We start from the raw sequence: 57,671 nt of genomic DNA, 5'->3' as shown, positions 1-57,671 counted from the left end.
ATGCGTCGGACCAAGCGCTACGGTGTTTTCGGACTCAATCTAGACCAAACCCCGGGTTGAACTGGAGCTGTAATCGAAATGGATAACCCCTTGATTTCTCTTGTGGGACTGAAAAAATTCTACCCCAGCGGCGACGGGCGCAGTTTAGTGCTCAATGACATCAACCTGACGATACCTCGCGCCAGCATGACGGTGATCAGAGGTGTATCAGGCTCGGGCAAAACCACGCTGCTCAACGTGCTGGGCGGTTTGGATCGTGTGGATGAGGGACTGGTCCAGGTCGCAGACGCACGCCTGAACGCCATGGACTTCAAGGCATTGACGCGTTTCAGGGCGGAGCGGGTAGGGTTCATCTTCCAGTTTCACAACTTGATCCCGACGTTGACAGTGAAGGAAAACGTGCTGACTGGGCTTGAACCGATCCGCTCAGTCACTTTGCAGGATCATGCGCGCGCGCAGGAATATTTGCGCAAAGTCGGTCTGCACGAACACGCCGAAAAATTCCCTTCAAAACTCTCCGGGGGCCAGCAACAGCGGGTCGCTATTGCGCGAGCGCTTATCAAGGAACCTCAGTTGATTCTCGCGGACGAGCCCACCGGCAGTCTTGACGAAGAGACAGGCATGCGTGTTTTCGAACTGCTGCGTCAGATGCAGGAAGAGAAGCAGGTCACGGTGGTCATCGTCACGCACAACCCCGCACTTGGGCAGCACGCCGATGACGTCTACGAGATGCGCTCCGGCAACCTGCACAGGGCCGAACCATGAACATGCTGATGCGGCATGTGCTTCGCTCGGTTCTGGTCATTCGCTATCGCTTGCTGACCATCGCACTGATCTGTGCCTCGACCTTTGGTGTGCTGGTGGGTGCCTATTCGGCGATCGACAGTCTGTTCGATACGGTGGAGGACATTCAGTCCCACGCATCGATGGCCGATCTGGAAGTCATCTTTGCGCCGGACGATCTGATCAACCTCCCGGCATTTGATGACATTGCCGGCGTAACCGCGACCCATCACCGCTTACTGATGCCAGGGTTGGCGCCTTTGGGCGGTAATCAGCCGGTCGCAGGATTGATGGTGAGTGCCGACGCAGCGGATTTCTCGGCGGTCAATCGACTGAAGGTCTTGCAAGGTCGCCTGCCGAATGCAGCGGATGTTGCAGGGATTGCCCTTGAGCGTAACTGTGCGAAATTCCATGGGAAGGGCGTGGGTGACCGTTTTGATTTTATTGCCGGCGCTGCCAGGTATCCGGTGGAGGTTATCGGCATCGTTGAAAGCCCGGAGTATCTGGTCGCGCCGCTGAACCCCAGTGTGTACGTGCCCAGCAACGGCTCCCTGTGTGTGTTGTTTGCTGACCAGGGGCTCATGCGCCAGCAGTTGGGTTTTTCAGCCAGCAACAGCTTGTTGTTCAGCGTGTCGCCGCATGCGTCGATGAATGAGGTCAAGCAGCGCATTACCGCGCGAGCGCAGTCGCGTCTGGCCGTCGATTACGTGCTGCCGCGCCAGGAGCAGTTCAGCCAAAAGTTCCTCGAGTTGGACCTCAATACCTTCAAGGTTTTCCTGCCTACGGTTGTGCTGATTTTTGCGCTGTCATCGACCCTGGTGGTGTTTTTCCTCATGTTCCAATGGGCCAAGGAAGAACGCCCATTGATCGCGATGTTTCTCACGCTGGGCTATACGCGTCGACAGGTCGTTTGCGCTTACAGCCTGCCTGCGCTGATGCTGATTGTGCTCGCTTTGGTGCTGGGTTGCGGCCTGGCGCTGTTTGATATGTATGCATTCGGCTGGAACTATGCACGCGCCATCGGCATGCCCGAGCCACAGTTGATGTTCAAGCCAGCTTATCTATGGCGAGCCGGATTATTGTTGTGCTGCACCGTCGCCCTGGGCATGTACTTGCCGATGCGCTCGATCATTCGCATCACGCCGATGGACGCCCTGCGTGACGTTGGCGCAGGTCAGGAGCAAGCGTTTGCGCTGCGCATGGTCGCCTGTCTGCGTCATATCGGAGGACCGTTCTGGTTTCGTTATTCGTTGCGCAACTTGCTGCGCAGCTGGCGCATCAGCCTGGTCACGGTGCTGGCAATGTCGGCGAGTATCGCAATCACCATTGCCTTCTATATTTCCCTGACGTCCATGGAGCGAACCGCGATCAGCAACGTGGAGCGCGACAACTGGAGTCGCGTGGTCGATCTGGATGTGCCCTGGTGGGATGAAGATATCGGCCGTCTCGAAGGCCTGGCGTCAGGCAGTCGCTGGTCGACGTTCGTCAAGGGCGGGGCGCAGGTTCTGGGCGAAGGGCAGCTGGATAACGCCAGTCTCCTGGGTATCGAGCCGGCAGACAGCGTGCGTCACGTAAACCTGATGGAAGGCCGGATGTTGTTGGACGGCGATCTTGACGCGCTGGTTATTGAACGCCGCATCGCCATCGCCCATGACGTCCACCCAGGTGACCGTTTGAATCTAAAAGTGCGAGGAAACGTCTATCCGGCCAAGGTCGTCGGGGTGTTTTCCGGGGCGCTGCCGGGTGAAGTGATTACGACGCGCCGCTTCGCTCAGCAAATGCTGTCACTGGATGAGCAGTTTACCGGCGCGTACCTGGTGGATGCGGGGAGCAGTGGCCTGGACGATGCGAGAATCTATGAGTTGGCAGGCGTGGTACGGGTTACGTCCAAGCAGAACATAGTCGCCTCCATCCTGGAGATCAGTTCGCATATCTGGGTGATCATTCACATCTCGGCGTTGATGAGTATTGCGATTGCACTGCTGTTTGCGGTGACCAGCATGAACTTCAGCATCGTGGGGCGTCGCGGCGAATATGGCGTGTTGAGAATTCTCGGTTTCAGCGACCGAAGTGTGTCGCTCATCATGCTTTGCGAAACCTTCAGCGTTGCGCTGCTTGCTGGCGTGGTGTCCATCCCCCTGGGCTATGGTCTCGGAGGCGTCCTCAATCATCGCCTGACGGACGTCTGGTTCAAGATCAATACCGACCCCGCCTTCAGTGATTTCTGGAGAGTCATCCTGCCCGCCTTGGTGATTATTCCATTCGCAGCAATGCCTGCCATTCGTCATGTATTGCGTATTCCCGCGGTAGACACGCTCAAGCTCAGGAATTTTGGATGAACAGCAAACTGCTAACTGCCTTGCCTCTTTTAATGCTTTGCACATGGCCAGCCTTCGCCGACGATGCGCTGGCGGTCATGCAGGATTCTGATCGCCGTATGAAGGCACAGGACGAAAAAGTCGACTATCGCATGGAGCTGTTCGAGGGCGAGCGGCTGACCTTTACACGCCAACTGAGTCGCTTGGACAAGCGTATGAGCGACCGCATGGGCACCCTGGTACGGTTCACCGCGCCCGCGGCCGTCAAGAATGTTGCGCTGTTAATCGAGGACAGTGGAAAAGCCGCGAACGACATCTGGTCTTATACCCCTTCGACCAAAAGTTTGAGACGACTGGCCGGTTCTCAAAAGCAGAACTGGTTCATGGGTACAGACTTCACCTATGAAGACTTTGAGGACTACAAGCTGCTGAACTACACGTTCACCAGCCTCGCGACCTCCCAGCCCTGCCTCAGTTGGCCGGCATGCCGGCAGATTGAAGCGAAGGCGCGTAGCGAAGAGGCAGATATTTCCGGCTATTCACGCAAGGTCTATTACCTGGAAGAGAAGAGCCGTTACCCGGTGCAGGTGGATTACTTTGACCGCCAGGGGGTGCTGGTCAAACAGCTTAAAAGCGACGGCTTGCAAGTTGTCGACGGATTCAGCAGGCCTACGGCCCAGACCATGCACAATCTGGCAGCCAATAAGAGCACGCGGATGATTGTCGAGAAAGTGAGCATCAACCCTGGCATCTCGGATGCTGAATTCACTCAACGTGCCTTGCGCACTGAACACTGATCCCGAGAGTCCCCGTATGTCGACTGAATCGCTGCAAACCCTGGTGCTGGAGTTGCTCGCCAGCACGCTGGAACTGGATATCACTGAGCTGGATACGCAACTGAGCATCGAAGAGCTGGGGCTCGACTCGCTGGACGTACTGAAGCTCACCTACGCAATTGAAAAGCGATTCGCTGTCAATTTATCAGCGTACAGCCATACCGATATCAGCTCCGTGTCTCGCCTGGTGGAAATACTTGCTGAACGGCTGGCCTCCAAGTGAGCGGTTTCATGAACACAGTTGTCATCACCGGAGCGGGGTGTGTGTCACCGTTTGGTGTGGGTCGAGCGCGTCTTTGGGAGGGGTTGGCCACAGGACAATGTGCGATCGCACCAGTGCCTCGTTTGATCGACGTTGTCGGCGGAACATGTAACGCGGGGGCGTTGCCGGGGGATGCACTTGATGGCCTGTTCACGGCCAATGAGTTGTTACTGTTAGACCGCGCGAGCCAGTTTGCACTGCTGTCGGCGGCAGAGGCGCTGGCCATGGCCGGTCTCAACCCGGCAACGGTTGACCCCTACAGGTGCGCGGTCTACATGGGCACCGCCGTGGGTGGCAGCGAGTCGTTGCACAGCGCCTATCTGGATCTCTATCAGGCCGGCAGCGCTACACTCGCGCCGTGGACGGTGCCCCGGGTCATGGCGAATGCCGCAGCCAGTCACATAAGCCTGAAATACGGTTTCAAGGGCCCGGCGCTCACCGTCAGCACCGCGTGTGCCTCTTCCACACAGGCGATTGGCGAGGCTTATCGGTTGTTGCGATGCGGTGATGCAGACCTGGTGATGGCAGGTGGCACTGACGCATGTCTTAACGCACTGGTCTGGAAAGCGTGGGAGGCGTTGCGAGCCATGGCCCCCGATACCTGCCGGCCATTTTCCGTTGGCCGGCGTGGCATGGTGCTGGGCGAGGGGGGCGGTGTATTGGTTCTGGAGACCCTGGCGCATGCCCGAGCGCGCGGCGCACCGATACTGGCTCACGTGTTGGGGTATGGGGTCAATAGTGACGCTGGCGACCTACTCAAGCCATCCGTGGAAGGCCCTGCTCAGGCCATGCGCCAGGCCATTGCCGACAGCGGCTTGCCCGTCGAGGCATTCAGTTACATCAACGCCCATGGCACCGGCACTTTACTCAATGACCGGTGCGAAACGGCGGCGATCAAACAAGTATTCGGCGCTCATGCGCCTTCGCTGGGCGTGTCATCCGTCAAGTCCTCGATAGGTCATCTGATGGGCGCTGCGGGCGTGGTCGAGTTGATTGGGGGGCTTATGAGCTCGACACACAATCAGATTCCCGGAACCCTCAATTACCTGGGGCAGGATGCCGAGTGCGACTTGGACTATGTGACAGGGGGCGCGCGCGAGGCCAATGTGAAAGCGTGGCTGAAAAACTCCTTCGCGTTTGGTGGCCTTAATGTTTCCTTGGCTCTGGCTGCGCAGGGCGCTCAATGATTCTGGTCACCGGCGCCAGTGGATGCCTGGGCAGTCATATCGTGCGGGAGCTGCTGGAACAGGGTGAGAACGTGGCAGTGCTGGTCTTGCCGAACGATCCAGCCGCAGCGTTGCAGAGCCTGCGCGAAGGTTTGGTCTGGCGCGAAGGCGATCTTCTGGATCCCGCCAGCCTAGGGTCCGCGCTTGAAGGCGTCACACAGATCTACCATGCCGCCGGTTTGGCGCTGCCTTACGAGTGCGAGCGCAAGCGTATGTTTGCGGTCAACGTGCAGGGCACGGTGAATTTGCTGCGGGCCGCTCGCGACGCGGGGGTCGAGCGCATCTTGCACGTATCGTCCATCGCTGCCGTTGGCTATCCGGTCGAGGAAGCGGACGAGTCAATGATCTATAACGGCGATGCATTTCGGCTGGCCTATATGCACAGCAAGCGTGATGCAGAAGATCAGGTCCGTGGTTTCTGTGCGTCGGGCATGGATATTGTCATTGCGTGTCCCTCTGCGGTCATCGCCTCCAACTGCGATGTGCTGCATGGATGGGGCAAGGTCATGCTTGATCTGCAGCTTCGACGCCTGCCGTTTATCCCACCCGGCGGCATTGCGGTCATCGGCGCGCAAGATCTGGTGAGGGGGCTGCTGGCCGTCATGGCCAAAGGCAAGAGCGGGGAGCGATATATCCTGAATGCTCATAACGTCAGCTATCTCGAATTATTCACCTGCATGGCCGCTGCGATGGCCGTCGAAGCACCGCGTTGGCAGCCTCGTACATTGGGATGGATCGTCGCCCTTTTGCGGCCGTTGGACGTATTGCTCACGAGAATACCCCTTAGGCTCTCGGCCGATGTCGTTGCGTTGCTGGGCAGGCAGGTTCATTACCGAAGTGACAAGGCTCGTCGGCAATTAGGCTTCGCGCCGACACAATCACTGGAGCATATGGTCCATGAGGCTGCAAGCTGGTTGACGAGTCGATAGGAGATTAGTCGTTGAATGCATGGATGATGCTTGATCCTCAAGCACGGCAGGACACGCCTGCTGTGACTGAGTTGAATGCATGGTTGCAGGACTGGGCGAAACGCCTGGACTTTCGCCTCATGGATGAGCGCCGTTGCCTGCCGCCGCACTTGGTGCTGGCAGTCGGGAACCGGGGTTTACTGGGAATGCAGGTGCCCGCCGACTATGGCGGCCGGTTGTGCTTGTCCAACTTCGAATTGCTGCGAGTACAGCGTCAATTGGGCGCCATTGATCTGACCTTGGCTTTTTTTATCGGTCTCAACAACGGGTTGGGTATCCGTCCTATTCAACGCTTCGCGGCGCCAGCCATCAAAGAGCGGTACCTGCCGCAACTGGCGAATGGTCGAATGCTCGCCGCGTTTGCGTTGACTGAGCGGGTGGCGGGCTCCAACCCGCTGGGCATGGCGGCCTGCGCGCAACGTGAAGGCAATGTGTTCAGGCTTGATGGGACTAAGTCCTGGTCAGGTTCGGCTGCATGGGCGGGCGTCATTTCGGTATTCGCCCGGCATATTGATGACCAGGGGCGTGAGCTCGGCTATCTGGGACTCTGTGTAGATGCAGAGCAACAAGGTATGCGCCAGGGTAGCGAAGCGATGACGCTTGGCCTCAAAGGCATGGTGCAGAACCAACTGCATTTTGAAGCTGCGCTGGTCAACCAGGACCGAGTCCTGGGAAGTGCCTATGCAGGCCTGGCTGTGGCCAGCGACACGATGGCGTTCGGCCGGCTGGGAATTGCCGCTACCTGTGTCGGTGGGTTATGGCGGTGTGTTCAGTTGATGATCCGCTATAGCACCCGACGTAGCCTGGGCGGTCACCGTCTTTGGGATCATGAGCATACTCAACGTGTGGTTGATGACGCGCTCTGTGCAGCGACTGCAATTGGTAATTGGGTCGATGACCTGGCGCTACGACTGGATCAGGGCTTACCTGATGCTCCCCCCGAGGTCCTGGCAGCGACGAAGTGGTTGGCCAGCGAGGTGCTTGGGGAGGTCAGTGATAGCGCGCTGCAGATGCTAGGGGCTCGCGGCTATTGCGATAACAATCCCATTGGACAACTCTGGCGCGACGCTCGTATTACGCGTTTATTCGAAGGGCCTTCGGAAACGCTGGCGGCTTTCATCGGCCAGCGCGTGCTGGAACAACCCCACACGGTCATCGCCTACCTTGACCAGACTGTCCATGGCGAAATTACCCGAGCACGAATCCTGGAGTGGACTGCCGAAGAGGTGTCCGCCTCGCGTTTATCTGCGGGTACGCTCAGGTTGGGGGAATGTGCTGCCTGGTTGATGCTCTCGTCGCAACCGCTGGATGAATTCTGTCGCCGTTGGGTGGACTATCGACTGGAGAGGGCGCTGCACGCGTGGGAAAGAACACGTTTGCCTATCAGACAAACGAATTACTCAAGCGATTGGGCAACGATTGATGCAGGTCTTCAGGATTGCATCCAGCCCGGTGAAGAGCGCGAGATCGACCCTTTGCTTGCCTCACAGGTGAGCCTATGAACGTACCGGCAGTGAAGGTTGGCCTTGCATTAGGGATACTGAGTAATGTCTGTTACGGCGCCGCTCTCGACGCACTCGATTTCAACGGTCGTCTGGAAACCCGACAAGCGTTGACCCGCGAAGGCGAGTGGGGGCTCAACGAGTACTCCGCATTGTTGGGGGGGAGCTGGCAGGATGCATCGGGCTGGCGCTACAAGTTGCAAGTCAGGGCTTTGCAGGAAAATAAACTGGACGGCGACTATCACGAAGTCGAGCCCCGTGAACTCTTCGCTGAATACCAAGGCGAACGATGTACCTCCACGCTGGGGATACAACAAGTCGTCTGGGGCAGCGCTGACCGGCTCAGGGTCCTGGACGTGATCCATGCGTTTGACCGTCGCGAAGGCTATTTCGGCGACTATGTCCAGCAACGACGCCCATTGGCCATGCTCAACAGTGAATGCTCGGTATTCCAGGATCAATCCTTACAGCTGCTGTTGATCCCCCAGACGCGTACGGACCTTCTTCCCGATAGCGGTGCCCGTTTTGCTGAAACCAGGGTCAGCGACTATTTGGGCAATATCCCTCAAACCGAAGCGGATGGTCCGGATTGGCGTAAACCCTCCGACTGGACACCCGCCTTGCGTTGGAGCGGCAACGTCCATGGGGTGGACTACTCCCTGAATGGCTGGCACGGCTGGCAGACTGAAGAGACCTACTCCGCCCGGCTGACACCCGCTGGTCTGAGTTATCGAGAAGCACTGAAGCGTCGCACACTGCTTGGTGGCTCATTCGCGATGCCGATAGGGCCGGTGGTGTTCAAGGGGGAAGCGGCCTTCGTACCTGATGCCTATCGTTACTCCCAGGCACAAACCGGCATCGTTGAGCTGAAGAAGAACCGTGAGAAGCAATTGCTGCTGGGCGTGGATTACTTGAGTGGGGACTGGTTCTTCGGCATGCAGTACTACAACGTCTGGAAGGATGCCGTGGCGCGTGCCGTCGATCAGGATCGCACGCAAATGATCAGCTTGGCGGTACGTCGCGAGCTGTGGCAGGGCCGGCTTTACCTCACCGCTTACGTTGCACAGGACCTGCGCCTGGATGCGCAATATGCTTCTTTGGAAATGCGGTACGACGTTGATGCTCACTGGCAGCTACGTACGGGGGTGGACATATTCGAGGGAAGTCAGCGCAGCTTCGGTTATTTTGATGAACAAAGCCGGTGGATCAATGCTGTGCGTTATTCCTTTTAGCGTGGGCATGCGCTGCGTTAATGTCATTTTTGCGGGCGATGGCGACTCAGTCAAAGGGGGACGTGTTGAGAATAGGGAGGCATTTCCTTTACTAGAGATTCTCAGGGTCGCCGAAAAACATTTTGACTGGGCTCTAGGTTCTGTACGAAATCCCGAGAAACCCAATTGCCGCCCCTCAAACGCTGAGATTTCGTACAGAACCTAGCGCTCACGGCGGCTGGGAACGGCGCAGGGGAGACTTTTCGAGAACGGAACTGTTGGGCCTTAGACTGGGGGCATCCTTTTCAAACTATCCCAAGCATGCCCTCAGATGTGCCCCCAATGTAGCAACCCACTGGAAGTGGATGGAGCTCCATGGTTTGTGAAGGCAAAAATGATCAGCTAAACAGCCTGCCCGACGACACCTAAAGACTCTCAGGGTCGCCAAAAAACATCTGAATCCGCGAACGCAACCAGCGCTCCCCAGGATCATTGTCCTGAGAGCCCCGCCAGGCCATATGCAGTTCGAAGCTGCGCACCGGTATGGGCGGGTCTTCGGCGCGTACGCCACCGGCGGCGGTCAGTGCGTCGGCGGTGTAGTCGGGCACGGTGGCGATGATGTCGGTGCCCGACAACAGGGTGCTCAAGCCGTTGAACTGCGGCACGGCCAGCACCACATGACGTTTACGGTCGAGTTTTGCCAGCTCTTCATCGATGAAACCGCTCAAGTCCCCCGCAAAGGAGACCAGGGCGTGGGGGCGGGCGCAGAATTCGTCCAGGGTCAGTCGTCCCGGCGCGGTGTCGGCCCGCAATACTTTGGGCATGCTACGCCGCAAGACCTTGCGTTTGGCGTTGGCCGGGAGGTCGTCGGTGTAGCTGACGCCGATGGAGATTTCACCGGACGCCAGCAGGCCCGGCATCAGGATGTAGTTGACCCGGCGCACCACCAGCACAATGCCCGGCGCTTCGGCCCGCAGGCGTTTGAGGAGCATGGGCAGCAGGGCGAATTCGGCGTCGTCCGACAGGCCGATGCGAAACACCGAGGTGCTGGTGGCCGGGTCGAATTCCGCGGCGCGGCTGACTGCCGTGGAAATCGAATCCAGGGCCGGAGAGAGCAGGGCGAAGATTTCGACCGCCCGGGCCGATGGTTCCATGCTACGGCCGGTGCGCACGAACAGCGGGTCATCGAACAGGCTACGCAGGCGCGACAGTGCGGCGCTGATGGCCGGCTGACCAAGAAACAGCTTCTCGGCCGCGCGAGTCACGCTGCGTTCATGCATCAACGTTTCGAATACGATCAACAGGTTCAGATCGACACGCCGCAGGTCATTACGATTCATCTGGGGTCCTGGCAGATTCGGTAAGCTTGACGTGAGCGGCCATATGGGAACAATGGCCGGCATGAATCTTACGGGGAAAGGCTGGTACTCTGCACCGGCTAATTGAGTTTTCTTAGGTTAAGTCCTACAGGAGTGGTTGGTTTTTCTTGCTGCGGAATCAATGACAGGCATGTCGACTATTAATAGCCACTGATAGTCTTGGCCACAAAGCCCGGATAGAGTTCATGGCATTAGAGGTTACTTTGACGAGGTTTGCGATGTCCCGCACGATCCGTTTTCACAAGTTTGGTGGTGCCGAGGTGCTCAAATGCGAAGAGCATGCGGCGGCTCTTCCTGCGCCAGGAGAAGTGCAGGTCCGCGTCGAAGCGATCGGCATCAGTTGGTACGACACCTTGTGGCGCCAGAACCTGGCGTCCTCCCAGGCACGTCTGCCTTCGGGGCTGGGCCATGAAATGGCCGGCGTGGTCACCGCCGTCGGCGACGGCATCGATGACTTGGCCGTGGGCGACAAGGTCGCCAGTTTTCCAGCCGAAAGCCCGAACGATTATCCGGTGTACGGTGAAGTCATCGTACTGCCGCGCACCGCGCTGACCCGTTATCCCGACGTGCTCAGCCCGATCGAAGCCGCCGTGCATTACACGCCGCTGTTGATCGCTTATTTCGCCTACATGGACCTGGCGCGGGTCAAACCGGGGCAATTCGCCCTGGTCACCGATGCCAGTCATTGCGCCGGCCCGTCTTTTGTCCAGTTGGGCAAGGCCTTGGGCGTGCGGGTGATTGCGGCCACCAAGACAGCTGACGAGCGTGAATACCTGCTGTCGCTGGGCGCCGAGAAAGTCATCGTCACCGAGGAGCAGGACTTGCTGATGCAAATCAACAAGCTCACCGACAGCCGTGGCGTCGATGTGGTATTCGACGGCCTTGGCGGGCCGCAGATGTCGCTGTTGGGCGATGTACTGGCACCCCGTGGCAGCCTGGTGCTGTATGGCTTGCAGGGCGGCAACCAGACGCCGTTCCCGGCCTGCGCGGCGTTCCAGAAGAATATTCAGTTCTTCGTGCACTGCATCGGCAACTTTACCGGCAAACCGGAACTGGGCATCCTCCAGGACCAGGTGGCGTTGCAGCGAGCATTGCGAGATATCAACCAACTGACCGCCGATCGCGTGCTGTTGCCACTCAAGACTCGGGTTTTCCCGTTCTCCGAGTTTGTCGAAGCGCACCGGTACATGGGTGAATGCCCTTGCCGTGAGCGCGTTGCCCTTCAGGTCGTCGACCCCGCCTGATACCTGTCTTGCGCAAGAGTCATCGCCGGGCTCTTGCGCTGCCTTCGGTTCGATCTCCATCTCTCCTTTACCACGCACTGGCGCCTGACGGCGGTGCGTTTGTGCCTCGCAGTGCCCCTCAAGCAACCTGTCCCGGTTCGCTTGAAGCAGAAACGGTTTGCCGGTGAACATCTGAACTGGTTTTTGCCCTCAATCTGTATCTTCTAATCATTATTTAAGTCCTGATAATTGAACGCTGATTTCCATATCAAGGAAGAAGTCGTGGTGCGGTGTAACTTTTTCGAAGGCTTTCATCCTTCAAGGCGCATTCAAGGTACAGCGAGCGTTAATTGGCACGGGGCTATCTATCGATCCTGGAGAAAACAGGGTGGGGTAGAAGGTCAATTAAAGTTCGGTAAGTTCCTTATTTCTCGTACTCATTGTCTGTGGGACGTTGTCGGAATTCTCCTAGGACGTACCGCTAGCCCGGCAAGGCCCCGTGTTTTAAAGGCCCGCAGCGGCGGCACCCAGGCGCATGGGGTGACTTTCTGCGTATGTATCAAATAATTACGACAAGCAACGCTTGGGCGTATTGCTAATACTCTTTGAGTACTAGAACGATTCATTCAGACCAACACGTCGCGCGGTCACGTTGGTGCGGGTGCGGCGCCGATAGTTGAATTTCAGGTAAATGGCTATGAGTGCAATTCATGAGCAGGCAATGACTCACGTATATCAACAGATACTGCAACGTTTGTTGGGTTTTTATTCCCGGGCCGAACGGACCGCGTTGCAGCTTTTGATCCAGCGCTTGATTGTCGCCGCCGGGGGCATTGATCGGATTGGCGATTATCGTGTGTTGACGGTCCAGAACGGGAGCCGGGAGAGCTTTTATGTACTGACCGCCTTGCGGGCCGCCCAGTTGAGCATCGCGGGCCGGCATCCGGTGACCTTCGCCTTGCGCGTCGCCACGCCGCGCCTGAGCGAAACCACCCAGGCGACGCTGGAGAACATCCACCGCTGCTACAGCGCACTGTTTGTCTATGACGATCCCCGGGTCGAATTGCTGATGGCGGATAACCGCGAGGTATTGCCGTTCAATCACCGGCAGCCCTTGTCGGTGGCGGGGCACGAGGCCAATCGCATGGACCTGCTGGCCTTGGGGCACCTTCGTTCGGTCGACAGTCCCCTGGAGATCGGGAACGACGGTTACCTGGCGATGGCCGAATTCTATCGGCACATGGCCCGGTGGGAGTCTGGCGTGGACTCGATGGTCAGCAGCGATACGCCGCGCCAGCAAAAACAGTTCATTTCAGGCCTGCGTCGTGCGGCCCGCAAAATCGGTCTGCCGACCGACAATATCGGGTGCTTCGACAGCCTCTTCGCGCACCTCGATACCTTGAGCAGTGACCTCTACGAGCATTTCTACGGTCCCGAGCGCCTTGGCGCCTGGAAGCCCGAGGGGCATTTCGAGGCCTGCCGGCGGATGAGCCACATCGGCATCGACGACCTGATCGTCGACCGCCTGGAGGGCACCAACTGGCCGCTTTTCAACGAATTCCTGCGAGTGCAGACCGATGGCCTCATGCCCTCGGCGATTGAAAACGAATACCTTAGCCCGCTGCTGTCGGCTCATTTACATGGCCTGCAGGCCTGCTACGTGCAAGGGCGCAGCTACGAAACGGGATACAGCGACTACGTGCAGCGGGCAATCATGATCATGCATCGCAAGCAACTGCCGGAACACGCCTGCGAGCAGGCCCGGACGTTGTTCGGCTCACCTTCGGCGATTCCCGAGCGCCGCGCCTACGCCGCCCTCGAAGCGCAAAGGGTCCTGGGGCTCAGCGAAACACAACTGGTGTGCATGCTGTTCGCGCCATTCGTGGGGCAGGGCGAGGGCCTGGAACACTTCCTGCGCTGTTGCCACCCGGGCATGCTGGTGGCGATGCCGGACCTGCACAAGGCCATGCAGGGCGCGGCGGTCGCCGATCAGATCGCGCAATGGATGGTCGACGTCAGTGGCCTGCCCATCGACATCCTTGGCAAGCTGTACCGGGCGAGCGTCACCGTGCCGGAACAGCCGGAGGCAGTTCCGGAAGTTGATCTGCAGCAGGCCCTTGACGACGTTGATACCGTAGAAGCCGGGCAGGCCGCCGATGAGCCGAACGAACGCTCGGCAAGGCACTGAGGAACGAGGTTTGATGGACTCGTCTACCTCGTCCCTGGTCGTGATGCCCGGCGTTGCAGCCTGGCCGACTGCAACCTGTTCGCCTGGCGTGACCCCATGAAAGGTTGCCGGGAGACAGACTTCGCCTACCAGGCGGTTTATCGCTACCTGACCACGTTGATCAACGAACTGGAGGTCGATGCGCGGGTGCGCCTGCCTTCGTTGCGGCAATTGGCCGAGCGTCTGAACGTGTCGATATCGACCATCCAGTACGCTTATTCATTGCTGGAGAAGGAAGGGCGGGTCTACTCGATCGCCAAGTCCGGTTATTACGCGCTGCCGGCACCCAGCATGACGACCCTGGATGGCGGGGACGATTTGCTCGAGAGCGTGTACGTCAATGCCCGGCGGCCCGGGATGCTGGTGCTCAGTGCAGACGAGCCAGCGTCGATGCAGCCGTTGGACAGCCCGATGCTGTTGCTCGAGCGCGAGCTGCTGCGCCAGTATCCACGTTCCTCGCAGACGCCCTCGCAACCCTGGGGCGAGCTGGAGCTGCGTACCGCACTGGCGGCCCGCTACACCTCTTCGCCGGCCCGTTGCTGGAATGCCGATGACGTCTACATCGGTGCCGACCTGCGGGGTGTCCTGGAGATCCTGATCGCCGTGCTGGCACTCAGGGGCGCCACAGTACTGATCGAGTCGCCCTGCGACTGGGCTGTGTTGCGCCTGCTACAGGCGGCCGACATCAACATCATCGAGCTGCCACTGCTGGCTGGCGGGGAAATCGACATCGAGCAGTTGGAACAACTGCTGGAGAGCGAAACGGTGCGCCTGGTGGTGCTGTCGTCAGTCCTGAACATGCCAACGGGCTCGCTGGTTCCTGAAGAGAACCGTCGCGTCATCGCCCACTTGCTGGAACGGCATGGCACCTGGGTGCTGGAGAACGACAGCCATACAGACCTGGCGTTCGAGGCCGGGGCGACGCCTTTTCGGGACTTGCTCGACCCGGACCGATTGATCGTCTACTCCACGTTCGAGAAGACCATCGGTCCAGAGGCGCCATATGGCTACGTGTTGTCGCGCCAGATGACCCTGCACCTGCAACGACATTTCCTGTTGCGCGCGTTTCGTTTGTCGCCGATTCGCCAGAAAGCCATCGCCCGGCTGTACAGCAATGGGCGGATTGACCAGCATTTGCTGGTGTTGCGGCGCCTGCTGCGCGAAAGCGCGGTTTCGACCGCACAATTGCTGCGCGAACGGCTGGGCGATAGCCTGCAATGGGCAGAACCCCAAGGTGGCGCGACGATCTGGATACGCTCGACGCGACGGGTTGATTTGCGGCGGGTTTTCCATCGGCTGCTGGCCCAGCGAATTGTCATCGCCCCGGGGGAGTTGTTCAGCCTTCATGGCCTGTATGGGCAACATATGCGTCTGACCCATGCGCTCAATGGGCCCCAGGACCTGGATGCCGCACTCTGCGCGCTGGCCGACGCCCTGAGGCTCGAACAAGCGTAATCGGCGGCGATGGATCGAACCCGTCGCGCCACGGTCGAACTGTCAGTAAACTGAACCCCATTTCCCGAGCCACTCCACTCAGAGGTTTTGCATGACAGTCAGTCCATTTGCGGGCAAGCCGGCACCGGCAGAGTTGTTGATCGATATCCCGCGACTGGTGACGGCCTACTACACCGGCCGACCCGATGCCTCGGTTGCGACCCAGCGCGTGGCTTTCGGCACCTCCGGTCACCGTGGCAGCTCCTTCGACCTGGGCTTTAACGAGTGGCACGTGTTGGCTATCAGCCAGGCAATCTGCCTGTACCGCGAAGCGCAAGGCATCAACGGGCCGTTGTTCGTCGGTATCGATACCCACGCGCTGTCGACTCCGGCAGGTGCCAGCGCACTGGAAGTCTTCGCGGCCAACGGTGTGACCGTCATGATCGCCGAGGGGGATGAATACACCCCGACGCCGGCGGTTTCCCACGCCATTCTCTGCTACAACCGTGGACGCACCTCGGGCCTGGCGGACGGTATCGTCATCACGCCGTCCCACAACCCACCGCAAAGTGGCGGCTACAAGTACAACCCCACCAACGGCGGCCCGGCCGATACCCATATCACCAAGTGGATCGAAGCCAAGGCCAACGAACTGCTGGCCAACCAGCTCGCCGGCGTCAAGCGAGTCAGCTACGAGCAGGCCCTGAGAGCCGATACCACCCACCGTCACGACTATGTCAACACTTACGTGGCGGACCTGGTCAATGTCATCGATTTCGATGCCATCCGCAGCGCCGGGTTGCACCTGGGCGTCGATCCGTTGGGCGGCGCGGGCGTGCGCTACTGGCCGGCCATTGCCGAGCATTACCGCCTGGACCTGGAGGTGGTGAACACCCACGTGGATTCCACCTTCCGTTTCATGACCGTCGACTGGGATGGACAGATCCGCATGGACCCATCTTCCAGCCATGCCATGCAAGGCTTGATTGGCCTGAAGGAGCGCTTCGACGTGGCCTTCGCCTGCGACCCGGACCATGACCGCCATGGCATCGTGACGCCGTCCGGCGGCCTGTTGGCGCCGAACAATTACCTGGCGGTGTCCATCGACTACTTGTTCCAGAATCGCCCGCAATGGCGTGCCGATGCGGGCGTGGGCAAGACAGTGGTCAGCAGCGGCCTGATCGATCGCGTCGCCAAGCGCCTGGGGCGCCGTCTCTATGAAGTGCCGGTGGGTTTCAAGTGGTTTGCCGACGGCCTGTTCGATGGCTCCCTGGGCTTTGGCGGTGAAGAAAGCGCCGGTGCTTCGTTCTTGCGCAAGGATGGCGGTGTCTGGAGTACCGACAAGGATGGCCTGATTCCGGCGTTGTTGGCGGCTGAAATGACGGCGCGCACCGGTCGCGACCCAAGCCAGGCCTACCGCGCCCTGACCGACGAACTGGGCGAACCGTTCTCGGTACGCGTCGATGCCAAGGCCAACCCGCAACAGAAGGCCCTGTTGAGCAAGCTGTCGCCGGATCAGGTGACGTCTACCGAACTGGCGGGGGAGAAGATCCAGAGCATCCTCAGCCATGCACCGGGCAATGACCAGGCCATCGGCGGCCTGAAGGTCATGACCGAAAACGGCTGGTTCGCGGCGCGTCCGTCCGGTACCGAGGATATCTACAAGATCTACGCCGAAAGCTTCATTGGCGATGCGCACCTCAAGCAACTGGTGGCTGAGGCGCAAACGTTGGTGGATGGGGCGATCACCAGCAAGTGATACCTGTGATGTGAGCTTGTGGCGAGGGAGCTTGCTCCCGCGCCACAAGAGCAGCAGTGCAGCGATGCTGGGTTAGGCGAGGTCCACGAGCACGATTTCGCTGTCTTCGATCGCGGTCACCCGCAACATCCGTTCATTTTCAATCGCAACACCGTCTCGAGCTTGTGCGCGCAACCCATTGATTTCTATCAATCCTGTGGCCGGCACAAGATAAGCTCGTCGTCCGGCGTCCAGCCGGTATTCCGCACTTTCACCCGCTTTGAGATTGGCCGCTACCAGTCGCGCGTCGGCGCGAATGCGCAGGCTCTGGTCGTCGTCGGCCTTGCCACTGGCCAAGGTCACGAAGCCTTCGCGCGAGTCCTTGGGAAACGGTTTGGCGCCCCACGACGGTGCCAGACCTTCTTCGTTGGGAATGATCCATATCTGGAAAATGCGCGTGGCCGTCGACTCCAGGTTGTACTCGCTGTGGGCGATTCCTGTGCCCGCGCTCATGACTTGTACGTCGCCAGCCTCCGTACGGCCCTTGTTGCCCAGGTTGTCCTGGTGGCTGATCGCGCCTTCGCGCACATAGGTGATGATTTCCATATCCCGGTGCGGGTGCTGGGGAAAACCGCTGCCGGGGGCGATGACATCGTCGTTCCAGACGCGCAGGTTGCCCCAGTGCATGCGTTGCGGGTCGTAATACTCGGCGAACGAAAAATGGTGGTGGGCATCCAGCCAGCCGTGGTTGGCGGCGCCCAACGTGGCGAAGGGCCTGAGTTCGAGCATGTTGGTGTCCTTTTCGCTGGGAGCGAAAGCAATGGTTGATGGCGCTATTCTCGCGAAGGAAATCATCGACAAAAAGCGTAAAAACCGCGTCAAACCTATCGGCTAACCAGATATGAAATCGTGAGCCAACTTTCACTTCATCGCCTAAACCCATGACTTAAAAGCTTTTTGGTGGAACCTGACAGCAAATACAGACACCATAGCCGCATGGTTCATGAACACCGGAGTCCCCAGCGTGTCGCAACACACTCCCGATCTTCCCCCCGAGCTCCTGCCCCTGGCCCAAATGCCCTTGCTCAAGCGCCTGGCCGCCCGATTCTTCGGCCATGGCCTGACGCGTCTGCGCGCCCAGCACCGAGCGTCCTGGTTGCACGGCCAGGCCGACGGCTTCCGCAGTGGTCATACCGCCGGTTTCGACTATGGCTATAAGGAAGGCAGGGCCGAAGGGCTTGAGGAGGGCCGCCAGGTCCTGTTGATCCGTGATTCGCGCAGCACAGAGCATCCGGCACCGCAGGTGGATGATTTGCTGTTCGATGACTGGCGCCTGCCGCTGACCACCGAGTTGAAGAAACGTATCAAGGCCGACGTCGCCCGATTGCTGCCGGCCCATGCGCAACCGAGTGCCGCGCAATGGAAGATGATTTTCAGCGACACACCGTCTACCTCGGTGGTCGCCGGGGCGGGTGCGGGTAAGTCGACGACCCTGGTGCTGCGGATTGTGTTGCTGTCCCACTACCTGGGCTTCGAACTGGACTCAATGACCGTGGTGACGTTTACCCGGGAGTCGCGCAAGGACTTCATTCAGAAATTGATCGAAGTGTTTGCCCTGTGGGGGCGAACCGTCAGCCTCAAGCAAGCGCGTGATCTGGTGCGCACCTTTCATTCGCGTATCTTGCCCATGGTCCGCAGCCTGCCCGGGTTCGAGCGGCTCCAGGCCTTCGAGACCCTGAGTCATCGCGCCGAAGCGGACGACGACGCCCAAGGCAATCCCTTTGAATTGCGCATCAACGATGTCCAACGTCAGCAACTCAACGCCTGTTACTACAACCTTTACCAGCGGGATGCGCGTTTCCGTGAGCTGATCCAGCCGTTGTCCCGCCACGCCCTGCAACTCAAGGAACTGGAGCGCGATCACCCGGATGTGCAAAAACGGGTGGCCGTGACCGAACTGGCGGCCCAGCGCGACGAAGAATTGTGCGATGCCGTCGAAGACCTGTGGTTTCGCGCCGGTGCCTGGCCAATCAAGGGGATCGAGCCAAAGCGACACACATTCGAAATCAATGGTTCGACGTTCCACTGCCATGGCTACGCGCCCTCACTGGATGCCTGGGTGATGCTGGGTTTCGATCCGCGGGAAGACGCCCGGCTCAGTCGTCCGGGCGCCAAGTTGAGTATCCGTGCGGAGTGGGCGGTAAAGCGTACCTTGTTTCAAGCTTTCTGCCGTAAGCCACTGATATGGCTTGAAAGTTACGAGGCATCAAGACGTGTGGTGGCATCCATGGCCGGCGACGCCAGCGCCGGCCCCGGGTTCGACTATAAGGTCAAGGGCGAACTGGGTTCGGCGCCATTGTTGGACTGTTTTGTCGCGGCGGCGGGCTTTATCGAGAACCTTGGCCTGGACGTCCCCGACGCCGTGGGCCGGATGGCCTTTGCCCAGGATGACCCCGACCGGTATTTCTTCGAGGCGCTGAGCCGTTACTGGCGGGCATTCGAAGACCATTTGCTCGATCAATCGCCGCCGATCATGACCTATAACCGTATGTTCGCGCTGTTCAGCGAACACTCGCCGGAAAATTTCAAGTTGCTGGGTGATGCCTTGCTCAGGCCGCTATCGCACCTGATGATCGACGAGTTCCAGGACGTATCGCCGCAGATCGTCTCCTGGCTTCGCGCCAGTCTTCGGGAGGTTCGCAGCCGTGGTCCTGCGCTGCACGTGGGACGCGGTGCCCAGCGTTCTTCCTTGTTGTGTGTCGGGGACGACTGGCAATCGATCTATGGCTGGCGCGGCAGCTCGCCGAGCTACTTCATGGCATTCAACAAGCAATTCCCGTCACCGACGACAACTCGGGTGATGCTCACCGACAACTACCGCAGCCACCAACACATCATCGACGCGGCCGAGCACATCGTGCGTGCCGCTGCGGCTATCCCAGGCAAAAAAGCCAAGGCCAGTGGCGTGCCCCGATCGCTGAGCCCGGTCAATGTGCTGGATCGAGACGACGAAGGGCTGGCCCTGCGACTGGAGGAGCACTATCGCAAGGGTGACTCCATCTTGATGCTGTATCGAAAAAGTAGCGATAAGCTGTTGATGGAAAAGCATATTCAGTCAACAGTTAATGTCGATTCTAGCTTGCCGTACGACGCCCGGCGGCTCAGGCAAATGACCTACCACAGCGCCAAGGGGCTCCAGGCGGATGCGGTGTTCTTATTGGGCGACTGCCAGCACCTGAGCAGTTCACCCTACAAGAATCAGGTCTATCGCATGGCCGGGTTAGGTCAGGATGGAGACGCCGAACCCTACGACACGGCGCAAAAAGACGAAATCCTGCGCCTGGCGTATGTGGGCATCACTCGTGCCGTGCAGCATTGTTATTGGTATGTCGATGGGCAGGATGCACAGGCGGCCAATGCACCTAAGGCTTCGGATCGTATTGCAGCGGACAAGCCCTTTTTCGCTGACCACCGTCGTGCCCGCAAAGGATGAAGCTGTGGCAAAGGCGTATTGAGAAGCCATAGAAAAGCGGCGCCTTCCCTGGAGAGGAAGGCGCCGCTTTCAAATGATAAGCACTGTTCCCTGTCAGGAAGCGAACCGCCGCAACCCTACCGGTGGCACAAACGCTTCCAGCTCGGCCTCCACGGCCTCGATTATTCGTTCCACATCCGGCGCATTCATCACCGTCGCGCAGGGAATTCCGGCAATGGCGATCATCGTCTCGCCGCTGGCACGGTCAAACAACCGGGCAACCATACTGCCAGGCGCATCCATGCTCGCTTCGAATCCCATGGGATGGAAGTGCCAGCGCATCAACTGGCAAGCGTTGGGGAACGTAACCTTGCTGAAAGATCCTTTATTCATGTGTTGCCCGCCTTCTTCAATCGAGCGCTTCCTTTTGCTCATGTCAGGAAGGAAGAGCCATCATGGCTCTACCAGTGAGAACTAAAAATAGCACCTGAAAATGAAGCTCATGTGGATTTTTTCAGTCCGTTTTGCGATTGGTTCACTTTTTTTGATCTGGATCACGACTTAAGCGGCGCTGCTCAGAATGCCATCACGCTTGCCTGGGCGTGTCCTTGGCATCGCCTAACCGCTCTGGCACGCGGCATTTCAAGGCGATGAACACCGCCAGGGCCGCCATCGCCAGGGCGGCGGCGAAGGTGGTGTGCAGGCCGTTCGTGACGGCCTCGGGGCTGGCGTGGGTGATGCCATTCGTCGCCGCTGCGCTCGCAAACACTGCGCCGAGCACCGAGGCACCGGTGAAGAAACCCAGGTTGCGCGACAGGTTGAGCAGCCCGGCGATGACGCCTCGCCTTTGGGCGGCCACATCGACCATGACGGCCGTGTTGTTGGCGGTCTGGAAAAACGCGTAGCCCAGGGTCGTCACCACGATGGCGCTGATATAGCCGGCGCTGCCAAGGGCAGGGGGAACCAGTGACAGCATCAGGCAGCCGAGGGCCATGGTCGCCAGGCCGACGAGCCGCATGGGTTGCACACCGAACCGACCCGCCAGGCGTCCGGCAGGCACCCCGGCCAGTGCCGCGACGGTTGGCCCTGTCGCCAGCGCCAAGCCGACGAAGGTCGCTGGTAGCCCAAGGGTGATGGATAAGTAAAAAGGCCCGACCAGCAGCGTCGCCATCATGATCGTTGCAACCAGGGCGCTCGTCGCCAGGCCCGAGACCAATGACTTGTCGCGAAATACGGCCAAGGGAATCAGCGGCGACACGGCCCGGGACTGGACCCGAACGAACAGCGCGCCGCCCACCAGCGCGGCCAGTAGCAGCGCAATGTTCAACCCGCCAAAGCTCCCGCGCCCGGCGGTCATGGCCAAGGCATAGGCGGCGAGCGTCAACGCCAACAGCACCGTACCGGTGATATCGAAACGAATCGTTTCCGCCTTCGACGGCACTTGCCGCACCGGTAGCGAGTACCACGCCAGCCATAACGTCAGCAGGCCGAGGGGGATGTTGACCAGGAACAAGGCCTGCCAGCCGAACCCACTGATGAGCAGGCCGCCAAAGGACGGCCCAAGAGCCGTGCCCACCGCCGACAGCGTTGCCAGCAGCCCCATGGCGCTGGCGGTTTTTTCCTGGGCGACCGTTTCGCCGACCAAGGCCAGGGTCAATGTCATCATTATGGCAGCCCCCAGGCCTTGCAGCGCCCGGCCTGCAATCAGCGGCCAAAGCGAAGGGGCCAGGCCGCAAAGCAGCGAGGCCAAGGTGAACAAGGCGATGCCGGCCAACAGTAGTTTGCGACGGCCGATCAGGTCACCCAAGCGGCCGACGCTGACAATCAGCGTGGTCATGGCGAGCAGATAGGCCAGCACCACCCATTGGACCTGCTGGAAGGAGGTCTCGAGGGCCTGGGCCAGCGTCGGCAACGCCACGGCAGCCACACTGGCGCCCAGGGAGGCCAACAGCGTCGAGAGCGCAAGGCTGGCCAGGGCCCAACGCGGTGAAGAGAACCGGCTCGCAGGTGCGGTTGCCGGCTGGCTTGGTTGCGTGTTGATGGGGTTCATTGTCTCACCTGTCTGCGTGGCGCTCGAAACGGCGCTGTCAGAACGTTACAGCTGTGCATAACATGGCGGAAGGCGCAGCGTTTGCAGGTTATAGCTGCACCAGACGCCATCTATTCAATTCAGGACTTCGCCATGTCTTCGCCTGATCTCAATCTACTCGTCACCCTCGATGTGCTGCTCTCGGAAGGCAGCGTGGTCCGTGCTGCCCGGCGGCTGCGGCTCAGCCCGTCGGCCATGAGCCGGGCACTGGCGCGGCTGCGGGAAACCACCGGTGACCCGCTGTTGGTTCGGGCCGGGCGAGGGCTGGTGCCGACACCCCGTGCGCTGGAGTTGCGTGAACAGGTCAGCCAGTTGGTGCAGCAGGCTCAGGCGGTACTGCGCCCGGTGACGACGCCGGATCTTGGGCGCTTGAGCCGTACCTTCACCCTGCGCACCCGCGAGGGATTTGTGGAAAACTTCGCCATCGATCTGATCGCCCGTATTCGCGAGCAAGCGCCGGGCGTGCGGTTGCGTTTCGTGGAAAAGACCGACCGGGACAGCACGGCGCTTCGCGAAGGCACCGTGGACCTGGAGACTGCCGTCGTAGACAAGGACACCAGCCCGGAGTTGCGAACCCAGGCGTTGTTCAGCGACCGCTTGATTGGTGTGGTGCGCACGGGCCACCCGCTGAGCAACGCGGCGGTGAGCGCCGCTGGCTATGCGGCGGGTGGGCATGTCGGAGTCTCGATGCGCGGGTTGGACCATGGCCTTATCGACCAGGCCCTGGCGGCGCTGAGCCTGTCCCGGGACATCGTGACCACCGTGCCGGGTTTCTCCTCGGCGCTGGGGTTGGTTCGCTCCAGCGACCTGATAGCCAGCGTGCCTGAGCGCTACACCACTAGCCTGCGGGTCGGTCTGTACAGTTTCGCGCTGCCGTTCCCGGTGCCTGGGTTCACGATCGCCATGCTCTGGCATCCGCGGATGGACGCTGACCCCGTACATCGCTGGCTTCGAGGCTGTTTGCGAGAAGTGTGCGCAAGTAAACCGTAGAGGTTTGGTAGATATTCATTAATAGCACTTCGCTGGCACTTAGTTGGTGGAAGTGCGACACCGTGGACGAATGACTAGTTATCGCTATTTAATATTTAAATAGAGTTTTGTCCGACAATCTGCAACTCGGGCAGTTGAGTGCGCGCACTAGCGAGGCAGAAACCTATTGTTTATGGGCGTTAAAGGGCAGGGCGTGAAATTGAACAAAAAAATTGCTAGACGTTTGATTTCCAATTGTGTCAGGTTTCTTACGTCCTCATTGGGCGAGTGATAGGACGATCTCGCCAGAGATCGTCTGTCTGACTAAATTGTTCCATTTGCAAACAAGGAAGTGTGTTTATGTCGAAAGTCAAAAACAGCGCTATCGATTCTGCCGAACAACTGCTCTGGGCTCCGCAACTGGCGGCTCCCAGTAATGCGTTCAACCAGATCAATAGTTTCAGCCACCAATACGACCGCGGCGGTAACCTGACCGTCAACGGCAAGCCGTCGTACTCCGTCGACGAGGCGGCCACGCAGTTGCTGCGCGACGGCGCCGCTTACCAGGACCGGGACGGCAGCGGCAAGATCGAGCTGACCTATACCTTCCTGACGTCTGCTTCTTCCAGCACCATGAACAAACATGGGATCAGCGGCTTCAGCCAGTTCAGCGCCCAGCAGAAAGGCCAGGCCGCCCTGGCCATGCAATCCTGGGCGGACGTGGCCAATGTCACCTTCACCGAGAAAGCCAGCGGTGGCGACGGTCACATGACCTTCGGCAACTACAGCGGCGGCCAGGATGGCGCAGCGGCGTTCGCTTATCTGCCGGGGACCGGCGCCGGCTATGACGGGACGTCCTGGTACCTGATCAACAGCAGCTACACCCAGAACAAGAACCCGGACCTGAACAACTACGGCCGCCAGACCCTGACCCACGAAATCGGTCACACCCTCGGCCTGGCCCACCCGGGTGACTACAACGCCGGCGAAGGCAGCCCGACCTACGATGACGCCACCTATGGCCAGGACACCCGTGGCTACAGCATCATGAGCTACTGGAGCGAAAGCAATACCGACCAGAACTTCAGCAAGGGCGGCGTCGAAGCCTACGCTTCGGGTCCGCTGATGGATGACATCGCGGCCATCCAGAAGCTCTACGGTGCCAACACCTCGACCCGTACCGGCGACTCGACCTACGGTTTCAACTCCAACACCGGTCGCGATTTTCTCAGTGCCTCTTCGTCGTCGGACAAAGTGGTGTTTTCGGTATGGGACGCGGGCGGCCGCGATACCCTGGATTTCTCCGGGTTCACCCAGAACCAGAAGATCAACCTCAATGACGCTTCGTTCTCTGACGTGGGTGGCATGGTGGGTAACGTGTCCATCGCCAAGGGCGCCGTCATCGAAAACGCCATCGGTGGCTCGGGCAGCGACCTGTTGATCGGCAACTCGGTGGCCAACGAACTCAAGGGCGGTGCCGGCAACGATATCCTGTGGGGCGCCGGTGGTGCGGACAAGCTCTGGGGCGGTTCGGGTTCGGACACCTTCGTGTTCGCCGCCAGTTCCGATTCGCGGCCGGGGGCAACCGATCAGATCCTCGATTTCGTCAGCGGCCTGGACAAGATCGACCTGACCGGCATCACCAAAGGCGCCGGCCTGCATTTCGTCAGCGCCTTCACCGGTGCGGCGGGCGATGCGGTGCTGTCGACGTCGGGTGGAAACAGCCTGCTGTCGGTGGACTTCTCCGGGCACGGCGTGGCTGACTTCCTGGTCAGCACCGTTGGCCAGGCGGCGGCCTCGGATATCGTGGCGTAAGGCTAAACCCCTGTAGGCGCAGCCTCGCTTCGCGCGACGCGCCTACAGGAACCGGGCCAGGATCAAGCGAATGCGTAGAAAATCGATGCCCTGTAGCGTTCAGGCAACCGTCGGGTTGCTCGCTACGCTGATGATGTTTTGTGGAGAAGTCGCCATGGCGCGCAGCCTGTTGTTAGCAGAACCCTCGCAGTTGGCCGGTCAATGGCTGGCCGTCTTGTCGAGCCCGCAGGACACCGCGCAAAGCCAGGCGATGCAGGACAAACCGTCCAACACGTGCATTGTCGAGCTCAAGGCAGACCAGACCCTGGGTGGGCAAACCGAGTGCCTGGGGCACTGGTTGGGGGATGAGCCGGTTCGTTGGTTTACCGAGCCAGACGGTCTTTCCCTGATCGGCAAGCAAGACTCCAGGACGCACCTGGGGTTGCGTCAGGAACATCATTATCAAATCACCTTGAAGTCCGGTTTGATACTTAGCCTTGAACGGAATAAGCCCCGGAGCGCTCATTAACGAGTTAGTACAGTTGCGCAATGATTGAAACACGCTTGTTCAAACAGGCGTGCGTGTCGGTGTGGACCGAATAAAGAATCAAAGATTGGTCAGTTGAACTAACGGCCAGTTCGCTGGCGACGCCAACAACAAGGAAGGTTCATGAACAAGGCAAGGAGCGCTGCCTCGGCGCCGCTGTTTAAAGCGTTGGGCGATTATAAAAGTATTCTGATCAGTGTCGGTTGTTTTACCGCGCTGATTAACGTCCTGATGCTCGCGCCTTCGATTTATATGCTGCAAGTGTACGACCGCGGGCTGTCATCACAGAACGAAACCACCCTGGTGATGTTGTCGCTGATGGTGGTGGGTTTCTTTGTGTTTATCGGGCTGCTGGAAATGGTACGCAGCTTCGTGGTCATCCGCATCGGCAGCCAGTTGGAAAGACGCTTCAACCTTCAGGTGTACCGGGCCGCGTTCGAGCGCAATCTGCGCCAGGGTGAAGGCAACGCCGGGCAATCCCTGGGCGACCTCACGCACATTCGCCAATTCCTCACCGGCCCGGCTCTGTTCGCGTTCTTCGACGCGCCATGGTTTCCCGTCTATCTGCTGGTGATCTACCTGTTCAACGTGTGGCTCGGCGTGTTTGCCTCCGTCGGCACGCTGTTGTTGATCGGCTTGGCATGCCTGAACGAGGCCATGACCAAAAAAGCCTTGGGGCAGGCCAGCGTCTACTCGCAACAGTCCAGCCAATTGGCCACCAGCCATTTGCACAACGCCGAAACGATCCAGGCCATGGGCATGCTCGCGGCGCTGCGCAGCCGCTGGTTTGCCGTGCACTCACGCTTTCTCGGCCTGCAAAACCAGGCCAGCGATACTGGCGCGGTGATCAGTTCCCTGAGCAAGACCCTGCGCCTGTGCCTGCAATCACTGGTGCTGGGCCTGGGCGCATTGCTGGTGATCAAGGGCGACATGACCGCCGGGATGATGATTGCCGGGTCGATCCTCATGGGACGGGTGTTGAGCCCCATCGACCAATTGATTGCCGTGTGGAAGCAGTGGAGCGGCGCCAAGCTGGCTTACCGCCGTCTCGATGTGCTGTTGCAGGCGTTTGCGCCCCAGGACGACGGCATGACGCTGCCAGCGCCCAAAGGCCAAGTGAGCTTTGAGCACGTGAGTGCCGGCCCGCCGGGGCAACGCAACGCGACATTGCAGCAGGTCAGTTTCAGCCTGGCTGCCGGGGACGTACTGGGCGTGCTGGGAGCGTCCGGTTCCGGCAAGTCCACCCTGGCCCGGGTCTTGGTGGGCGTGTGGCCGACCCTCGCCGGGACGGTGCGCCTCGACGGGGCTGACATTCATCGCTGGAATCGCGACCAACTCGGCCCCCACATCGGCTATCTGCCTCAGGACATCGAACTGTTCAGCGGCAGCATCGCCGAGAACATCGCCCGGTTTCGCGATGCCGATCCGCAGAAAGTCGTCGCCGCCGCGCAACAGGCCGGGGTTCATGAGCTGATTCTGCGCCTGCCCCAGGGCTATGACACCGTGCTGGGGGAGGACGGCGGTGGTTTGTCCGGCGGGCAGAAGCAACGGGTTGCGCTGGCCCGGGCGATGTACGACCGACCGAGCCTGGTGGTGCTCGACGAGCCCAACTCCAATCTCGACACGGTTGGCGAGGCCGCGCTTGCCGGTGCCATTGCGCAGATGAAGGCCCAGGGCACCAGCGTCGTGCTGGTCACCCATCGCTCCTCGGCGCTGGCCCAGGCCGACAAACTGCTGGTGCTCAACGAAGGCCGGCTACAGGCTTTCGGGCCTAGTCAGGAAGTGCTGCGGGCGCTGTCCGGCCAATCGGAGACACCACAGCGGGACCGTTCCCAGCCGACCCCCAACGGATTGAGCATGAGTCGCCAGTACCAAGCTGCCAGCAAACCGGGTGGCGCATGAGCAAGGAATGCCAGATGAACCTCGAACAGGCTCAAGACATTGAACGCCCGGAGCGCGACGCCCGTTTCTTCACCCGCATGGGCTGGATACTGGCGCTGGTGGGGGCCGGCAGTTTTTTCACCTGGGCCAGCCTGGCGCCGTTGGACCAAGGCATCCCCGTGCAAGGCACCGTGGTGGTTTCAGGCAAGCGCAAGGCGGTGCAATCGATGAGCAGCGGTGTGGTCAGCCGGATCCTGGTGCGCGAAGGCGAGGCGGTGAAGCAGGGCCAGCCGCTGTTTCGCCTGGACCAGACCCAGGCGGCCGCCGATGTGCAATCGCTGCAGGCCCAGTACCGGATGACCTGGGCCAGCCTGGCACGCTGGCAAAGCGAGCGGGACAACCTGTTGCAGGTGAGTTTCCCGGCTGAACTGAGTCGCGATCCCGATCCACGCCTGGCCCTGGTGCTCGAAGGCCAGCGGCAACTGTTCAGCAGTCGCCGCGAAGCCTTCGCCCGGGAGCAGGCTGCGTTACGCGCCAGCATCGAGGGCGCCACGGCGCAATTGGCCGGCATGCGTCGGGCCCGCGGCGACTTGACCGCCCAGGCCGAATCCCTGCGTCTGCAACTGGGCAACCTGCAGCCCTTGGCGGACAACGGCTACATCCCGCGCAACCGCCTGCTGGACTATCAGCGCCAGTTGTCGCAGGTGCAGCAGGAACTGGCGCAGAACAGCGGCGAAAGCGGGCGGGTGGAGCAAGGGATCGTCGAGTCGCGCCTGAAGTTGCAGCAGCACAACGAGGAATACCAGAAAGAAGTGCGCAGTCAGTTGGCCGACGCCCAGCTCAAGAGCGAAACCCTGCAACAGCAACTGAAATCCGCAGGGTTCGAGTTGCAACACAGCGAAATCCTCGCCACCGCCGACGGCATCGCCGTCAACCTGGGCGTGCACACCGAAGGCGCAGTGGTACGCCAGGGCGACACCTTGCTGGAGATCGTCCCCCAGGGCACGCGGCTGGAGGTGGAAGGGCACCTGCCGGTGCACCTGATCGACAAGGTCGGCCCGCATTTACCGGTGGACATCCTGTTTACCGCCTTCAACCAGAACCGCACGCCGCGGGTGCCGGGGGAAGTCAGCCTGATTTCCGCCGACCAGATGCTCGATGAGAAGACCGGCGCGCCTTATTACGTGCTGCGCAGCAGCGTCAGCGACGTGGCGATGGACAAGCTCAACGGTCTGGTGATCAAGCCCGGCATGCCGGCCGAAATGTTCGTACGTACCGGCGAGCGCTCGTTGCTCAACTACCTGTTCAAACCGCTGCTCGACCGAGCCGGCTCTGCGTTGACCGAAGAATAAGGATGTCTGGCGGTATGAAGCGTTTCTATTGGATGGCCGTGCTGGCCGTTTCCGTGTGCGGCAACGCCTGGGCCATGGGGCCCTTCGAGTTCTACGAGCAGGCCCTGCGCAATGACCCGGTCTACCTGGGCGCGATCAAGGAGCGCGATGCGGGCCTGGAGAACCGCGCCATCGGCCGTGCCGGGCTGTTGCCGCACTTGGGCTACAGCTACAACAAGGGCCGCAACCAATCCAAGGTCACCTACCTCAATGAACGTGGCGCCAGCCAGCATGACGATCGCAACTACAGCAGCTACGGCTCCAGCCTGACGTTGCAACAACCCTTGCTGGACTACGAAGCGTACGCGGCCTACCGAAAGGGCGTGGCCCAGGCATTGTTCGCCGACGAAAGTTTTCGGGACAAGAGCCAGGCGCTGTTGGTGCGGGTGCTGAGTCAGTACACCCAGGCGTTGTTCGCCCAGGATCAGATCGACATTGCCCAGGCCAAGAAAAAGGCGTTCGAGCAGCAATTCCAGCAAAACGAACAACTGTTTCGCCAGGGCGAAGGCACGCGTACCGATATCCTCGAGGCGCAGGCGCGCTATGAGCTGGCAATCGCCGAAGAAATCGAGGCGCGGGACGAGCAGGACGCCGCCTTGCGTGAGCTCGGCTCGCTGATAGGCGTCCCGGCCCTGGATATCGGCGACCTGGCGCCTTTGCACGACACCTTCCAGACCTTTGCCTTGCAGCCGGCCAGTTTCGACACCTGGCACGAACTGGCGGTGAGCAATAACCCCAGCCTGGCGTCCCAGCGCCAAGCGGTGGATGTGGCGCGCTTCGAGGTCGAACGCAACCGCGCCGGACACCTGCCCAAGGTCAGTGCCTACGCAACAATGCGCCAGAACGAATCGGAAAGTGGCAACACCTACAACCAGCGCTACGACACCAACACCATCGGCCTGGAAGTCAGCGTGCCGCTGTATGCCGGCGGCGGTGTCTCGGCGTCGACCCGCCAGGCCAGCCGCAACATGGAACAGGCCGAATACGAGCTGGAGGCCAAGACCCGCGAGACGCTGATCGAACTGCGCCGTCAGTTCAGCGCCTGTGTGTCGGGGATGAACAAACTGCGCGCCTACCAGAAAGCCCTCAGCTCCGCCGAAGCGCTGGTGGTATCGACCCGGCAAAGCATCCTCGGCGGCGAGCGGGTCAACCTCGACGCGCTCAATGCCGAGCAACAGCTCTACACCACTCGCCGCGACCTGGCCCAGGCCCGCTACGACTACCTCATGGCCTGGACCAAGCTGCATTACTACGCCGGCACCCTTGGCCCGCAGGACCTGGCGAAGGTGGATGAGGCGTTTGTGTCCCGGGTGCCCATTCAATGACCTGTGGCGAGGGGATTTATCCCCGCTGGGCTGCGGAGCGGCCCCACCCCAAACACCGTGTTCTTCCAGACAGACCTCGGGCCCTCAGGCGACTGCTTCGCAGTCGAGCGGGGATAAATCCCCTCGCCACAGAAGGGATTTACAACAATTGATAAAGCGCTACTAAGGATGGTTCGTGATGAAAGTCGATAACAAAAAACACCCCAGGCCGACAGGTCGCCTGTTCCTGCTCAAGGCCCTCAACCACGCCATGCTCTGCGCACTGGCGACCTTGGGCACGGCCCAGGCGGCGCCTTATGTAGAGGGCGGCAGGGCCGGTGACCCGGACAGCTGGCGCAGCAACGAATTCAACGCCGAATGGGGGTTGGGGGCGATCAACGCGCAGCAGGCCTACGCCGCCGGATACACCGGCAAGGGCGTCAAGCTGGGGATCTTCGACCAGCCGGTCTACGCGGCCCACCCGGAGTTCTCCGGCACCGGCAAAGTCGTGACCTTGGTCACCAGCGGCATTCGTGAATACACCGACCCCTACATCCCGGTGAAGGCGGGTGATCCGTTCCGCTACGACGGTTCACCCACCGTCGGCTCGGACGGTAAGCTGGGGTCCCATGGCACCCATGTCGGCGGGATCGCCGCCGGCAGTCGCGATGGCAGCCCGATGCACGGCGTGGCGTTCGATGCGCAGATCATCAGCGCTGACAATGGCGACCCGGGGCCCGAGGACGGCATCATCCGCGGCAACGATGGCGCGGTGTACAAGGCCGGCTGGGACGCGTTGATCGCCAGCGGCGCACGGATCATCAACAACAGCTGGGGCATTGGTATCACCGACCGTTTCGACCAGGGTGGCCGCGATCCGGCGTTCCCGCACTTCACCGTGCAGGATGCGCAACTGCAATTCGATCAGATCAAACCCCTGCTGGGCACCAAGCCCGGCGGCGCCTACGAGGGAGCCATCGCCGCGGCGCGCAGCGGGATCGTGACGATCTTCGCCGCGGGCAACGACTACAACCTCAATAATCCCGATGCCATTGCGGGCCTGGCGTATTTCGTCCCGGACATCGCGCCGAACTGGCTCACCGTGGCGGCGCTGCAGGTCAACCCGGACACCGCCAGCGCCGATCCGTACACCATCAGTACCTTCTCGTCGCGCTGCGGCTACACCGCCAGTTTCTGCGTGTCGGCACCGGGCACCCGGGTCTACAGCGCCGTGATCGGCGGCACCCGTGCCGACGACCTGACCGTGGGCTACGCCAACAAGAGCGGCACGTCCATGGCCGCGCCCCATGTCGCTGGCAGCGTGGCGGTGTTGATGGAGCGTTTCCCCTATATGACCGGCGACCAGGTCGCGAGCGTGTTGCGTACCACCGCCACCGACATGGGCGCGCCGGGCGTCGATTCGCTGTACGGCTGGGGCATGATCAACCTCGGCAAGGCCATCGACGGTCCGTCGATGCTGGTGACCGAACAGGACATTCCCGCGGAGTTTCGTATCGATGGCGCCTATGGTTCCGGTCAGTTCGTGGCGGACTTGCCGGGCATCGGCGCGATCATCGATCCTGGCAAACCCACGGAACGGGTGTGCAGCGGCGTCCAATGTGGCCTGGACGTTTGGCGCAACGACATTGCCGGTCACGGCGGGCTGACCAAGGAAGGCATCGGCACCCTGGTGCTCACCGGCGAAAACACCTACAGCGGGCCGACCCTGGTCAATCAAGGGCGACTGGCGATCAATGGCTCGCTGGCGTCGGCGGTTACCGTCAACGACGGCGGCATTCTCGGCGGCAACGGGCGCATCGCCAGCCTGACCGCCAGCCGCGGCGGCAGCGTGGCGCCGGGCAACTCCATCGGCACCTTGCAGGTGGCCGGCGACGTGACCTTTCAACCCGGTTCGAACTACGCAGTGGAAGTCTCGCCCACCTCCAGCGACCTGATCGTGGCGGGCGGCAAGGCATCCATCGACGGGGCGACGGTGTCGCTGTCCTTGGAAAACAGCCCGACGCTGCTGACGGCTGGCGAAGTGAAGAGCTTGCTGGGCAGGCAGTTTAATATCTTGCAGGCCGCTGGTGGCATTGATGGGCGTTTCGCTGAAGTCTTGCCCAACTACGCGTTTCTGGGGGGCGACCTGGCGTACAGCGCCAGCGGCATTCAACTGGTGGTCGAGCGTAACGATGCGTCATTTGCCAGCCTCGGCTTGACGCCCAACCAGCGTTCCGTGGCCACTGCCGCCGAGCAATTGGGCGCTGGCAACGGGTTGTACGAGGCCTTGCTGCTGGCACCCAGCGCCGCCGTGGCACAGCAGGCGTTCCAGCAGTTGTCCGGTGAAATCCATCCGGCCATCGGCACGCTGCTGATCAATGACAGCCGTCAATTGCGCGACGCCATGGCTGATCGCCTGCGCCAAGGCGCGCTCTACGACGCCGGGACGCCGACCGACGCCAGCAGCAATGCCTGGTTCAAAGTGCTGGGCGCTTGGGGCAAGAACGAGGGTGGGCACGATCAAGCCAGTGCCACCAGCTCCATCGGTGGATTGCTGGCCGGTGTCGATGGCCTGATCAGCGAACAGACACGCCTGGGCTTCGTCACCGGCTACAGTGACAGTTCGTTGAGCATGGGCGATGGCACCCATTCCTCGGCCAAGGCCGACAGCTATCACCTGGGTGTCTATGTTGGGCATCAGATCGACGCGCTGCGCCTGACCGCCGGCGGCGCCCACAGCTGGCATCGCATCGACGTCAAGCGTGACCTGCAATGGGGCGACGTCAGTGGCCGGGAGAAAACCAAGCGCGATGCCCGGACCACCCAGCTCTTCACCGAAGCGGCGTATCGCCTGGACGGGCAAGCGGTGGCCCTGGAACCGTTCGCCAACCTGGCCTATGTGCACCTGGACAGCGACAGCTTCCATGAGAAAGGCGACAACGCGGCCCTGCACGGTGGCGACGACCGCCGCGATGCCGTGCTCTCGACGCTGGGCCTGCGGGCCAGCCACACCCTGGCGCTGTCGGATCAACAGCAATTGCAGCTGTCCGGCTCCCTCGGCTGGCAGCACAACCTGAGCCATACCACGTCCGAACAGGACCTGGCCTTCGCCGGCAGCAGCAATACCTTCGCGGTGCAGAGCGTGTCCATGGACCGTAACGCCGCCGTGGTCGGCGCCCGCGCCGGGCTCGCGCTCGCCAAGGATGTGCGGGTCAACCTGGACTACAACGGCCTGATCGGCTCCCGGGACAAAACCCACGGCGTGGGCCTGACCCTGGATTGGCAGTTCTGACCAAGGAACTCAACACGCACTTCTGTGCGTTCAAGAGCTGCGCAGGAGCCATGTAGGAGCTGTCGAGTGCAACGAGGCTGCGATCTTTCCCTGGACACTTGAATCTCAAGCGAAAGATCAAAAGATCGCAGCCTTCGGCAGCTCCTACGGGCCGCAGGCCACCCGGTTCTAGCATTCCAACAACAAAAAGAGAGCAACAACCATGGGTATCTACGACTACAAGAACCTCGGCACCACCGAATCCAAGGTACTGGTCAGCGACGCAATGGCGATCATGCTGTACTCCTACCACAACCTCGACCACGGCTTTGCCGCCGGGTACCAGCACAACGGCTTCGGTGCCGGCCTGCCGGCGACCCTGGTCACCGCACTGCTGGGGGGCACCGATTCCCAAGGCGTGATTCCCGGCGTGCCGTGGAACCCGGATTCGGAAAAACTGGCCCTGGAGGCGGTGCAGAAGGCAGGTTGGACACCCATCAGCGCCACGCAACTGGGCTACGCCGGCAAGGTGGATGGCCGCGGGACGTTTTTTGGTGAAAAAGCCGGTTACACCACCGCGCAGGTCGAGATCCTCGGCAAGTACGACAGCGCGGGTCACCTGCAGGAAATCGGTGTGTCGTTTCGCGGCACCAGCGGCCCTCGGGAAAACCTGATTGGCGATTCCATTGGCGACGTGATCAACGACCTGATGGCCGCCCTGGGGCCCAAGGACTATGCAAAAAACTACGCTGGCGAAGCCTTTGGCAACCTGCTGGGGGACGTCGCCAAGTTTGCCCAGGCCCATGGCCTGACGGGTGCGGACGTGCTGGTCAGCGGTCACAGCCTGGGCGGGTTGGCGGTCAACAGCCTGGCGGACTTGAGCGCCGGCCAATGGTCGGGGTTCTACGCCGACGCCAACTACATCGCCTACGCTTCGCCGACCCAGAGCAGTACCGATAAGGTCTTGAACATCGGTTACGAGAACGATCCGGTGTTCCGCGCCCTGGACGGCTCGACGTTCAACCTCGCGTCGGTGGGCGTGCACGATGGGCAACAGGAGTCGGCCACCAACAACATCGTCAGCTTCAACGACCACTACGCTTCGGCGGCATGGAACGTCTTGCCGTTCTCCATCCTCAACATCCCCACCTGGATTTCCCACCTGCCCAGCGGCTACAGCGATGGCATGGGCCGGATCATGAACTCGGCGTTCTACGACCTCACCGAAAAAGACTCCACCATTATCGTCGCCAACCTCTCAGACCCCGCCCGGGCCAATACCTGGGTGCAGGACCTCAACCGAAACGCTGAAACCCATACCGGCAGCACGTTCATCATCGGCAGCGACAGCGACGATCTGATCCAGGGCGGCCAGGGCAACGACTACCTGGAAGGCCGCGCCGGCAACGACACCTTTCGCGATGGCGGTGGTTACAACGTGATACTGGGCGGGCAGGGCAGCAACAGCCTGCAACTGCAGCAGTCGGTGAAGGATTTCAGTTTCGCCCATGACGGGGCTGGGACCCTGTACCTGCGCGATGCCCATGGCGCGATCAGCATCACCCGCGACATCGGCACGCTGGTCAGTAAGGAGTCCGGGTTGTTCTGGGGGCTGCTCAAGGATGATGTGAGCCACGGCGTCACCGTCAATGGCCTGGTGGCGGGCGGCAACCTGACGGCGTATGCGTCTTCGGTCAAGGGCAGTGCGGCCAACGACACCCTTGTGGCGAGCGCGAAGGGTGACTGGCTGTTCGGCCAGGACGGCAACGATGTGCTGGTGGGCGGCGCGGGTAACGACACCTTCGTCGGTGGTGCGGGCAACGACCTGATGCAATCGGGCGGTGGCAACGACACCTTCCTGTTCAATGGTGCGTTCGGCCAGGACCGGATCAGCGGTTATGAGGCGGGGGACAAGCTGGTGTTCCTCGGCGTACCCGGCGCCGGGGCAGGTCATGACTACAGTGAGCACCTGTCACAAGTGGGCAATGACACGCTGCTCAAGGTCGGTGACAGTTCCGTGACCCTTGTGGGGGTTGGTATCGGTCAGGTCGGCGGCGAAGGGATCGTGTTCGCCTGAGTTCGCTATCGCGAGCAAGCCCGCTCCCACAGTGGTTCATAGGTGTACACAGGATTTGTGTTCACCACCGGACTTTGTGGGAGCGGGCTTGCTCGCGATGGCCGCCTGCCAGGCGAGTCACTGGAAATCAGTCTTCCTTGCGAATGGTCGCCACATCATCGGCGCGGACCCGGACTTTCCTGCCGGAAATATCTTCAAACTCGTAGAAGCCGTCGGCGGTGCGGGTGTTAGGGGTGTCCTTGGTCAAATACTGGGTACCGTTTTGCAAGGTCACTACCGTGGGCGACGCGCAGCCAGCCAGAGCCATAAATGCCACGGCGACCAGGGGTACGCCCAGAAACCTGATGTTCATAACCATAACCTCTCAATCAAAAGGACACGGAGCAACTGATTCGACCGCGCCATCACATTAGCTAACCGCCATTGGTCTCGCTTGCCGTAGGAAAGTTCATCGCTAGCTGAAGGATTTCACGTTAAATATAGGAGACCGTTCATCTTTTGCGGTTGCCTGAGTGGTTTACAGCTGTTATCTGTATGCATAACCAGTGTCTCCAACACCCTTGGCGTTTCTTCCCGTGGCAACCCGTTCTCTCGACGATCCGTATTACTACCTGAACAACTTCCAGCAAGTGCTCGTCTGGTTGAGCCAGCGTTATGCGGACGTGCTCAGCCACGAAGAGCAGCGCTTCATCGGCGATTTCGCAGCGCTGCCCCGTACCTCCCAAGGCTTGTTGGTGCGGATGGTGATGCGCAAGGGGCTGCGGTTTCGTCATAGCAAGCTGAGTTACCCGGAAATCGGCGACATTGGCGCCGCCGTCGCACCGCTATTGGCCCTGGGATGGGTCGAGGAACAGGCCCCCATCGGGCTCGTTGAACTATTCGACGTGCTGCTCAAGACGGAAATCCTTCTGTGCCTGGGTCAGCTGATCGAACAGCCCAAGGCGAAAAAGGCCGAATGGCTCCAGGCCCTGGATAATCATCCCAGCCCGCTCCAGCCTTTTCGTACCTGGTGTCCGCAGCTTGACGACCGCCTGTACAGCCTGACGATCATGGACCTGTGCGACAGGCTGCGCTTGATGTTCTTTGGCAACCTCTACCAGGATTGGTCGGAATTCGTCCTGGCGGACCTGGGCATCTTCACCTACGAAACCGTTGAGTTCAGCGCCGAGTCACGGGGCTTGCGCAGTCGCGGCGACGTCGATGCCTGTCTGTTCCTGCACGACTGCCAGCAGCGCTTCGAAGCCGGCGAGCCCCTGGAAGATATCGTCGCCCAGGTCAACGAACTGTCCCTGGATAATCCGTGGCTGGAGCGACGCCGGGGCAAGTTGTTGTTCCAGATCGGCCAGCACGGCGAGCGGATCGGCGATTTCGCCCTGGCCTTGTGCATCTATCGCGATTGCACCTACCCAGGCGCGCGGCTGCGGATGGTCCGGGTATTGGAGCGAATCGGCGAGTATGCCCTGGCCCTTGAACTGGGCGAGGCGGCGGCGCAGACACCACAGAGCGCTGCCGAAACCCAGGCCTTGCTTCGGATCGTGCCTCGCCTGCGGCGCAAGCTGGGCGGCCCGCCAGTGCCACGGGTCATGGCCCGGGAAGTGGAGCGCCTGGAACTGCATCTGCCGCGCGTCGATCCGGGCCTGTCGGTGGAATATCACGTCCAGGCCCACCTGCACGATGAAACCGCGCCGGTGCATTACGTCGAGAACAGCCTGATCAATTCACTGTTCGGCCTACTGTGCTGGCCAGCGATCTTCGCGCCGTTGCCGGGCGCGTTTTTCCACCCGTTCCAGCGCGGGCCGGTCGACCTGCTCAATGAGGATTTCCATGCCCGTCGCGCCGAGTTGTTCGCGGCCTGCCTGGCGGAGTTGGACGATGGTCGCTACCGGCAGACCATCGGGCGTCGTTACATTGAAAAGTGGGGCGTGCAATCGCCTTTCGTGTTCTGGGGCGCGTTGTCCGAGCCCTTGCTGGAACAGGCCCTCGATTGCTTGCCGGCCGAGCACCTCAAGCACTGGTTCCAGCGCCTGCTGCTGGATATCAAGGCCAATCGCGCCGGCATGCCGGACCTGATCCAGTTCTGGCCGCAACACAAGACTTACCGCATGATCGAAGTCAAAGGCCCCGGTGACCGCCTGCAAGACAACCAACTGCGTTGGCTGGAGTTCTGTCATGAGCACCAGATGCCCGTCGCCGTTTGTTATGTGCAATGGGCAGAGCCTGCCATCGCGAGCGAGCGCGCTCCCACAGAAGACGAACCACCCCAGATCATCTGTGGGAGCGAGCTCGCTCGCGATGGGCGCACATGAGCCCGACACCCGGCTACAGCATCGCCGTGCGGGCGCTGTGTGAGTTCACCGCCAAGGTGGGCGACCTTGACCTGCGCTTCACCCCCTCGCCAACGGCCCTGGAGGGCATCGCTGGCCATCGTACCGTCGCCTCGCGGCGCACCGAGGGCTATCAGGCTGAAGTGGCCCTCCAAGGTCACTGGCAAACATTGACGGTCAAAGGCCGGGCCGACGGCTACGACCCGGTCCGTCAGTGCCTTGAAGAGGTGAAGACCTATCGGGGCGACCTGAGCAAACAGCCGGCCAACCATCGCCAGTTGCATTGGGCCCAGGCGAAAATCTATGGCTGGCTGATGTGCCAAAAGCTGCAGTTGCCGCACATCGACGTGGCGCTGGTGTATTTCGACATCGTCAGCGAAAAGGAAACCTGCCTCACCCAACGCTTCGAGGCGGCCCAGTTGCAAACCTTCTTCGAAGCACAATGCGCGCTGTTCCTGGCCTGGGCCGAGCAGGAAATGGCCCATCGGCAGGCGCGTAACCTCGGCGCGCAGGCGCTGGCCTTCCCCCATGCGGGTTTCAGGCCCGGGCAACGGCACTTGGCCGAGTCGGTGTTCAAGGCAATCAGTACCGGCCGCTGCCTGATGGCCCAGGCGCCCACCGGCATCGGCAAGACCGTCGGCACCTTGTTCCCGATGCTCAAGGCGTTGGCGCCGCAGCAACTGGACAAGGTGTACTTTCTCACGGCGAAAACCCCGGGGCGCAAGCTGGCCCTGGATGCGGCGCGGGTGATTACCCACAGCGCGCCGTCGATGCCGTTGCGGGTGCTGGAAATGATCGCCCGGGACAAGGCCTGCGAACACCCGGACAACGCCTGCCATGGCGAATCCTGCCCGCTGGCCCGTGGCTTCTATGATCGCCTGCCGGGCGCCCGGGCAGCGGCGAGCCGGGTTTCGTTGCTTGATCAGGCGGCATTGCGCGACATTGCATTGACCCATGAGGTGTGCCCGTATTACCTCAGCCAGGAAATGGCCCGCTGGGCCGACGTGGTGGTGGCCGACTACAACTATTACTTCGACTTCAGCGCCTTGCTCTTTGGCCTGGCCCAGGCCAACGGCTGGACGGTCGCGACCCTGGTGGACGAGGCCCATAACCTGGTGGAGCGCGGACGGCAGATGTACAGCGCGACCCTTGACCAGGCCACGTTGAGCAGCGTGCGCAAAACCGCTCCCGAACCGCTGAAGAAATCCCTTGAACGGGTCAATCGCCAATGGAATGCCTTGCATACGTCCCAGGTGGCGGCCTATCAGGCTTATGAAAAACTGCCGGAAAAGCTGCTCCAGGCCTTGGCCTCCTGTACCACCGCCATCGGCGATTACCTCAACGATCACCCCCAGGGCCTGGACAGCGGCTTGCAGGCGTTCTACTTCGACGCCTTGCAGTTTGGCCGGGTGGCGGAAGCCTTCGACGAGCACTTCCTGTTCGACATCCACAAGCGCGAACTCGGCCGCCAGCGCAGCCTGTCGTCGCTGTGCCTGCGCAACGTGGTGCCGGCCGCGTTCCTGCGGCCCAGGCTGACGGCGGCCCGCAGCACCGTGCTGTTTTCGGCGACCCTGAGCCCTCGACATTACTACGCAGACTTGCTGGGAACGCCGGGCGATACGGTGTGGATCGATGTCGAATCGCCGTTCAAGGCCGAGCAGTTGGACGTACAGGTGGTCAGCCGCATCTCCACGCGCTTTGCCCATCGCCAGGCGTCCCTGGAACCGATTGTCACGTTGATGGCCCGCCAGTTCAGCGAGCGCCCGGGCAACTACCTGGCCTTTTTCAGCAGCTTCGATTACTTGCAGCAAGTGGCCGGGCTGTTTGCCGAGCGGCACCCCCAAATAGCCCTCTGGACGCAATCGCGGGGCATGGGCGAAGCCCCCCGGCAGGCGTTTCTCGAACGATTCATGGAACACAGCCAAGGCATTGGCTTTGCGGTGCTGGGTGGCGCGTTCGGCGAGGGCATCGACTTGCCGGGTTCACGCCTGATCGGTGCGTTCATCGCCACCTTGGGGCTGGCGCAGTTCAACCCGGTCAATGAGCAGATGAAGCAACGCATGGCGGCGATCTTCGGCGATGGCTATGACTACACTTACCTGTATCCCGGCTTGCAGAAGGTCGTACAGGCGGCAGGGCGCGTGATCCGCACCCAACAGGATCGCGGGGTGGTGATGCTGATCGATGATCGGTTTGGCGAGGCCAGGGTGCAGCACCTATTGCCACGCTGGTGGTCAGTTACCCAAGAGGCCCACAAATCCCCTTGCTCGCGATGGCAGACTGTCAGCCAGCATTGATGCAAACTGATCCACCGCTATCGCGAGCAAGCTCGCTCCCACAGGGTGGAAGGCTTGAGGATTTTTCCTGGCGCCTGACTTGCTCCATAATCCGCAAAAAATCCACACGGATGCCTCGGCCAGATGCTCGATAATGCCCCCAAGCCCCCGCTCATGAACGAAGAACAGCGCTTTCGCCTGCTCATCGACGCGGTGGTCGACTACGCCATCTACATGACCGACCCTTCAGGCATCATCACCAGTTGGAACTCTGGCGCCAGGCGTTTCAAGGGTTACGAGGCGTCCGAGATCCTCGGCCAGCATTTCTCCCGTTTCTATACCGATCAGGACCGCGCCGCCGGCCTGCCACAACGGGCGCTGGACACGGCCCTGCATGAGGGGCGTTTCGAAGGCGAGGGCTGGCGGGTGCGCAAGGACGGCACGCTGTTCTGGTCCCATGTGGTGATCGATCCGATCATCGACAGCCAGACGGGTACCTTGCTCGGCTTCGCCAAGATCACCCGCGACCTGACCGACCGCAAGATGGCCGAGGAAACCCTCAAGCAAAGCGAGCAGCAGTTTCGCCTGCTGGTGCAAAGCGTCACCGACTACGCCATCTACATGCTCGACCCGCAAGGTCAGGTCACCAACTGGAACCTGGGGGCGCAGCGGATCAAGGGGTACCTGCCGGTGGAGGCCATCGGCCGGCATTTCTCGATGTTCTACACCCCCGAGGATCGCGATGCCGGCGAGCCGCAGCGCGCGTTGAGCATCGCCGCCAGCGAAGGGCGTTTCGAGAAAAAGGGCTGGCGCATGCGCAAGGATGGCACGCGCTTCATGGCCCACGTGGTCATCGAAGCGATTCGCAGCGATACCGGCGCGCTGTTGGGGTTTGCCAAGATCACCCGCGACATTACCGATGCCACCCAAGCCCAGCAGGCCCTTGAACAGGCCCGTGAGGCGTTGTTTCAATCCCAGAAACTGCAAGCCATCGGTCAGCTCAGCGGTGGTATTGCCCATGATTTCAATAACCTGTTGACGGTCATCCTCGGCAACCTGGAAATCGTGCGCAAACGCATGCCCGGCGAGCCGAAACTCACTCAGTTGCTGGACAACGCGACCCAGGGCGCGCTGCGCGGGGTTTCGCTGACCCAACGCATGCTGGCGTTTGCCCGGCGGCAGAAACTGACCTACGAATCGGTCGAGCTGTCGGCCCTGGTACAGGGCATCAGCGGCCTGCTGCAGAGTTCCCTGGGCCCGTCGATACACATCCAGACCCGTTTCGCCGAGGCGCTGTCGCCGGTGCTGGCCGATGTCAATCAACTGGAACTGGCGATTCTCAACCTGGCGACCAACGCCCGGGACGCCATGCCCCATGGCGGCCAGATCCTCATTGCAGCCGAGGAACGGCGAGGGGCTGATGCCGGGCCGGACAAGCCGATGGCCGCCGGGCGCTACATCTGCCTGGCGATGACCGATGAAGGCGAGGGCATGGACGAAGCCACGCTGGCCTCGGCCGTGGACCCGTTCTTCACCACCAAGGGTGTCGGCAAGGGCACGGGGTTGGGGCTGTCCATGGTGCATGGCCTGGCGGAACAGCTGGGTGGCCGCCTGATACTCAAAAGCCGGAAAGGCCTGGGGACCACTGCCGAATTGTGGTTGCCGGTGGCCGGCGATACGGCCCCTGGCAAAGCGGCGATCGAAGAGGCAGCGCCGCCGGTCCACGAGTTGAAAGTGCTGGTGGTCGACGATGACAGCCTGGTGCTGACCAGCACGCGCTTGTTGCTCGAAGACCTGGGGCATCGAGTCCTTTGCGCCCCATCGGGGGCTCAGGCGCTGGAGCTGTACGAGCGCAACCTGGACATCGACCTGGTGATCACCGACATGGCCATGCCGCAGATGGACGGTGCGCAGTTGGCAAAATTGTTGCGCGACCGCCAACCGACCTTGCCCATCATCCTGGCCACCGGTTATGCCGAACGCCTGGAAGGTTTCGCCACGCAACTGCCTCGGTTGATCAAGCCGTTCAAGCAGATTGACCTGATGCAGGTCATTGGGCAGACGATGAAATAGACATGGATCGGCGGTTACAGCATCTGAGAGATTATCTGTGGCAACGGATTATTTGTGGCGAGGGGATTTATCCCCGCTGGGGCGCGAAGCGGCCCTTCATAGTACCGACGCCTCAGCGTATCAGGCCATAGAGGGGGCTGCTGCGCAGCCCAGCGGGGATAAATCCCCTCACCACTAGGGGGACATGCCTGCCTGCAAAGGGAATCTGCCTATTCAGTGTTCTTCTTGAACCCACGCAAGTTCATCGCACACAAGCAAAACTGCAATACGATCAATGCATACGCATGGGTATGCAGCCCCCAGACCACCCACAGAATATTGCTCGCGATAAAACAACTGAATCCCGCCACCCTGCGGCGGGGTTGGCGTGAGCCGATCAACCAGGCGGCCAGCACCGTGACGAGCATCGCCGGCCATTGCACCCATCCCAGATAATCCACGCAGCGGTCCTCTTGTCCTTACACATTAAAGACCTTGGCGGTCGGAGAGCGTTTCCTCGGACTTTGTTGCACCTGTGGTCCATTGGCTTGAACTTGCCGCGCGCCGGGTTCTTCTAACGAGTCCGAATCATCACCGAGGCACCACCTGCGCAATGTCCAGAATACTCACCGGGCCCACCCCGGAAGAAGAACTGACGGAACACAACGCCAAGCTGTTCGGCTCCCCCAAGGAGCGACTGGACTTTTATCGCAGGGAAATCCAATACGAAACCAGCATCCTGGCCAATCGAACCGATGCTTATCTGGCGGCCCAATCCTTCCTGGTGATCGCCTTTGCCTCGTGCATGGCCAACCTGAACCCGGAGTGGGGCAAGTTATTCACGCTGATCGTGCCGCCATTCCTGGCCTTGCTGGGATTCCTGAGTTCGCTCAATGCCTGGCCGGGGATCAAGGCGGCTTACGAGATCATCGATCACTGGCATTTCAAACAGAGCGAACTATTGCGCGCCGAACCCTTGATGGGCCTGGCCTACGACGAATCGCCGCTGTTCAGCGAGCGGGAGTCGACCCACAAGGGCTACCGCAAGTCGTTGCTGTTTTCGTTGCGTACCCCTTGGATCTTCGCCACGTTCTGGGTATTGCTGGGGGCGTATTCGGTCTATATCCAACTGAGCAATCCAGGCGGTTGAGGCGCACTCGCCTCAACTCGACTGCTTACGGCGCTCATACCATGCCAACGTCGGCTGGGTGGTGACGCCATGAACCAGAATGCTCAGGGCCACCACCGACAGGGTGAGGTCGATGCACAGTTGCGCCACCGCTGGCGGCAGGTCATGGTTCAGGGCGAAGAACAGATAAAACAGACTGCCGATCCCGCGAATGCCAAACCAACCGATCAGCAGCCGTTGCGGTCCGTCGAGCAATCGCCGCCAGGGCACCACCAGCACACTCAACGGGCGGATCACGACAAACAGCAGGGCACCGATCGCCACGGCTCGCCAGTCCCAATGGTTGGCCAGCACGACCCCCAGCAGGGTCACCAGGAACACTTCCATCGACCGCTCTACCAAGCTGCCGAACGCCAGCATGTCGCTCATCATCACCCCAGCGGCCAATTGACCATCGTCCAGCGTCTCGGTATCGCCTACGACGGCCTGTTGGGGCTCGACGGTTTCGTGGCCCACCACCGGCTGCACCAGGTGTTCTGCCGGTAGCGCCCCTTCATCAGTGGATTGGACCTCGGCCTGACGCAGCCCCAAGCCGGCGGCGAACACCGAGAGAAAGCCATAGCCCTGGATCCACTCGGCCACGACATAGGCCAGGGCAATCAGCGCCAGGGCCAGGTAATCATTGGGCGACAAGGTGCTGTCGGCATTCCTGATGCGCATCGACAAGGTCAGCTTGCCGATGCCGCGACCCATCCAGTAGCCGACCAGCAAGCCGGCCGGCACGGCCCACAGGACGTTGCGCAGCAGCCATTCACCGAGAAAACCGCTGCCGTCCTCCCGCAGCATCAACAGGCCCAGGATTACAAAGGGAAACGCCGTGCCGTCGTTCAGTCCTGCTTCGCCCGACAGGCCGAACCGCACCCGGTCGTTATCCCGGGCATCGTTGACCTGCACCAGCGCCGCCAGTACCGGGTCGGTGGGCGCCAGCATCGCGCCGATCAGCATCGACACGCCCCAACCCAGGCCCAACAGATAGTGCAAAGCCAGGCACAGGCCGGCGATGCACAGGATCATCACCGGCCCGGCCAGCCCATAGGCCACGCGCCAGGTCCGATCCTTGAGAGGCAGGCGTAACTTGAGGCCGCTGACGAACAGCGAAAACACCACCGCGACTTCCGTGAGGTGTTCCATCCAGACCGACGAGTCGCTGACGTCCAGCTTCAGCACGTCCAGCCCCAGCGGTCCGATGGCGACACCCAGCACCAGGCACATCGCCGAGGTGGTGACCGGCATCCAGCGCAGATAAGAGGAGGTCAGGGCCAGGGTCAGCAACACCGCGCCGAGCACCGCGACCCATACTGTGAACGTCATCGTTGCTCCTTGGATGGATAGCGCCTGGTACCGCCGGGCGAATGGATGGTGAGGGTGTCGCTTTGCGCTCGGTCCTGTAGGAGCTGCCGAGTGCAACGAGGCTGCGATCTTGTCCCTACCGATTGAGTCCAAAGCGAAAGATCAAAAGATCGCAGCCTTCGGCAGCTCCTACAGTGTGTCGCCAGCTCCCTCGCCACAACGGCACACTAGCCACATTCAACGACCGGGCGGGTTCTGAGTATTCGAGGCCCGGAGCGAAGCGAGGGTTCCCACCAAAGCAGAAGGCCTCCGTTCATCCGCCTGCCATTTAATCCAACGGAATTTTTCGCCGTTCCCCGCGCTCTGCAACAGAAGAGACGTTCTGATTCAGCGTCCGCCAAGAACCCGAGAGGCCCTTATGACTGCGCTGACACCCCTCCAATCCCAGCCGGCCACCGTGCACCCCGTCATCCATAACGGACAGGTGCGCCAATGCTATGAACGGCTGTTCCAGGGCCCCGACGATGGCGACAAGCAAGCCGTCGCCCGAACCTTCCTCCGGCAATGCATCGCCAACGCCGAGGCGCTTCCCCAAGAGATGCCCTCTAATCCCACGGCGCTGCAGGCCTGGGTCGAACAACACAGCGCCGGCGTGGCCCGGCAGTATGCTGACTACCTGCAGCGGCGCAAAAACGGCGGCCCCCGAGAGTTCTTCAGCGGCAAGGCCCATGCCCTGTACTTCCTCCAGGCCGTGGCGCCGACCAAACGGGTGGACGGTGCCTGGCTGTATGGCGTGGTCAAGCACTGGCACGACCACCGTTTCGAAGGGTTGCTGTGCACCTACCTGGAAGAACTGGGGGACGGTCATCCCGCGCAAAATCATGTGGTGCTCTATCGCAAGTTGCTCGCCGAATACGACCTGTCGGCCGCCCCGGACATCGACGACGATCTGTACCTGCAAGGCGCCGTGCAACTGGCCCTGGGCTATGCCGGCGACGAGTACCTGCCGGAGGTCATCGGCTACAACCTGGGCTACGAACAATTGCCCCTGCATCTGTTGATCAGCGCCTATGAGCTGAGCGAACTGGACATCGATCCGTACTATTTCACCCTCCACGTCACCATCGACAACGCCAGCACCGGCCATGCCCACAAGGCCGTGCAAGCGCTGCTGCAACTGATGCCGATGGAAGCGGACCGCGAGGCTTTCTGGCAGCGAGTCACGCTGGGCTATCGCCTCAATGACCTGGGGCAGGGCAGCCGGGCCATCATCGGCTCGTTCGACCTGGATCGCGAAGTGCTGGACATGCTCGAACGCAAACGCCCGTTCGGTCAGCACATGCATTCCGATTACTGCAAATTCGAAGGCAAGACCGTCAACCAGTGGCTCTCGGCGCCGGGCCAGTTGGAAGGGTTCCTGACAGCCATGCAGAACAAAGGTTGGATCAAGCGTCATGAAGACCCGCAACACAGCCGCTTCTGGACGCTGATTGAGGGTGCAGGTGCGGCTATGTTCGGGGTGTTCAGCCCCTACGAAAAACAACTGCTGCATGACTGGATCGCCGGTGACTGGCTGGACGAGGGCGTAAGGTCCGGCGCCCGGCGTGCTCCGGTTGCGGCTTGCGCGCCGGCTATGCCGATGGATGATCCCGATGTGCGAAGCCTGCAACAGGCGCTGCAAGGCCGCACGCCGGAGGAGCAGATGCAAGTCCTGATGCCCTGGCTCTGTGCCCGCTGCCACAGCCATCCGGCCGGGCTGCTGGCGACTCGCCGGTTCATCGAACTCAAATCCGCACTTCGCTAGGGAGCCCTGCATGAATGAAGAAGAACGCCTGTCCGAGCCGGACCTTGCACTGCTGCAACTGGGCCGACGCCTGCAAGCCGACGGCTACCGTTTCATCACCCCGACTCCGTTGACCCATGAACGGGTCAACCAGCGTCCCGGCAATGAGCGCGCCAAGACCTTGCGGGACGTGTTCGGCTGGTCGCGGCCGTTTGCGCCGGGGCTGATCAGCACCGACGAACAGCGGCAACTGCAAGACGCCCAGGTGCTGGAAGCACACAACGGCTTGTTGCGTAGCCGGGTACGCTGGTCGAGCCTGGATGGCTTGCTGTTTGCCCATTCGCAATTTCCCACGCAAGCCAGCGATGCGGTGTTCTTCGGCCCTGACAGCTATCGTTTCGCCCAACTGATCCATACTCATCTGCAACAGAACTTCACGGCTGTGCAGCGCGCCGTGGACATCGGTTGCGGCGCGGGTGTCGGGGCCATCGTGATTGCCCGCGCCCGTCGTGAAGCGCAAGTGCTGGCCGTGGACATCAACCCCCAAGCCCTGCGCCTGAGCGCCGTGAACGCCGCGCTGGCGGAGGTGGCCAACGTCGAGGTCGCCCGCAGCGACGTGTTGCAGGACGTGCCCGGCCAGTTCGACCTCATCGTCGCCAACCCGCCGTACATGGCCGACCCCTCCGAGCGCGCCTATCGCCATGGCGGCGGCACACTGGGCGCCGGGCTGTCGCTGCGCATCGTCGAGCAAGCCTTGCCCCGGCTCACACCTGGCGGCTCGCTGGTGCTCTACACCGGCGTGGCCATGGTGGATGGGCGCGATCCGTTCCTCGAAGCGCTGGGGCAATGGCGTGACTCGGCGGATTTCGGCTGGACCTACAAGGAATTGGACCCGGACGTGTTCGGTGAAGAACTGCTCACGCCGGGTTATCAGGACGTGGAAAGGATCGCCGTGGTGGCGTTGGTTGTAACCCGCATTGGCGCAGGTCTGGGCGGGGCTATCGGAGGGACTATCGATGAACAGACGCATGAAATTCGGCGTTGAAGAGGAGTATTTCATCACTGACCTGAACACCCGCTGCATGCCGGGTGAACCCCCTGCGGAGGCGGTCGCCGCGTGCCAGGCTGAGCTGGGCAAGCATTTCGCCCATGAAATGTTCCAATGCCAGGTGGAAATGGCCTCGCCCATCTTTCGCAGCCTGCCCGAGGCTGCCGACTACCTGAGCCAAGTGCGTACGGGCCTGAACCAGCGCCTGGCGCCCTATGGCCTGGGCCTGGTCAGTGCCGGTTCACACCCGATGGCCACCCAGGTGCTGCAACCCACCGACGAGCTGCATTTCCAGCAACTGTTCGATGATTACCAGCGGGTGGCGCGGCGCAGCGTGCTGTCGGGCCTGCATGTACACGTGGAAGTCCCGGCCACGCAGGATCGGGTGCGGATCATGAATGAGGTCCTGCCGTGGTTGCCGATGTTCCTGGCCCTGAGCGCGTCATCGCCATTCTGGAACGGTGGCTACAGCGGCTTCAGCAGCTATCGACAAGTGGCCTGCGATGAATGGCCGCGCATGGGGGTGCCGGAGTATTTCGAAGATGAGTCGGCGTTCGGCGGCTACGTCGACATGCTCATGCGCACCGGGTCCATTCGCCAGGCCAGCGATTGCTGGTGGGTGATACGGCCTTCCTCACGTTATCCCACTTTGGAGCTGCGCATTTGCGATGCCTGCCCACGGGCGGACGACGTCCTTTGTCTGGTCTCTCTGTTTCGCTTGATGGTGGCCCATGCCGTGACGCAGCACCGGCCCGGCGCCCACTACAGCCAGATGTCCCAGTGGATCCTCAAGGAAAACCGCTGGCGGGCCAAGCGCCACGGGATTCTCGCGGAGTTCATCGTCGAGGGCCAGGAACAGCCGATGCTGATCGGTGAGTGGCTGACCCTGGCAGAGCAGACTTTTGGTGAAACCGCGGCCGAGCTGGGCGTCCAGGACGTGTTCAAGCAGGCCCGCCGGATCGTCCAGGAAGGCACCAGCGCCGATCGGCAAATCGTGCTCTACGAACAAGGCCTGCTGCTCGGCGACTCGGTCGAACAGGCCTTGAGCCGGGTGGTCGATCAGTTGCTCGCGGAAACCGCCGGGATGCCGGTAGCCGACCCAACCTTGCAACAGGTGGCAGGTGGTCCATGAGCAGCAAGACTCTGGATGACTACAACCGCATGCGAGATTTCGCCGCCACCCCGGAACCGGCGGCGAAACGTTCGCGCAAGTCGGCAAAAACCGCCCACGCCTTGCAGTTCTGCATTCAAAAGCACGATGCCTCACGGCTGCATTACGACTTTCGGCTGGAGCTGGACGGTGCGCTCAAGAGCTGGGCGGTGCCCAAGGGGCCCTCCCTGGACCCCAAAGCCAAACGCCTGGCCGTGCATGTCGAAGATCATCCGCTGGATTACGCCACGTTCGAGGGCAACATCCCTGAAGGCCACTACGGCGCCGGTGACGTGATCGTCTGGGACCGGGGCGTCTGGATTCCCCAGGGAGACGCCCAAGAAGCCTACGAAAAAGGCCGGCTCAAGTTCGAGCTGCAAGGAGAAAAGCTCAGCGGCCTGTGGAACCTGGTACGCACCCACATGCCCGGAAAGCAGGAACAGTGGTTCCTGATCAAGCATCAGGACCAGGCCGCCCGTCCCGAAAGCGAATATGACGTGGTCCAGGCCGAGCCGGACAGCGTGCTCAGCGATCGCACCCTCGTGCCCAAGCGTCGAGGCAAGGCTGCCGCCAAAGCGGTGAAACAACCGAAAAAAGCCGCGCCACCGAAATCGCCGAAACGCGCCTCGAAAACCTCCCTCAGCGGTGCGGTCGCCGGGCCGCTGCCAGAAACCCTCAAGCCGGAACTGGCGACCCTGGTGGAAAGCGCGCCCGACGGCGAATGGCTCTATGAGATCAAGTTCGACGGTTACCGGGTCATGGCGCGGATCGAAAACGGTGACGTCAGGCTGCTCACCCGCAACGGTCATGACTGGACCCACAAATTGCCAAGACAGGCCGAGGCCTTGGCCGCGCTGGGGTTGGAGTCGGCCTGGCTCGACGGCGAGATGGTCGTCGCCAACGAGCAGGGTGTGCCGGACTTCCAGGCTTTGCAAAACGCCTTCGAGGCCGGCAGCAGCGGCAAGATCGCCTATTACCTGTTCGACCTGCCTTACCTCAACGGCATGGACTTGCGCAACGTGCCGGTGCAAGACCGCCGGACCGCATTGGCCGCCGTGCTGGAGCCCAACGAAAGCCCCTTGTTGCGTTTTTCCGATGCCTTTGAAGAAACCCCTGAAGCGCTGCTCAACAGCGCCTGCCAGATGCAGATGGAAGGGCTGATCGGCAAGCGCGTCGGCAGCGCCTATGTGTCCAGGCGCAGCAATGACTGGATCAAGCTCAAATGCAAGAATCGCCAGGAGTTCGTGGTGGTCGGCTTCAGCGATCCCAAAGGCGCCCGCAGTGCCTTCGGTGCCTTGCTGCTGGGGTTGCATGATGCCGACAGCGGCCAGTTGCGCTACGCCGGTAAGGTCGGCACCGGGTTCAACGAAACCACCCTTAAAAGCATCTACCAGCAATTGCTGCCCCTGGAGACGAAAAAGGCCGCCGTGGTGAACCCGCCCACCGGCTACGAAGCCAAGGGCGTGCACTGGCTGGAACCGAAGCTGCTGGCCGAAGTGGCCTTTGCCGAAATGACCAAGGAAGGCTCGGTGCGCCATGCGGTCTTCCATGGCTTGCGCAACGACAAGCCGGCCAAGGACATCACTCAGGAGCTTGCCAAACCCGTGAAAAAAACCACTGCGGCGAAAAAAAACAGCACCCAGGATGAGTCTGACACGAAATCGGAAAAGGCAAAGACCAAGACAAAAGCCAAGGCCCTGGCCATGGACGGCAAGGTTCGCATCACGCACCCGGAGCGGGTCATCGACGCCAGCAGTGGCACCACCAAGCTGCAGTTGGCCGAGTACTACGCCAGCGTTGCCGAATTCATCCTGCCGGAACTGGAAGATCGCCCGGTCGCCTTGGTCCGGGCGCCGGAGGGTATCGCCGGTGAGCTGTTTTTCCAGAAGAACCCCGAGCGCCTGGCGATTCCCGGTATCACCAGCCTGGACAAGGAACTGACCGGGCAGCCGGTGATGATCATCAACAACGCCGAAGCCCTGATCGGCGCAGTGCAGATGAGCACGGTGGAACTGCACACCTGGAATGCCACGTCTGTCGATCTGGACAAACCCGACCGCTTCGTCCTCGACCTTGACCCGGACCCGGCGCTGCCCTGGAAAAGCATGGTCGAGGCGACACAGCTCACCTTGTCGGTGCTCGATGAGCTCGGGCTCAAGGCGTTCCTCAAGACCAGCGGCGGCAAGGGCATTCATGTGGTGGTGCCGTTGACGCGCAAACTGGGCTGGGACGAGGTCAAGGGCTTCAGCCATGCGATTGTCAGCCACATGGCCAAGCTGCTGCCGGACCGTTTTTCGGCAGTGTCCGGACCGAAGAACCGGGTAGGGCGGATCTTCATCGATTACCTGCGCAATGGGCTGGGCGCTACGACGATTTGTGCCTACGCCGCCCGGACCCGGGAGGGGTTGCCGGTGTCGGTGCCGATATTTCGTGAGGAGGTGGCTGAGCTCAAGGGGGCGAACCTGTGGAATGTGCACAATGTTCATGAGCGTCTGGCGGAGGTGGGTCACGATCCTTGGGCCGGGCTGAAGAAGACTCGACAGAGTATTACGGCTGAGATGCGCAGGCGTATCGGTATGAAGAAAGTTTAAGGTGTAGCGGCTATACGCCGCAGTCCCTTTGTGGGAGCGAGCTTGCTCGCGAGGAGGCCATCAAGCCCAATATCCAGGTGACTGAACCACCGCCATCGCGAGCAAGCTCGCTCCCACAGGATGAACCTGATCATCTCAAGCCCCTGGCATCGGTAATCTGAAATGCGTTCAGCCCACCGGGACACGCAGATATTCCGGCTGCAGGTAGTTGAACCAGAGCAGGATCATTTCCACCAGGATCGTCACCAGGACCAGCAGGCCCACGCCCCAGACACTTGCCGAATACAGCAGGCCCTGTTCCTTCTTAAGACCCATGAATTTGGGCAGCCCGACGAACAGCAGGAATGTCGAGTAGGCCGATGCCAGCAACAGCACCGCCACGGCCAACCAGCGGCTCGGGTAAAGCCCGAAGATTCCGGCCAGGAAATACGGCGTTGCGGTATAGGCGGCGAAGCCGATGCATTGATTGACCGTCGGGCGCGCTTCGAAAGTGCGGGACATCCAGCGGATGAACAGCCCCATCAACGTGACGCCGACGACGATGGTCAGGTACAGCAGCACGCACAATTGAAGGGCGCTGGCACTGCTGAGCCGTACCGTTTCGTTTTCGGCAAGGCTCCATCCGGTCCAGGTGGTGCCGATGAACAGGCATACCGCGGGAATCAGCGCGAGCAATAGCAAATGAGCCAGGTAATGGCGTGGATGTGCCTGTTCTTGCTCGCGTATGTCGGCCCAGGCGAATTCGGGCTGCGTGAACAGTTTGACGAAAGGTGCGGACATGACGACCTCCTGATCAGGACGGCCTCTGCATGAGGCCCTTATTGGGTTTGAGGCACGGAAAAACATCCGGGTTTCATTTATTTGCTGGTCCTGGCCGACGGGGCGATAAAGGGAATGAATCACAACGGCGAAGGTCAACCCATCAGCTCCCCCTGAAGGACCGTCTGCCATGACTGTTGCTCAAATCCTGGTTGATTACCTGCGCGATCATGACCTGCGCTTGACCACGGCCGAATCCTGCACCGCCGGACAGATCGTCACATTGCTGGCCGAGGTGCCCGGCAGTGGTTCACTGATCGAAAGCGGTTATGTGGTGTATTCCCCAGAGGCCAAGCAGCGCTTGCTCGGTGTCAGCCCACGCACCATCGAGACGTTCAATCTCACCAGCCGCGAAGTCGCCGAGGAGATGGCCCTCGGAGCCTTGCACGATGCCAATGCCAACGCGGCAGTGGCCACCACCGGTCTGCTCGGGCCAGACGACAAGGACGGAATACCCGCCGGTACCGTCTGCTTTGCCTGGGCGTTCGATGTGAACGGTCAGCGAGCACTGTTCAGCCGCTGCATGCGGTTCTTCGGCAGTCGCGGTCAGGTGCAATTGCGGGCCGCCGAATATGTGCTGCAACAACTGCCCAGCTTTCACCAACGCGCCGTGGCCGGCGAGCGGCGCTAAGGGGCGGCCATGAGCGACCCATACGAGCAGGACGACCACCGGAGCCGCCAGTTCCCGGTACGCGAAGACATGGCGTTCCAGCACAAGGTCTGGCGTTTCGAGCGAGTTGGCTGGTACGTGTTGGTGCTGTTGGTGATCCTGGCCCTGCTGGGGCTGTTTTCCCGTGGTCCGCTGAGCAACCGGGAGCTTCATACCGACGACGGCAGCCTTGGCGTCGAGTACCAGGCCTTCCACCGCAACGGCTCCAGCAACACCTTGGTCATCCGTCTCGAGGGCCAGCCCCACGCCGTGTTGGAAGTCGAGTTGGGCGGCGATTGGCTGGAAGGTTTCGAGGTGCAAGCGTTGCAACCTCTACCGATGCGCTCCGCGGGCGCGGGGCAGGGCATGACCCTCTGGGTACAGGCCGATGAACGAGGCCAGGCCAGCCTGCACCTGTCATTGCTCGGCGATGGCTTCGGGACCTATCACTGCCGCATCGCAACCCCCGGCGGTGCCTCGGTGAGTTTCAATCAGTTCATTTTTCCTTAGGTGACCTATGGACTCGGTGCTGCGAGCTGCCGTGATGTACGCGGCGTTGATGGTGTTGTTCAAGATCGCCGGGCGACGTTCGCTGGCAGAACTCACCACCTTTGATTTCGTGTTGTTGATGATCATCGGCGAAGCCACTCAACAGGCGCTGTTGGGAGATGACTTCTCGATGACCAACGCGCTGATGGTCATCGTGACGCTGATTGCCATCGATGTCGGCTTCTCACTGCTCAAGCTGCGCTCCCAATGGGTGTCGCGCCTGATCGACGGAGGTCCGACCATCATCGTCGAGGACGGGCGAATCCTGCACGGGCGGATGCGTCATGCGCGGTTGGTGGAGGCGGACATCATGGAAGCGGCACGCTCCAGCCAGGGCATTGAGACCCTGGAACAGATCAAGTTTGCGATCATCGAGCGCAACGGGAAGATATCGGTGATTGCCAAGGAGTAGCCCCGAGTGCTGGTAAACCTCATTGTGGCGAGGGGATTTATCCCCGTTGGGCTGCGAAGCAGCCCCACTAAACAAGCCCCCGGGACCAGCCTGATATAACGAGTGAGCTTTTTGGGGCTGCTTCGCAGCCCAGCGGGGATAAATCCCCTCGCCACAAAAACAGTCTTAACCTTGATCAAAGCATCGGCTTGCCCCCGGTAATCCCATAACGGGCCCCGGAAATGTAGCTGCCTTCGTCCGAGGCCAGCAGCACATAGAGCGGGGCCACTTCAACCGGCTGGCCAGGGCGGCCAAGGGGTGTCTGGGAACCGAAATTCTGCACTTCTTCCTCGGGCATGGTCGCCACGATCAGCGGCGTCCAGATCGGTCCTGGCGCCACGCTGTTCACGCGAATGCCCTTGGGCCCGAGCATCTGCGCCAGGCCACCGGTGAAGTTGGCGATGGCGCCTTTGGTGGCGGCATAGGCCAGCAACGTGGGCTTGGGCATGTCGGAATTGACCGAGCTGGTATTGATGATCGAGCCACCCGGCTTCATGTGCGGCACAGCAGCCTGGCAGATCCTGAACATCGCCGTGATGTTGATATCGAAGGTACGCACCCATTCTTCGTCGGGAATGTCCTCCAGGTTTTCGTGGGTCATCTGGAACGCGGCGTTGTTGACCAGGACGTCGATATGGCCGAAGCGGGCGACGGTTTCATCGACGATCTTGCGGCACAGGCTTTTGTCCGCCAGATCACCGGGCAACAACAGGCACTGACGCCCGGCCTGCTCGACCCAGCGTGCGGTTTCCCGGGCGTCTTCATGCTCGTCCAGGTAGGCAATCGCCACATCCGCACCTTCACGGGCGAAAGCAATGGCTACGGCACGACCGATACCGCTGTCGGCGCCCGTGATCAGGGCGATCTTGTTCGCCAAGCGTCCGGAGCCGGTGTAGCTCTGTTCGCCGCAGTCCGGGTAAGGGTCCATTTTGCGCTGGGTGCCGGGCACCGGCTGGCTTTGTTTAGGGAAAGGCGGGAAAGGGTAGTCGACCATCGTCGTTCTCCAGGTGGGTTGCGATGGAGGGTGGACTTTGGGTTTTCCGGCATAGTTCGGTCGGATTGTCCGGCCAGTCGATGAGCGTGACGGTGGTCGTTCGTCGGTGAAGGGTGGGCTGTGGCGAACATTGGACGAGCCTGTATTCTCCAATGTCAGTACAGGTGTCGTTTAAGGAGCAGGGCAATGTTCAGCCACATACAGATCGGCGCGCGCGACCTGCCGACAATGGTCGCTTTTTATGATGCAGTCCTCGGCTGCCTGGGGCTGGAGCGCATCGAGGGCGAAAAAGATTCGGGCCCGCCGGGAGAAGGCTGGCGTCAGCCCGGCAAGCATTGGCCACAGGTTTTTGTCCAGTTGCCTTTCAATGGCCTGCCCGCGACCTGGGGCAACGGCATGCAAGTGAGCTTCGCCGCCGATTCCCCGCAAACCGTCCGCGCTGCCTGGGAGCAAGCGATGGCCATGGGCGGTACCGACGAAGGTCCACCCGGCCCGAGACCGCAGTATTGCGAAGGCTATTTCGGAGCCTATTGCCGCGATCCGGAGGGGAACAAGCTGTGCTTTGTCCATGCACCGGATATGCATGAATAAAACGATCGCGGCAGATGACTATTGTGGCGAGGGGATTTATCCCCGTTGGGCTGCGAAGCGGCCCTAAAAACAGATCACTCGTTGTGTCAGGTTGACTTCGTGTGCTGTTTATTGGGGCTGCTTCGCAGCCCAACGGGGATAAATCCCCTCGCCACAGGGGGCATTGGCAGTTGAATCAGCCCCTGGCTTTCAGGCTGCGCTCCATCCGCGCGATGCCTTCCTCCAGCAATGCCCGCGGGCAGCCGAAGTTCAGGCGCACGAATTGCCCGGCATCGTCAGCAAAATCCAGCCCGGCACTCAGCCCGACCTTGGCTTCATTCAAGAAGAATCCTTGTGGGTTATCCAGCCCCAGTTCGGAGCAGTCCAGCCAGGCCAGGTAAGTGCCCTGGGGCACGGTCATGGTGATGCCCGGCAGACGGGTGCTCACCGCCTCGACCAGGTAATCGCGGTTGGCTTGCAGATAAGCTTTCAAGGCCTCCAGCCATGGGCCGGCTTCGCTGTAGGCCGCGCGGGTCGCTTCCAGGCCCAGGGCATTGACGCTGTCGACCATGCCGGCCCGCGCGTTGTTGACCCGCTCGCGCAGCTTGGCGTTCTGGATAATGGCGAACGATGTTTTCAGCCCGGCGATGTTGTAGGCCTTGCTGGCGGACATCAGGGTGATGGTGCGCTCGGCAATCTCCGGGCTGAGGGAGGCGGTGGGAATGTGCACCCGGCCGTCGAAGCATAATTCGGCATGGATTTCGTCGGAGATGATCCAGGCGTCCTGCGCCAGGCAAATGTCCGCCACGGCCTTGAGTTCTTCGCGGCCAAACACCTTGCCCAGCGGGTTGTGAGGATTGCTCAGCAACAGGGCGCCGCCGCCCTGCAACGCTTCGCGCAACGCGGCCAACGGCGTATGGAATTCACCCTTGACCGAGGTGAACGGCAATTCCACTTTGTTCAACTGCCAGTGACCGGGGGCGTGGCGCAGCGGAGGGTAGTTGGGCACCTGCACCACGACATTCTGTCGGGGGGCCACCAGGGCATGCAGCGCCATGTTGAAACCCGGCTCGACGCCAGGCAGGAACACGATCTGCTGAGGCTCGACGCGCCAGGCGTACTTGCTCCACAGGTCCGCCACGATGGCCGCGCGCAGATTGTCCTGGGCGACGCTGTAGCCCAGCATCGGATGTTCGAGGCGCTTGTGCAACGCGTCGATGACCATCGGTGGGGCGGGGAAATCCATGTCGGCCACCCACATTGGCAACACATCGGCCGGGTAGCGGCTCCATTTGGTACTGCCGGTGCCGTGGCGCTCCAATACGGTGTCGAAATCGAAAGTCATGGGGGTTCCATCAGTCAGTCATGAGATGGCGCACATCATAAAGCAAAGGTCGCTGAGAAAAGCTTGGTGGCGTAGTGCTATTAATTGATGATAATCAGTTAAAGTTCCCTCTCGAAACGCCGCTAAGCCGTTAGTGGCATTCGATAACGGACCTCCAAGCCTTTGAAAAGGACGCCCCCCATGACATCGCCCGTGCGCTTTAACGATCACCACCGTAAGGCCGACCGCATCATGCTGGGGCTACTGTGGCTCACGTTGCTGTATTCCCTGAGCCTGGCATTCCTGCACTCGACGTTCACCCAGGCGCTGCTGGTGGGGGCGACCACCTGCGTGGCGAGCACCGCGCTTTATCGCGTCCTGGCCGGCACCCGGGCCATGCGCTGCGTCATCGCGGTGGCGCTGATGGTCATGGCGGCATTGCACATCAACCAGACCCACGGCGTGATCGAATTCCACTTCGGGATCTTCGTGCTGCTGGCCGTGCTGACGTTCTACCGTGACTGGCTGCCGATAGTCGTTGCCGCCGCCACCATTGCGGTTCATCACCTTGGTTTTCACTGGCTTCAACACCAGGGTTATCCGGTATTCGTCATGGACAGTCACGGTGGCTGGTCGATGATCTTTCTTCACGCGTTCTATGTGGTGGTGGAAAGCGTGATCCTGATTTACCTGGCGAACCAGAGCCTGGC

General features: G+C 61.0%; 45 protein-coding genes (2 of these 45 running past the window's edge). 35 read left to right on the top strand and 10 right to left on the bottom strand.

Features of this window, described 5'->3' with window-relative positions; genetic code table 11:
- The 9 genes in view from BLP82_RS01215 to BLP82_RS01175 are tightly spaced (at most 18 nt apart) and all read left to right on the top strand, a layout consistent with a single transcriptional unit that may run on beyond the window.
- Nucleotides 1-60, top strand: partial view of a hypothetical protein gene (locus BLP82_RS01215; RefSeq protein ID WP_092164624.1) — the end only. 1,071 nt of this gene lie to the left of the window's left edge; only the last 60 of its 1,131 coding nucleotides appear in the window; its start codon lies beyond the left edge, outside the window; it ends in the stop codon at nt 58-60.
- Between the two features lie 18 nt (nt 61-78).
- Nucleotides 79-765, top strand: a complete 687-nt coding sequence (locus BLP82_RS01210) for an ABC transporter ATP-binding protein (RefSeq protein ID WP_060742442.1) — start codon at nt 79-81, stop codon at nt 763-765.
- A complete protein-coding gene (locus BLP82_RS01205; protein WP_092164623.1) occupies nt 762-3,122 on the top strand; it encodes an ABC transporter permease in 2,361 nt (786 codons plus the stop codon). The genes BLP82_RS01210 and BLP82_RS01205 overlap by 4 nt, the downstream gene beginning before the upstream one ends.
- Entirely contained in the window at nt 3,119-3,898 is a 780-nt protein-coding gene (locus tag BLP82_RS01200; protein ID WP_060742440.1) for an outer membrane lipoprotein-sorting protein, read from the top strand. The genes BLP82_RS01205 and BLP82_RS01200 overlap by 4 nt, the downstream gene beginning before the upstream one ends.
- A 16-nt stretch (nt 3,899-3,914) precedes the next feature.
- On the top strand, nt 3,915-4,160 hold the full coding sequence (locus BLP82_RS01195) for an acyl carrier protein (protein WP_060742439.1): 246 nt from the start codon (nt 3,915-3,917) through the stop codon (nt 4,158-4,160).
- 8 nt (nt 4,161-4,168) lie between these two features.
- Entirely contained in the window at nt 4,169-5,386 is a 1,218-nt protein-coding gene (locus tag BLP82_RS01190) for a beta-ketoacyl-[acyl-carrier-protein] synthase family protein (protein ID WP_092164622.1), read from the top strand.
- The gene (locus BLP82_RS01185) at nt 5,383-6,354 is read left to right on the top strand and encodes an SDR family NAD(P)-dependent oxidoreductase (protein WP_092164621.1); all 972 of its coding nucleotides are present in this window, start codon (nt 5,383-5,385) and stop codon (nt 6,352-6,354) included. Before BLP82_RS01190 ends, BLP82_RS01185 begins: the two co-directional genes overlap by 4 nt.
- Before the next feature lie 11 nt (nt 6,355-6,365).
- Nucleotides 6,366-7,895: an acyl-CoA dehydrogenase family protein gene (locus tag BLP82_RS01180; protein ID WP_139197792.1), complete on the top strand. Its 1,530-nt coding sequence runs from the start codon at nt 6,366-6,368 to the stop codon at nt 7,893-7,895.
- Complete coding sequence (locus tag BLP82_RS01175) at nt 7,892-9,127, top strand: hypothetical protein (RefSeq protein ID WP_139197791.1); 1,236 nt, start codon at nt 7,892-7,894, stop codon at nt 9,125-9,127. Before BLP82_RS01180 ends, BLP82_RS01175 begins: the two co-directional genes overlap by 4 nt.
- Before the next feature lie 404 nt (nt 9,128-9,531).
- Here the strand turns inward: BLP82_RS01175 and BLP82_RS01170 are convergent, their stop codons facing one another.
- Entirely contained in the window at nt 9,532-10,446 is a 915-nt protein-coding gene (locus BLP82_RS01170) for a LysR family transcriptional regulator (RefSeq protein ID WP_014338228.1), read from the bottom strand.
- Between the two features lie 257 nt (nt 10,447-10,703).
- On the opposite strand from BLP82_RS01170, the gene BLP82_RS01165 reads away from it, so the two are divergent.
- The 4 genes from BLP82_RS01165 (at nt 10,704) to pgm (ending at nt 17,128) form a co-directional block, all read left to right on the top strand.
- On the top strand, nt 10,704-11,729 hold the full coding sequence (locus BLP82_RS01165; RefSeq protein WP_092164618.1) for a zinc-dependent alcohol dehydrogenase family protein: 1,026 nt from the start codon (nt 10,704-10,706) through the stop codon (nt 11,727-11,729).
- A gap of 676 nt (nt 11,730-12,405) precedes the next feature.
- The gene (locus BLP82_RS01160) at nt 12,406-13,896 is read left to right on the top strand and encodes a hypothetical protein (protein ID WP_092164616.1); all 1,491 of its coding nucleotides are present in this window, start codon (nt 12,406-12,408) and stop codon (nt 13,894-13,896) included.
- Nucleotides 13,897-13,992: 96 nt separating this feature from the next.
- Nucleotides 13,993-15,390, top strand: coding sequence for an aminotransferase-like domain-containing protein (locus BLP82_RS01155; RefSeq protein WP_092164614.1), 1,398 nt, complete (start codon nt 13,993-13,995; stop codon nt 15,388-15,390).
- Between the two features lie 91 nt (nt 15,391-15,481).
- Nucleotides 15,482-17,128: a phosphoglucomutase (alpha-D-glucose-1,6-bisphosphate-dependent) gene (pgm, locus tag BLP82_RS01150; RefSeq protein WP_092164612.1), complete on the top strand. Its 1,647-nt coding sequence runs from the start codon at nt 15,482-15,484 to the stop codon at nt 17,126-17,128.
- A 72-nt stretch (nt 17,129-17,200) separates the two neighbouring features.
- On the opposite strand, the gene BLP82_RS01145 is transcribed toward pgm, so the two are convergent.
- Entirely contained in the window at nt 17,201-17,896 is a 696-nt protein-coding gene (locus BLP82_RS01145) for a pirin family protein (RefSeq protein ID WP_092164610.1), read from the bottom strand.
- Nucleotides 17,897-18,131: 235 nt separating this feature from the next.
- On the opposite strand from BLP82_RS01145, the gene BLP82_RS01140 reads away from it, so the two are divergent.
- Complete coding sequence (locus tag BLP82_RS01140) at nt 18,132-20,600, top strand: UvrD-helicase domain-containing protein (protein WP_092164608.1); 2,469 nt, start codon at nt 18,132-18,134, stop codon at nt 20,598-20,600.
- Nucleotides 20,601-20,693: 93 nt separating this feature from the next.
- Here BLP82_RS01140 and BLP82_RS01135 read toward each other — a convergent pair whose 3' ends face one another.
- Both BLP82_RS01135 and BLP82_RS01130 read right to left on the bottom strand, forming a co-directional pair.
- Nucleotides 20,694-20,972, bottom strand: coding sequence for a DUF1652 domain-containing protein (locus BLP82_RS01135; RefSeq protein WP_003201764.1), 279 nt, complete (start codon nt 20,970-20,972; stop codon nt 20,694-20,696).
- Nucleotides 20,973-21,165: 193 nt separating this feature from the next.
- Nucleotides 21,166-22,629, bottom strand: coding sequence for an MFS transporter (locus BLP82_RS01130; protein ID WP_092164606.1), 1,464 nt, complete (start codon nt 22,627-22,629; stop codon nt 21,166-21,168).
- Between the two features lie 132 nt (nt 22,630-22,761).
- Between BLP82_RS01130 and BLP82_RS01125 the strand changes: the two genes are divergently transcribed.
- The 8 genes from BLP82_RS01125 to BLP82_RS01090 all read left to right on the top strand — a co-directional run bounded on the left by BLP82_RS01125 (nt 22,762) and on the right by BLP82_RS01090 (nt 35,902).
- Entirely contained in the window at nt 22,762-23,658 is an 897-nt protein-coding gene (locus BLP82_RS01125; RefSeq protein ID WP_092164604.1) for a LysR family transcriptional regulator, read from the top strand.
- A gap of 339 nt (nt 23,659-23,997) precedes the next feature.
- Complete coding sequence (locus BLP82_RS01120) at nt 23,998-25,452, top strand: serralysin family metalloprotease (protein WP_092164602.1); 1,455 nt, start codon at nt 23,998-24,000, stop codon at nt 25,450-25,452.
- 85 nt (nt 25,453-25,537) lie between these two features.
- Nucleotides 25,538-25,960 carry an AprI/Inh family metalloprotease inhibitor gene (locus BLP82_RS01115; RefSeq protein WP_092165017.1) on the top strand — a complete coding sequence of 141 codons (423 nt, stop codon included), beginning with the start codon at nt 25,538-25,540 and terminating at the stop codon, nt 25,958-25,960.
- Between the two features lie 141 nt (nt 25,961-26,101).
- Nucleotides 26,102-27,880 carry a type I secretion system permease/ATPase gene (locus BLP82_RS01110; RefSeq protein WP_092164592.1) on the top strand — a complete coding sequence of 593 codons (1,779 nt, stop codon included), beginning with the start codon at nt 26,102-26,104 and terminating at the stop codon, nt 27,878-27,880.
- Entirely contained in the window at nt 27,877-29,211 is a 1,335-nt protein-coding gene (locus BLP82_RS01105; protein WP_092164591.1) for an HlyD family type I secretion periplasmic adaptor subunit, read from the top strand. The genes BLP82_RS01110 and BLP82_RS01105 overlap by 4 nt, the downstream gene beginning before the upstream one ends.
- 14 nt (nt 29,212-29,225) lie before the next feature.
- Complete coding sequence (locus BLP82_RS01100; RefSeq protein WP_092164590.1) at nt 29,226-30,575, top strand: TolC family outer membrane protein; 1,350 nt, start codon at nt 29,226-29,228, stop codon at nt 30,573-30,575.
- Nucleotides 30,576-30,825: 250 nt separating this feature from the next.
- The gene (locus BLP82_RS01095; RefSeq protein WP_371914094.1) at nt 30,826-33,846 is read left to right on the top strand and encodes an autotransporter domain-containing protein; all 3,021 of its coding nucleotides are present in this window, start codon (nt 30,826-30,828) and stop codon (nt 33,844-33,846) included.
- Nucleotides 33,847-34,048: 202 nt separating this feature from the next.
- Nucleotides 34,049-35,902: a polyurethane esterase gene (locus BLP82_RS01090; protein ID WP_092164588.1), complete on the top strand. Its 1,854-nt coding sequence runs from the start codon at nt 34,049-34,051 to the stop codon at nt 35,900-35,902.
- A 127-nt stretch (nt 35,903-36,029) separates the two neighbouring features.
- On the opposite strand, the gene BLP82_RS01085 is transcribed toward BLP82_RS01090, so the two are convergent.
- Entirely contained in the window at nt 36,030-36,254 is a 225-nt protein-coding gene (locus tag BLP82_RS01085) for a YgdI/YgdR family lipoprotein (RefSeq protein ID WP_060743223.1), read from the bottom strand.
- A gap of 223 nt (nt 36,255-36,477) precedes the next feature.
- Between BLP82_RS01085 and BLP82_RS01080 the strand changes: the two genes are divergently transcribed.
- The 3 genes from BLP82_RS01080 to BLP82_RS01070 all read left to right on the top strand — a co-directional run bounded on the left by BLP82_RS01080 (nt 36,478) and on the right by BLP82_RS01070 (nt 42,575).
- A complete protein-coding gene (locus BLP82_RS01080; RefSeq protein WP_092164587.1) occupies nt 36,478-38,208 on the top strand; it encodes a VRR-NUC domain-containing protein in 1,731 nt (576 codons plus the stop codon).
- Nucleotides 38,205-40,523: an ATP-dependent DNA helicase gene (locus BLP82_RS01075; RefSeq protein WP_092164586.1), complete on the top strand. Its 2,319-nt coding sequence runs from the start codon at nt 38,205-38,207 to the stop codon at nt 40,521-40,523. The genes BLP82_RS01080 and BLP82_RS01075 overlap by 4 nt, the downstream gene beginning before the upstream one ends.
- A gap of 123 nt (nt 40,524-40,646) precedes the next feature.
- The gene (locus BLP82_RS01070; RefSeq protein ID WP_092164584.1) at nt 40,647-42,575 is read left to right on the top strand and encodes a hybrid sensor histidine kinase/response regulator; all 1,929 of its coding nucleotides are present in this window, start codon (nt 40,647-40,649) and stop codon (nt 42,573-42,575) included.
- Between the two features lie 209 nt (nt 42,576-42,784).
- On the opposite strand, the gene BLP82_RS01065 is transcribed toward BLP82_RS01070, so the two are convergent.
- Nucleotides 42,785-43,015, bottom strand: a complete 231-nt coding sequence (locus tag BLP82_RS01065) for a hypothetical protein (protein ID WP_060742403.1) — start codon at nt 43,013-43,015, stop codon at nt 42,785-42,787.
- Between the two features lie 152 nt (nt 43,016-43,167).
- Between BLP82_RS01065 and BLP82_RS01060 the strand changes: the two genes are divergently transcribed.
- Nucleotides 43,168-43,704 carry a hypothetical protein gene (locus BLP82_RS01060; RefSeq protein WP_092164582.1) on the top strand — a complete coding sequence of 179 codons (537 nt, stop codon included), beginning with the start codon at nt 43,168-43,170 and terminating at the stop codon, nt 43,702-43,704.
- A 12-nt stretch (nt 43,705-43,716) separates the two neighbouring features.
- On the opposite strand, the gene BLP82_RS01055 is transcribed toward BLP82_RS01060, so the two are convergent.
- Complete coding sequence (locus tag BLP82_RS01055; protein WP_092164580.1) at nt 43,717-45,054, bottom strand: cation:proton antiporter; 1,338 nt, start codon at nt 45,052-45,054, stop codon at nt 43,717-43,719.
- 397 nt (nt 45,055-45,451) lie between these two features.
- On the opposite strand from BLP82_RS01055, the gene BLP82_RS01050 reads away from it, so the two are divergent.
- Genes BLP82_RS01050 through ligD form a run of 4 tightly spaced genes read left to right on the top strand, consistent with a single transcriptional unit; the run spans nt 45,452 to nt 51,605 of the window.
- A complete protein-coding gene (locus tag BLP82_RS01050) occupies nt 45,452-46,837 on the top strand; it encodes an iron-containing redox enzyme family protein (protein WP_092164578.1) in 1,386 nt (461 codons plus the stop codon).
- Nucleotides 46,838-46,847: 10 nt separating this feature from the next.
- Nucleotides 46,848-47,861: a methyltransferase gene (locus BLP82_RS01045; protein WP_092164576.1), complete on the top strand. Its 1,014-nt coding sequence runs from the start codon at nt 46,848-46,850 to the stop codon at nt 47,859-47,861.
- Nucleotides 47,833-48,996, top strand: a complete 1,164-nt coding sequence (locus BLP82_RS01040; RefSeq protein WP_092164575.1) for a carboxylate-amine ligase — start codon at nt 47,833-47,835, stop codon at nt 48,994-48,996. The genes BLP82_RS01045 and BLP82_RS01040 overlap by 29 nt, the downstream gene beginning before the upstream one ends.
- Nucleotides 48,993-51,605 (top strand): DNA ligase D, encoded by a 2,613-nt coding sequence (ligD, locus tag BLP82_RS01035; RefSeq protein WP_092164574.1) that lies wholly within the window; start codon nt 48,993-48,995, stop codon nt 51,603-51,605. The genes BLP82_RS01040 and ligD overlap by 4 nt, the downstream gene beginning before the upstream one ends.
- 168 nt (nt 51,606-51,773) lie before the next feature.
- Here ligD and BLP82_RS01030 read toward each other — a convergent pair whose 3' ends face one another.
- A complete protein-coding gene (locus BLP82_RS01030; protein WP_092164573.1) occupies nt 51,774-52,385 on the bottom strand; it encodes a Yip1 family protein in 612 nt (203 codons plus the stop codon).
- Between the two features lie 169 nt (nt 52,386-52,554).
- Between BLP82_RS01030 and BLP82_RS01025 the strand changes: the two genes are divergently transcribed.
- Genes BLP82_RS01025 through BLP82_RS01015 form a run of 3 tightly spaced genes read left to right on the top strand, consistent with a single transcriptional unit; the run spans nt 52,555 to nt 54,034 of the window.
- Nucleotides 52,555-53,055 (top strand): CinA family protein, encoded by a 501-nt coding sequence (locus tag BLP82_RS01025; protein ID WP_092164572.1) that lies wholly within the window; start codon nt 52,555-52,557, stop codon nt 53,053-53,055.
- A gap of 9 nt (nt 53,056-53,064) precedes the next feature.
- On the top strand, nt 53,065-53,583 hold the full coding sequence (locus BLP82_RS01020) for a hypothetical protein (protein WP_092164571.1): 519 nt from the start codon (nt 53,065-53,067) through the stop codon (nt 53,581-53,583).
- A 7-nt stretch (nt 53,584-53,590) separates the two neighbouring features.
- A complete protein-coding gene (locus tag BLP82_RS01015; RefSeq protein WP_092164570.1) occupies nt 53,591-54,034 on the top strand; it encodes a DUF421 domain-containing protein in 444 nt (147 codons plus the stop codon).
- A 175-nt stretch (nt 54,035-54,209) separates the two neighbouring features.
- Here the strand turns inward: BLP82_RS01015 and BLP82_RS01010 are convergent, their stop codons facing one another.
- The gene (locus tag BLP82_RS01010) at nt 54,210-55,067 is read right to left on the bottom strand and encodes an SDR family oxidoreductase (protein WP_092164569.1); all 858 of its coding nucleotides are present in this window, start codon (nt 55,065-55,067) and stop codon (nt 54,210-54,212) included.
- Between the two features lie 186 nt (nt 55,068-55,253).
- On the opposite strand from BLP82_RS01010, the gene BLP82_RS01005 reads away from it, so the two are divergent.
- Nucleotides 55,254-55,658, top strand: a complete 405-nt coding sequence (locus tag BLP82_RS01005; protein ID WP_092164568.1) for a VOC family protein — start codon at nt 55,254-55,256, stop codon at nt 55,656-55,658.
- A 175-nt stretch (nt 55,659-55,833) separates the two neighbouring features.
- Here BLP82_RS01005 and BLP82_RS01000 read toward each other — a convergent pair whose 3' ends face one another.
- Nucleotides 55,834-56,982 carry a MalY/PatB family protein gene (locus BLP82_RS01000; protein ID WP_092164567.1) on the bottom strand — a complete coding sequence of 383 codons (1,149 nt, stop codon included), beginning with the start codon at nt 56,980-56,982 and terminating at the stop codon, nt 55,834-55,836.
- A gap of 180 nt (nt 56,983-57,162) precedes the next feature.
- Between BLP82_RS01000 and BLP82_RS00995 the strand changes: the two genes are divergently transcribed.
- On the top strand, nt 57,163-57,671 hold the beginning of the coding sequence (locus BLP82_RS00995; protein WP_092164566.1) for a methyl-accepting chemotaxis protein. The gene runs 997 nt beyond the window's last position; 509 of the gene's 1,506 nt are visible here — the first part of the coding sequence; its start codon is at nt 57,163-57,165; its stop codon lies beyond the right edge, outside the window.

This window comes from Pseudomonas sp. NFACC37-1, assembly GCF_900101575.1.
GTDB lineage: Bacteria > Pseudomonadota > Gammaproteobacteria > Pseudomonadales > Pseudomonadaceae > Aquipseudomonas > Aquipseudomonas fluorescens_AA.
Note: the sequence above shows the minus strand (reverse complement) of the source record. Positions and strands in the feature narration are given on the sequence as shown.

What these genes read in the sequence shown, in the direction of transcription:
- BLP82_RS01125 (WP_092164604.1), top strand. Translation starts at nt 22,762, where the DNA reads ATGTCTTCGCCTGATCTCAATCTACTCGTCACCCTCGATGTGCTGCTC.
- BLP82_RS01160 (WP_092164616.1), top strand. Translation starts at nt 12,406, where the DNA reads ATGAGTGCAATTCATGAGCAGGCAATGACTCACGTATATCAACAGATA.
- pgm (WP_092164612.1), top strand. Translation starts at nt 15,482, where the DNA reads ATGACAGTCAGTCCATTTGCGGGCAAGCCGGCACCGGCAGAGTTGTTG.
- BLP82_RS01210 (WP_060742442.1), top strand. Translation starts at nt 79, where the DNA reads ATGGATAACCCCTTGATTTCTCTTGTGGGACTGAAAAAATTCTACCCC.
- BLP82_RS01000 (WP_092164567.1), bottom strand. Translation starts at nt 56,982, where the DNA reads ATGACTTTCGATTTCGACACCGTATTGGAGCGCCACGGCACCGGCAGT.
- BLP82_RS01010 (WP_092164569.1), bottom strand. Translation starts at nt 55,067, where the DNA reads ATGGTCGACTACCCTTTCCCGCCTTTCCCTAAACAAAGCCAGCCGGTG.
- BLP82_RS01015 (WP_092164570.1), top strand. Translation starts at nt 53,591, where the DNA reads ATGGACTCGGTGCTGCGAGCTGCCGTGATGTACGCGGCGTTGATGGTG.
- BLP82_RS01205 (WP_092164623.1), top strand. Translation starts at nt 762, where the DNA reads ATGAACATGCTGATGCGGCATGTGCTTCGCTCGGTTCTGGTCATTCGC.
- BLP82_RS01120 (WP_092164602.1), top strand. Translation starts at nt 23,998, where the DNA reads ATGTCGAAAGTCAAAAACAGCGCTATCGATTCTGCCGAACAACTGCTC.
- ligD (WP_092164574.1), top strand. Translation starts at nt 48,993, where the DNA reads ATGAGCAGCAAGACTCTGGATGACTACAACCGCATGCGAGATTTCGCC.
- BLP82_RS01075 (WP_092164586.1), top strand. Translation starts at nt 38,205, where the DNA reads ATGAGCCCGACACCCGGCTACAGCATCGCCGTGCGGGCGCTGTGTGAG.
- BLP82_RS01025 (WP_092164572.1), top strand. Translation starts at nt 52,555, where the DNA reads ATGACTGTTGCTCAAATCCTGGTTGATTACCTGCGCGATCATGACCTG.
- BLP82_RS01070 (WP_092164584.1), top strand. Translation starts at nt 40,647, where the DNA reads ATGCTCGATAATGCCCCCAAGCCCCCGCTCATGAACGAAGAACAGCGC.
- BLP82_RS01090 (WP_092164588.1), top strand. Translation starts at nt 34,049, where the DNA reads ATGGGTATCTACGACTACAAGAACCTCGGCACCACCGAATCCAAGGTA.
- BLP82_RS01185 (WP_092164621.1), top strand. Translation starts at nt 5,383, where the DNA reads ATGATTCTGGTCACCGGCGCCAGTGGATGCCTGGGCAGTCATATCGTG.
- BLP82_RS01005 (WP_092164568.1), top strand. Translation starts at nt 55,254, where the DNA reads ATGTTCAGCCACATACAGATCGGCGCGCGCGACCTGCCGACAATGGTC.
- BLP82_RS01060 (WP_092164582.1), top strand. Translation starts at nt 43,168, where the DNA reads ATGTCCAGAATACTCACCGGGCCCACCCCGGAAGAAGAACTGACGGAA.
- BLP82_RS01095 (WP_371914094.1), top strand. Translation starts at nt 30,826, where the DNA reads ATGCTCTGCGCACTGGCGACCTTGGGCACGGCCCAGGCGGCGCCTTAT.
- BLP82_RS01200 (WP_060742440.1), top strand. Translation starts at nt 3,119, where the DNA reads ATGAACAGCAAACTGCTAACTGCCTTGCCTCTTTTAATGCTTTGCACA.
- BLP82_RS01155 (WP_092164614.1), top strand. Translation starts at nt 13,993, where the DNA reads ATGAAAGGTTGCCGGGAGACAGACTTCGCCTACCAGGCGGTTTATCGC.
- BLP82_RS01115 (WP_092165017.1), top strand. Translation starts at nt 25,538, where the DNA reads ATGCCCTGTAGCGTTCAGGCAACCGTCGGGTTGCTCGCTACGCTGATG.
- BLP82_RS01175 (WP_139197791.1), top strand. Translation starts at nt 7,892, where the DNA reads ATGAACGTACCGGCAGTGAAGGTTGGCCTTGCATTAGGGATACTGAGT.
- BLP82_RS01145 (WP_092164610.1), bottom strand. Translation starts at nt 17,896, where the DNA reads ATGCTCGAACTCAGGCCCTTCGCCACGTTGGGCGCCGCCAACCACGGC.
- BLP82_RS01190 (WP_092164622.1), top strand. Translation starts at nt 4,169, where the DNA reads ATGAACACAGTTGTCATCACCGGAGCGGGGTGTGTGTCACCGTTTGGT.
- BLP82_RS01105 (WP_092164591.1), top strand. Translation starts at nt 27,877, where the DNA reads ATGAGCAAGGAATGCCAGATGAACCTCGAACAGGCTCAAGACATTGAA.
- BLP82_RS01045 (WP_092164576.1), top strand. Translation starts at nt 46,848, where the DNA reads ATGAATGAAGAAGAACGCCTGTCCGAGCCGGACCTTGCACTGCTGCAA.
- BLP82_RS01050 (WP_092164578.1), top strand. Translation starts at nt 45,452, where the DNA reads ATGACTGCGCTGACACCCCTCCAATCCCAGCCGGCCACCGTGCACCCC.
- BLP82_RS01165 (WP_092164618.1), top strand. Translation starts at nt 10,704, where the DNA reads ATGTCCCGCACGATCCGTTTTCACAAGTTTGGTGGTGCCGAGGTGCTC.
- BLP82_RS01030 (WP_092164573.1), bottom strand. Translation starts at nt 52,385, where the DNA reads ATGTCCGCACCTTTCGTCAAACTGTTCACGCAGCCCGAATTCGCCTGG.
- BLP82_RS01085 (WP_060743223.1), bottom strand. Translation starts at nt 36,254, where the DNA reads ATGAACATCAGGTTTCTGGGCGTACCCCTGGTCGCCGTGGCATTTATG.
- BLP82_RS01110 (WP_092164592.1), top strand. Translation starts at nt 26,102, where the DNA reads ATGAACAAGGCAAGGAGCGCTGCCTCGGCGCCGCTGTTTAAAGCGTTG.
- BLP82_RS01100 (WP_092164590.1), top strand. Translation starts at nt 29,226, where the DNA reads ATGAAGCGTTTCTATTGGATGGCCGTGCTGGCCGTTTCCGTGTGCGGC.
- BLP82_RS01040 (WP_092164575.1), top strand. Translation starts at nt 47,833, where the DNA reads ATGAACAGACGCATGAAATTCGGCGTTGAAGAGGAGTATTTCATCACT.
- BLP82_RS01130 (WP_092164606.1), bottom strand. Translation starts at nt 22,629, where the DNA reads ATGAACCCCATCAACACGCAACCAAGCCAGCCGGCAACCGCACCTGCG.
- BLP82_RS01055 (WP_092164580.1), bottom strand. Translation starts at nt 45,054, where the DNA reads ATGACGTTCACAGTATGGGTCGCGGTGCTCGGCGCGGTGTTGCTGACC.
- BLP82_RS01020 (WP_092164571.1), top strand. Translation starts at nt 53,065, where the DNA reads ATGAGCGACCCATACGAGCAGGACGACCACCGGAGCCGCCAGTTCCCG.
- BLP82_RS01195 (WP_060742439.1), top strand. Translation starts at nt 3,915, where the DNA reads ATGTCGACTGAATCGCTGCAAACCCTGGTGCTGGAGTTGCTCGCCAGC.
- BLP82_RS01170 (WP_014338228.1), bottom strand. Translation starts at nt 10,446, where the DNA reads ATGAATCGTAATGACCTGCGGCGTGTCGATCTGAACCTGTTGATCGTA.
- BLP82_RS01135 (WP_003201764.1), bottom strand. Translation starts at nt 20,972, where the DNA reads ATGAATAAAGGATCTTTCAGCAAGGTTACGTTCCCCAACGCTTGCCAG.